At 64.1% G+C, this 56423-nt stretch carries 54 protein-coding genes and 1 pseudogene (2 of these 55 running past the window's edge); 28 read left to right on the forward strand and 27 right to left on the reverse strand.

Annotation, left to right across the window (positions count from 1 at the left end; genetic code table 11):
• The 4 genes from KXR72_RS12555 to KXR72_RS12570 form a co-directional block, all read right to left on the reverse strand.
• Positions 1-384 carry the 5' end (the start) of a uroporphyrinogen-III synthase gene (locus KXR72_RS12555; RefSeq protein WP_437421439.1) on the reverse strand. It extends 387 nt beyond the left edge of the window, so 384 of the gene's 771 nt are visible here — the first part of the coding sequence; it begins with the start codon at positions 382-384; the stop codon falls past the left edge of the window.
• Positions 381-1319, reverse strand: coding sequence for a hydroxymethylbilane synthase (gene hemC, locus KXR72_RS12560; protein ID WP_437421440.1), 939 nt, complete (start codon positions 1317-1319; stop codon positions 381-383). Before hemC ends, KXR72_RS12555 begins: the two co-directional genes overlap by 4 nt.
• 205 nt (positions 1320-1524) lie before the next feature.
• The gene (locus KXR72_RS12565; protein ID WP_437421441.1) at positions 1525-2271 is read right to left on the reverse strand and encodes a LytR/AlgR family response regulator transcription factor; all 747 of its coding nucleotides are present in this window, start codon (positions 2269-2271) and stop codon (positions 1525-1527) included.
• On the reverse strand, positions 2268-3350 hold the full coding sequence (locus tag KXR72_RS12570) for a sensor histidine kinase (protein ID WP_437421442.1): 1083 nt from the start codon (positions 3348-3350) through the stop codon (positions 2268-2270). Before KXR72_RS12570 ends, KXR72_RS12565 begins: the two co-directional genes overlap by 4 nt.
• A gap of 393 nt (positions 3351-3743) precedes the next feature.
• Between KXR72_RS12570 and KXR72_RS12575 the strand changes: the two genes are divergently transcribed.
• From KXR72_RS12575 to KXR72_RS12595, 5 genes are all read left to right on the forward strand, one after another.
• Entirely contained in the window at positions 3744-5675 is a 1932-nt protein-coding gene (locus KXR72_RS12575) for a methyl-accepting chemotaxis protein (protein ID WP_437421443.1), read from the forward strand.
• Between the two features lie 144 nt (positions 5676-5819).
• Positions 5820-7214 (forward strand): argininosuccinate lyase, encoded by a 1395-nt coding sequence (gene argH / locus KXR72_RS12580; protein WP_437421444.1) that lies wholly within the window; start codon positions 5820-5822, stop codon positions 7212-7214.
• Between the two features lie 24 nt (positions 7215-7238).
• On the forward strand, positions 7239-7481 hold the full coding sequence (locus tag KXR72_RS12585; RefSeq protein WP_437421445.1) for a hypothetical protein: 243 nt from the start codon (positions 7239-7241) through the stop codon (positions 7479-7481).
• Positions 7482-7501: 20 nt separating this feature from the next.
• A complete protein-coding gene (locus KXR72_RS12590) occupies positions 7502-7984 on the forward strand; it encodes an N-acetyltransferase family protein (protein ID WP_437421446.1) in 483 nt (160 codons plus the stop codon).
• Between the two features lie 70 nt (positions 7985-8054).
• Positions 8055-8588 carry a hypothetical protein gene (locus KXR72_RS12595; RefSeq protein WP_437421447.1) on the forward strand — a complete coding sequence of 178 codons (534 nt, stop codon included), beginning with the start codon at positions 8055-8057 and terminating at the stop codon, positions 8586-8588.
• Here the strand turns inward: KXR72_RS12595 and KXR72_RS12600 are convergent, their stop codons facing one another.
• Entirely contained in the window at positions 8589-9560 is a 972-nt protein-coding gene (locus tag KXR72_RS12600) for a magnesium transporter CorA family protein (RefSeq protein WP_437421448.1), read from the reverse strand.
• Between the two features lie 130 nt (positions 9561-9690).
• Here KXR72_RS12600 and KXR72_RS12605 point away from each other — a divergent pair.
• From KXR72_RS12605 to KXR72_RS12615, 3 genes and pseudogenes are all read left to right on the forward strand, one after another.
• Positions 9691-9957, forward strand: a pseudogene (locus KXR72_RS12605) (hypothetical protein); the annotation flags it as partial.
• Positions 9958-10033: 76 nt separating this feature from the next.
• The gene (locus tag KXR72_RS12610) at positions 10034-10279 is read left to right on the forward strand and encodes a TIGR02647 family protein (protein WP_437421449.1); all 246 of its coding nucleotides are present in this window, start codon (positions 10034-10036) and stop codon (positions 10277-10279) included.
• Between the two features lie 133 nt (positions 10280-10412).
• Positions 10413-13238, forward strand: a complete 2826-nt coding sequence (locus KXR72_RS12615; protein WP_437421450.1) for a class I adenylate cyclase — start codon at positions 10413-10415, stop codon at positions 13236-13238.
• Between the two features lie 15 nt (positions 13239-13253).
• On the opposite strand, the gene rnk is transcribed toward KXR72_RS12615, so the two are convergent.
• Both rnk and cyaY read right to left on the reverse strand, forming a co-directional pair.
• On the reverse strand, positions 13254-13664 hold the full coding sequence (rnk, locus tag KXR72_RS12620; RefSeq protein WP_437421451.1) for a nucleoside diphosphate kinase regulator: 411 nt from the start codon (positions 13662-13664) through the stop codon (positions 13254-13256).
• Between the two features lie 142 nt (positions 13665-13806).
• Positions 13807-14139: an iron donor protein CyaY gene (gene cyaY, locus KXR72_RS12625; protein WP_437421452.1), complete on the reverse strand. Its 333-nt coding sequence runs from the start codon at positions 14137-14139 to the stop codon at positions 13807-13809.
• Positions 14140-14340: 201 nt separating this feature from the next.
• Between cyaY and lptM the strand changes: the two genes are divergently transcribed.
• The 6 genes from lptM to KXR72_RS12655 are packed head-to-tail and all read left to right on the forward strand — an operon-like array spanning position 14341 to position 18931.
• Positions 14341-14481 carry an LPS translocon maturation chaperone LptM gene (gene lptM / locus KXR72_RS12630; RefSeq protein ID WP_437421453.1) on the forward strand — a complete coding sequence of 47 codons (141 nt, stop codon included), beginning with the start codon at positions 14341-14343 and terminating at the stop codon, positions 14479-14481.
• Positions 14482-14493: 12 nt separating this feature from the next.
• The gene (lysA, locus tag KXR72_RS12635; RefSeq protein WP_437421454.1) at positions 14494-15741 is read left to right on the forward strand and encodes a diaminopimelate decarboxylase; all 1248 of its coding nucleotides are present in this window, start codon (positions 14494-14496) and stop codon (positions 15739-15741) included.
• A 10-nt stretch (positions 15742-15751) separates the two neighbouring features.
• Positions 15752-16582 (forward strand): diaminopimelate epimerase, encoded by an 831-nt coding sequence (dapF, locus tag KXR72_RS12640; protein WP_437421455.1) that lies wholly within the window; start codon positions 15752-15754, stop codon positions 16580-16582.
• Positions 16579-17274, forward strand: coding sequence for a DUF484 family protein (locus KXR72_RS12645; RefSeq protein WP_437421456.1), 696 nt, complete (start codon positions 16579-16581; stop codon positions 17272-17274). The genes dapF and KXR72_RS12645 overlap by 4 nt, the downstream gene beginning before the upstream one ends.
• Positions 17275-17333: 59 nt before the next feature.
• Positions 17334-18239, forward strand: coding sequence for a tyrosine recombinase XerC (gene xerC / locus KXR72_RS12650; RefSeq protein WP_437421457.1), 906 nt, complete (start codon positions 17334-17336; stop codon positions 18237-18239).
• Positions 18236-18931, forward strand: a complete 696-nt coding sequence (locus KXR72_RS12655) for an HAD family hydrolase (protein WP_437421458.1) — start codon at positions 18236-18238, stop codon at positions 18929-18931. Before xerC ends, KXR72_RS12655 begins: the two co-directional genes overlap by 4 nt.
• 69 nt (positions 18932-19000) lie before the next feature.
• On the opposite strand, the gene sutA is transcribed toward KXR72_RS12655, so the two are convergent.
• From sutA to glnK, 5 genes are all read right to left on the reverse strand, one after another.
• A complete protein-coding gene (sutA, locus tag KXR72_RS12660; RefSeq protein ID WP_437421459.1) occupies positions 19001-19342 on the reverse strand; it encodes a transcriptional regulator SutA in 342 nt (113 codons plus the stop codon).
• A gap of 74 nt (positions 19343-19416) precedes the next feature.
• Positions 19417-19842, reverse strand: a complete 426-nt coding sequence (locus KXR72_RS12665) for a secondary thiamine-phosphate synthase enzyme YjbQ (protein WP_437421460.1) — start codon at positions 19840-19842, stop codon at positions 19417-19419.
• 98 nt (positions 19843-19940) lie between these two features.
• Complete coding sequence (locus KXR72_RS12670; RefSeq protein WP_437421461.1) at positions 19941-21194, reverse strand: ammonium transporter; 1254 nt, start codon at positions 21192-21194, stop codon at positions 19941-19943.
• A 78-nt stretch (positions 21195-21272) separates the two neighbouring features.
• On the reverse strand, positions 21273-22589 hold the full coding sequence (locus KXR72_RS12675; RefSeq protein WP_437421462.1) for an ammonium transporter: 1317 nt from the start codon (positions 22587-22589) through the stop codon (positions 21273-21275).
• Positions 22590-22712: 123 nt separating this feature from the next.
• A complete protein-coding gene (glnK, locus tag KXR72_RS12680; protein WP_003096476.1) occupies positions 22713-23051 on the reverse strand; it encodes a P-II family nitrogen regulator in 339 nt (112 codons plus the stop codon).
• Between the two features lie 385 nt (positions 23052-23436).
• Here glnK and KXR72_RS12685 point away from each other — a divergent pair, with 385 nt between their 5' ends.
• From KXR72_RS12685 to KXR72_RS12695, 3 genes are all read left to right on the forward strand, one after another.
• Positions 23437-23700, forward strand: a complete 264-nt coding sequence (locus tag KXR72_RS12685) for an accessory factor UbiK family protein (RefSeq protein ID WP_437421463.1) — start codon at positions 23437-23439, stop codon at positions 23698-23700.
• 29 nt (positions 23701-23729) lie between these two features.
• Positions 23730-25229 carry a YifB family Mg chelatase-like AAA ATPase gene (locus tag KXR72_RS12690; RefSeq protein ID WP_437421464.1) on the forward strand — a complete coding sequence of 500 codons (1500 nt, stop codon included), beginning with the start codon at positions 23730-23732 and terminating at the stop codon, positions 25227-25229.
• Between the two features lie 201 nt (positions 25230-25430).
• Positions 25431-27398 (forward strand): BCCT family transporter, encoded by a 1968-nt coding sequence (locus KXR72_RS12695; RefSeq protein ID WP_437421465.1) that lies wholly within the window; start codon positions 25431-25433, stop codon positions 27396-27398.
• A gap of 37 nt (positions 27399-27435) precedes the next feature.
• Here the strand turns inward: KXR72_RS12695 and KXR72_RS12700 are convergent, their stop codons facing one another.
• A complete protein-coding gene (locus KXR72_RS12700) occupies positions 27436-29073 on the reverse strand; it encodes a putative bifunctional diguanylate cyclase/phosphodiesterase (RefSeq protein ID WP_437421974.1) in 1638 nt (545 codons plus the stop codon).
• Positions 29074-29342: 269 nt separating this feature from the next.
• On the opposite strand from KXR72_RS12700, the gene rep reads away from it, so the two are divergent.
• Positions 29343-31352, forward strand: coding sequence for a DNA helicase Rep (rep, locus tag KXR72_RS12705; RefSeq protein WP_437421466.1), 2010 nt, complete (start codon positions 29343-29345; stop codon positions 31350-31352).
• Positions 31353-31792: 440 nt separating this feature from the next.
• Here rep and KXR72_RS12710 read toward each other — a convergent pair whose 3' ends face one another.
• The 5 genes from KXR72_RS12710 to gap all read right to left on the reverse strand — a co-directional run bounded on the left by KXR72_RS12710 (position 31793) and on the right by gap (position 37425).
• The gene (locus tag KXR72_RS12710) at positions 31793-32557 is read right to left on the reverse strand and encodes an IclR family transcriptional regulator (RefSeq protein ID WP_437421467.1); all 765 of its coding nucleotides are present in this window, start codon (positions 32555-32557) and stop codon (positions 31793-31795) included.
• A 188-nt stretch (positions 32558-32745) separates the two neighbouring features.
• Positions 32746-34248, reverse strand: coding sequence for a CoA-acylating methylmalonate-semialdehyde dehydrogenase (locus KXR72_RS12715; protein WP_437421468.1), 1503 nt, complete (start codon positions 34246-34248; stop codon positions 32746-32748).
• Positions 34249-34252: 4 nt separating this feature from the next.
• On the reverse strand, positions 34253-35419 hold the full coding sequence (locus KXR72_RS12720) for an iron-containing alcohol dehydrogenase (RefSeq protein WP_437421469.1): 1167 nt from the start codon (positions 35417-35419) through the stop codon (positions 34253-34255).
• Between the two features lie 399 nt (positions 35420-35818).
• On the reverse strand, positions 35819-36409 hold the full coding sequence (locus KXR72_RS12725; RefSeq protein WP_437421470.1) for a cyclodeaminase/cyclohydrolase family protein: 591 nt from the start codon (positions 36407-36409) through the stop codon (positions 35819-35821).
• On the reverse strand, positions 36406-37425 hold the full coding sequence (gene gap, locus KXR72_RS12730; RefSeq protein ID WP_437421471.1) for a type I glyceraldehyde-3-phosphate dehydrogenase: 1020 nt from the start codon (positions 37423-37425) through the stop codon (positions 36406-36408). The genes KXR72_RS12725 and gap overlap by 4 nt, the downstream gene beginning before the upstream one ends.
• Positions 37426-37595: 170 nt before the next feature.
• On the opposite strand from gap, the gene KXR72_RS12735 reads away from it, so the two are divergent.
• From KXR72_RS12735 to xpt, 4 genes are all read left to right on the forward strand, one after another.
• The gene (locus KXR72_RS12735; protein WP_437421472.1) at positions 37596-39131 is read left to right on the forward strand and encodes an alpha-amylase family glycosyl hydrolase; all 1536 of its coding nucleotides are present in this window, start codon (positions 37596-37598) and stop codon (positions 39129-39131) included.
• A gap of 2 nt (positions 39132-39133) precedes the next feature.
• Positions 39134-40753 (forward strand): alpha-amylase family protein, encoded by a 1620-nt coding sequence (locus KXR72_RS12740; protein ID WP_437421473.1) that lies wholly within the window; start codon positions 39134-39136, stop codon positions 40751-40753.
• A 5-nt stretch (positions 40754-40758) separates the two neighbouring features.
• Positions 40759-41349, forward strand: coding sequence for a 3-keto-disaccharide hydrolase (locus tag KXR72_RS12745; RefSeq protein WP_437421474.1), 591 nt, complete (start codon positions 40759-40761; stop codon positions 41347-41349).
• A gap of 190 nt (positions 41350-41539) precedes the next feature.
• Complete coding sequence (gene xpt / locus KXR72_RS12750; protein WP_437421475.1) at positions 41540-42112, forward strand: xanthine phosphoribosyltransferase; 573 nt, start codon at positions 41540-41542, stop codon at positions 42110-42112.
• Positions 42113-42127: 15 nt separating this feature from the next.
• Here the strand turns inward: xpt and KXR72_RS12755 are convergent, their stop codons facing one another.
• The 5 genes from KXR72_RS12755 to dadA all read right to left on the reverse strand — a co-directional run bounded on the left by KXR72_RS12755 (position 42128) and on the right by dadA (position 45633).
• Positions 42128-42646 carry a cupin domain-containing protein gene (locus KXR72_RS12755; protein ID WP_437421476.1) on the reverse strand — a complete coding sequence of 173 codons (519 nt, stop codon included), beginning with the start codon at positions 42644-42646 and terminating at the stop codon, positions 42128-42130.
• 138 nt (positions 42647-42784) lie between these two features.
• Positions 42785-43210 carry a c-type cytochrome gene (locus KXR72_RS12760; RefSeq protein ID WP_437421477.1) on the reverse strand — a complete coding sequence of 142 codons (426 nt, stop codon included), beginning with the start codon at positions 43208-43210 and terminating at the stop codon, positions 42785-42787.
• A 142-nt stretch (positions 43211-43352) separates the two neighbouring features.
• A complete protein-coding gene (locus tag KXR72_RS12765; protein ID WP_437421478.1) occupies positions 43353-43901 on the reverse strand; it encodes a cupin domain-containing protein in 549 nt (182 codons plus the stop codon).
• Positions 43902-44003: 102 nt separating this feature from the next.
• Positions 44004-44360 carry a RidA family protein gene (locus KXR72_RS12770; RefSeq protein WP_437421479.1) on the reverse strand — a complete coding sequence of 119 codons (357 nt, stop codon included), beginning with the start codon at positions 44358-44360 and terminating at the stop codon, positions 44004-44006.
• Positions 44335-45633 (reverse strand): D-amino acid dehydrogenase, encoded by a 1299-nt coding sequence (gene dadA / locus KXR72_RS12775; protein ID WP_437421480.1) that lies wholly within the window; start codon positions 45631-45633, stop codon positions 44335-44337. The genes KXR72_RS12770 and dadA overlap by 26 nt, the downstream gene beginning before the upstream one ends.
• 148 nt (positions 45634-45781) lie before the next feature.
• Between dadA and KXR72_RS12780 the strand changes: the two genes are divergently transcribed.
• The 4 genes from KXR72_RS12780 to KXR72_RS12795 all read left to right on the forward strand — a co-directional run bounded on the left by KXR72_RS12780 (position 45782) and on the right by KXR72_RS12795 (position 50181).
• Positions 45782-46270 carry an Lrp/AsnC ligand binding domain-containing protein gene (locus KXR72_RS12780; RefSeq protein ID WP_243606810.1) on the forward strand — a complete coding sequence of 163 codons (489 nt, stop codon included), beginning with the start codon at positions 45782-45784 and terminating at the stop codon, positions 46268-46270.
• A gap of 73 nt (positions 46271-46343) precedes the next feature.
• Positions 46344-47651, forward strand: a complete 1308-nt coding sequence (locus KXR72_RS12785; RefSeq protein WP_437421481.1) for an NAD(P)/FAD-dependent oxidoreductase — start codon at positions 46344-46346, stop codon at positions 47649-47651.
• Between the two features lie 63 nt (positions 47652-47714).
• On the forward strand, positions 47715-49259 hold the full coding sequence (locus tag KXR72_RS12790; RefSeq protein WP_437421482.1) for a phospholipase D family protein: 1545 nt from the start codon (positions 47715-47717) through the stop codon (positions 49257-49259).
• A 175-nt stretch (positions 49260-49434) separates the two neighbouring features.
• The gene (locus KXR72_RS12795) at positions 49435-50181 is read left to right on the forward strand and encodes a hypothetical protein (protein WP_437421483.1); all 747 of its coding nucleotides are present in this window, start codon (positions 49435-49437) and stop codon (positions 50179-50181) included.
• Here the strand turns inward: KXR72_RS12795 and KXR72_RS12800 are convergent, their stop codons facing one another.
• The 3 genes from KXR72_RS12800 to KXR72_RS12810 form a co-directional block, all read right to left on the reverse strand.
• Positions 50182-50718, reverse strand: a complete 537-nt coding sequence (locus KXR72_RS12800; RefSeq protein ID WP_437421484.1) for a DUF962 domain-containing protein — start codon at positions 50716-50718, stop codon at positions 50182-50184.
• A gap of 96 nt (positions 50719-50814) precedes the next feature.
• The gene (locus KXR72_RS12805; RefSeq protein WP_437421485.1) at positions 50815-52380 is read right to left on the reverse strand and encodes a methyl-accepting chemotaxis protein; all 1566 of its coding nucleotides are present in this window, start codon (positions 52378-52380) and stop codon (positions 50815-50817) included.
• 140 nt (positions 52381-52520) lie between these two features.
• Positions 52521-54038: a 3-hydroxyacyl-CoA dehydrogenase gene (locus tag KXR72_RS12810; protein ID WP_437421486.1), complete on the reverse strand. Its 1518-nt coding sequence runs from the start codon at positions 54036-54038 to the stop codon at positions 52521-52523.
• A gap of 209 nt (positions 54039-54247) precedes the next feature.
• On the opposite strand from KXR72_RS12810, the gene KXR72_RS12815 reads away from it, so the two are divergent.
• Positions 54248-55585: a hypothetical protein gene (locus tag KXR72_RS12815; protein WP_437421487.1), complete on the forward strand. Its 1338-nt coding sequence runs from the start codon at positions 54248-54250 to the stop codon at positions 55583-55585.
• A gap of 12 nt (positions 55586-55597) precedes the next feature.
• Here the strand turns inward: KXR72_RS12815 and radC are convergent, their stop codons facing one another.
• Complete coding sequence (gene radC / locus KXR72_RS12820; RefSeq protein WP_437421488.1) at positions 55598-56272, reverse strand: RadC family protein; 675 nt, start codon at positions 56270-56272, stop codon at positions 55598-55600.
• Positions 56273-56391: 119 nt separating this feature from the next.
• On the opposite strand from radC, the gene coaBC reads away from it, so the two are divergent.
• Positions 56392-56423: the 5' end (the start) of a bifunctional phosphopantothenoylcysteine decarboxylase/phosphopantothenate--cysteine ligase CoaBC gene (coaBC, locus tag KXR72_RS12825; protein ID WP_437421489.1), read on the forward strand. Its footprint extends 1177 nt past the window's final position; only the first 32 of its 1209 coding nucleotides appear in the window; the start codon lies at positions 56392-56394; the stop codon falls past the right edge of the window.

The raw sequence follows: 56423 nt of genomic DNA on the forward strand, positions 1-56423 counted from the left end.
CGCGAGCGCTTCGGCCAGGCGGGGAAGTGCCAGCAGTGCCTCGCTGTCATCGCCAACGGCCGGCCAGGAGACGTCCAGGCCATAGTCTTCGAGCAATCCCCCGGTCGCCGCGCCGACGCTGAACCATGCCTGACCGAACGGCTTGTGCGGCCAGTAACGATCCAGGCGCTCGAGCCCCAGGCGTGCTGCCGGTTTGCTGACCACGATGACCGCCTGGTAGCGGTCGAGCTCGAGCATCGTCGCGCGCTGTTCTGGTGTCTCCGGTAGCGGCTCGATAGCTAGCAGGGGGAGGCTGCTGGTGTGGATACCCACTTGCGCCAGCCGCGCCGCCAGCGCGGTGCACTCGTCGGCGGGACGGGTCAGCAGCAGCCGCCATCCCGTCACGCCTTGCCGGCCTCGCCGTAGATGTCCGCGAGGATCTTGCCGGCACCTTGGGCGAGCAGCGCTTCGGCGATTCGCACACCAAGTGCTTCAGCGTCGCCGATCGGTGCGCGGCCTTCCGCACGCAACAACTGCGAACCATCAGGCTGCCCGACCAGGCCACGCAACCATATCTGGTCGCTCTCGAGCATCGCGTAGCAGGCGATCGGCACTTGGCAACCACCGTTGAGGTGACGATTCAGGGCGCGCTCAGCGCTGACGCGCACGGCGGTGGCCGCATCGTTCATGCATTGCAGCAGATGATGCAACTCGACGTCGCCCGTACGGCACTCGATGCCCACGGCGCCCTGCCCGCCGGCAGGCAGGCTGTCTTCGACCGTGATTCGGGTGCGTATACGATCGCCGAACCCCAGACGGATGAGCCCGGCGGCGGCGAGGATGATAGCGTCGTACTCACCGGCGTCGAGTTTGGCCAACCGGGTATTCACGTTGCCGCGCAGGAATTGGATCTTGAGGTCAGGGCGGCGCGCCAATAGCTGGGCCTGGCGGCGCAGACTGGACGTGCCAACTACCGCCCCCTCAGGCAGCGCATCGAGGGTTTCGTAATGGTTGGAAACGAAGGCATCACGAGGGTCTTCGCGTTCGCAAATGCAATACAGGCCGAGGCCTTCTGGGAACTCCATGGGCACATCCTTCATGGAGTGCACCGCAATATCGGCCTCGTTTTCCAGCAAAGCGGTTTCCAGTTCCTTAACGAACAAGCCCTTGCCACCTATTTTCGCAAGGGGCGCATCGAGCAGCTTATCGCCACGGCTGACCATGGGCACCAGGCTTACGCGGACCTCAGGATGTGCCGCTTCGAGGCGAGCCTTGACGTATTCGGCCTGCCACAGGGCCAGGGCACTCTTGCGTGTGGCGATGCGAATTTCGCGAGACATGGGTGATTCCAAGCAGATGAACTGCCGGCGATGATAACAGGCAAGGCCGCCCGACTGGGTTGGCGGGGGTCAAGGAAAGCGGCTGGCTGGAGGCTGGAGAGACGGCCCCAAACCCTGGCACCCCTCACGCCAATTCGCTGCCATCTCAGCGACTCGCATCCCTATGACTCGTCCAGCAGTCCAGCGTCCAGCACCGTCGCCGGCGTTACAGGCCCTGCATCAGCTTGCGCACACCCGCGACATGCCGGCGGCTCACTGTCAGGGGCTCGCCTTCCAAACCTTTGAGGAAGAGCTGGAAATGCCCGAGCGGTGTGCGTTGCAGGCGCTCGATGCGGTCGCGATAGACCAACGCGTTGCGGTGGATGCGCACGAAGCGCTCTCCAAACTCGTCTTCCAGGGCCTTCAGCGGTTCGTCCAGCAGGACTTCGCCGCCCTCGTGGCGCAGGGTCACGTATTTGTGATCCGCGATGAAATAGATCACCTGTGGCAGCGGGATCAGTTCGATCCCCTTACGTGTGCGGGCGCTGATATGGCTGCGCGGCCCGACGCCCGATACCGCGGCGGGACGGGTCAGTGCCGCGAGCTGCACGCGGTTCGGCCGCTCGGCCTTCTTCAGCGCCTCGGCCAGGTGCTCAGGCCGCACCGGCTTGACCAGATAGCCCACGGCGCTGACCTGAAACGCTTCTAAAGCGAATTCATCGTGGGCGGTGCAAAAGATCACCGCGGGTGGGGCATCGCGCTCGCAGAGTTTGGCAGCGACCTGAAGGCCGTCGAGGCCCGGCATACGGATGTCCAGCAACACAACGTCAGGACGCAGCTCCTCGATGCGGGAGAGCGCCTCCTCACCGTTGGAGGCGGAAGGTTCCAGGACACGATAGCCGTCAAGGTCACCTACCAGTCGGCTGAGGCGCTCGCGGGCTAGAGGTTCGTCATCGACAATCAGCACATTCATATAGTTCTGGCTTCCTGCTGTTGTGTCGCACACGGATAGCGTAGACAGGTGTAGTGACGGGCATTACGCCGCTCCACGCTGAGACTCGCTGCAGGGCCGAAAAGTGCCGTCAATCGTGCGTCGATGTTGTGCAATGCCTGGCGAGTCCCCCGTGACGGCTGGGCTTGAGCGGCTTCGTCGAATGGGTTACTGACTTCCAGATTGAGCACGCCGTCGGTGTAATCGGCCTTCACGCAGACCAGCCCGCCTTCGATCCGCGGCTGGATGCCATGGATCAAGGCATTTTCCAGCAGCGGTTGCAAGGTTAGTTGCGGGATCGGCAGGTCGCCTGGGACCCCATCGATCTGCCAATCCATGCGCAGGCGGTCACCCAGGCGGTACTGTTCGATCGCCAGGTAACGCCTGGAAAGCTCGACTTCCTCAGCCCAGGGCACCAGCGTCCCGGGGCGTGCCAGGCTGGCTCGAAACAGATCGGAGAGGTCCAGTACCGCCTGCTCGGCCTTACCCGGGTCGGTCGCGACCAGGCTGGCGATGCTGTTCAGGCTGTTGAACAGAAAATGCGGCCGGATGCGCGCCTGCAATGACTCGATCCGCGCCTTGAGCTCGGCCTGTTCCTGCCGCCGCCACTGGCTCTGCAGGTAGAAATAGCGCAGCAACAGACCCGACATGATTAGGCTGATCAGCGCATGTCGCAGGTACAGGTTGACCTCACCGGCGCGGGTCAGAGGCCCGCCGAGCTGGTAGATATCAGCCACCGCGGTGCAGGCCAGCGTCAGGCCCACCACTATCGCGCTGCAGGCGAGCCCGGCAAGCCAGGCGGGTAAGCGTGCCAGCAGCGGCCGCAACTGACAGGTCAGCCCCGCGGAAAGCAGCATCACCCACTGCACGAACAGCGACGCCAGGGCCAAGCGCATCCAGTTAAAGCCCGGCTGCATCGGCTCGGCGAGGACCAGAACCAGCACAAGCAGCTCGGCCAGCAGGACAAGCCCCAGCAGGGCCTCTGGCTCGCACAGTTCAGGGACAAAGAATTCGTCAACGTGGCCAGCAGGCACATAACGGTCGGGCCTTCTTGACTTCATGGCGAGGCATCCGCGCGACAGGCGCGCAAAAGGGAGTTATCAGACAGAACAGCGTGCATCGAGACCTGCGCGATTTATACGGCAGCCGACCATCGAATAGCGGGACGCGAGCCGATTGTGCGCACCAGGCAGAAGAAAATCACCCGCCTCGTAGCCGCGCCGAGAACCGGTTCGTCAACAACCTCCTGCGTTGGCCATCTGCCCAGGACCGGATCACGGGCACCCTTGGCCCGGGGAAACACCAGCATGGCTGTATCGGCAATCGTGGCGGTACGTACCTAACCCACCGAAAAAACTTCAAGGCAAGCCGGGCGGTGCCGATATTGCTGAGTGGCCTGGAGATTGCGTAGCCCACTGACCTACATTGGCCGCCGTTGCGGCAGGAGATGAGCCGTGCTGCTGTTTTCCTCATTGCGTAGCCGTTTGCTGCGTCCGGTGTTTATCACCCTGTGCCTGGCGGTCGCCGTGCAGGTGGCGGTCGCCCTCGTGCTGACGCGCGGAACCATCGAATCGCTCAAACTGCAGATTCAGCAAAGCCTGAGCAGTGACGCCGAGCGCCTGCTGGGCGAGCTCAAGACGGCCGACGGCGAGGTCCGCAGCGGGCTGTCCGGCCTGTCGACGCGCATGCAGGCCGATCTGACCGAGGGCCTCAAACAACGGCTCACCGAAGAGCAGCATCAACTGCAGGAAGTCCTCGAACGGCACCTCAAGCAGTCGGGTGACGACTTGGCCGTTCTGCTGGCCGGCGTCGCGCCTGCGGCGATTTGGGACAAAGACATTCCGGCACTCACCGAATTCGTCAGGATGGCCCATCAGAATCCCGCCGTGGTGTTCGTTGTCTACTTCGACGCAGATGGCAATCAGCTCACCCGCCATCTCAACCGCAAGGACCCGCGCGTCAAGACACTGCTGGACAAGGGCGAGGGCCGGACCGCGTTCGACAAAGTCCTGTCGGCGGCAGAACAGGATCCCTCGCTGTATCTGGCCAAGACCCCAATCAACCCCAAGGGCGCCGAGATCGGCCAAGTCATTCTTGGCCTGTCCACCGCTGCCGTGGACACTGAACTCTCCGCGTTCAACAGTCGCTTTCAAACCCTGATCGCCGGCACTTCGGATCTGGTCGAAAGCGGCTTGGCAACAACCGCATCCGACAGCACCAAGGTGCTTGCCGCGCGACTGGCGGCCGCTGCGGACGTGGCGCAAAACATCGACGCCAACAGTCAGAAAGCCGTCCAGCATTCGGCAACGACGCTGCTGTGGCAGATCAGCATCGGGCTGGCTATAACCGGCGCGCTGCTGCTGGTCGCCTTGACGCTGGTGCTCGGCCGCCAGGTGCTTCGCCGCCTCGGGCTGCTGATCGATGCGCTGCGCGGCCTGTCGGCCGGCCATGGCGACCTCACCCAGCGGGTGAAGATTCAGAGCAAAGACGAAGTGGGCGACATGGCCGAAGCGGCCAACCGCTTCCTTGCCAAATTGCAGCCTATCGTTCAGGAAGCACGCGCCATTGCGGTGCAGACCGGCGCCGAGATCGATGCGCTGGGCAACCGCAGCAGCGCCGCCGCCTCGGCGGCCGAACGTCAGCGCGACGAAGTCGCCGGCAGCCTGCAGGCGCTGGCCGACATGACCCAGCGCGCCGAGCAGGAAAGCCGGGCGATGCAAGAAGCACTGAAGCAGGTCGCCTCGATTCGCAAGTCGGCACTGGACAACGAGGCGATATCCAGCCAGGTCGGCAAAACTATCGAGGCGCTCGGCGAGGGCGTACAGAGCAGCGCCGCGGTCATCGAACAACTGGCCAGTCAGAGTGAACAGATCGAAGTGGTGCTGACCGTCATCCAGGGCATCGCCGAACAGACCAACCTGCTGGCGCTGAACGCCGCCATCGAAGCGGCCCGAGCCGGCGAGAGCGGGCGCGGCTTCGCTGTCGTTGCCGACGAAGTGCGGGCGCTCGCCAGCAAGACTCAGCAATCGACCGGCGACATCCGCAGCCATATCGAAAGCCTGCAACGTGGCGCACGCGAAGCGGTCACCGCCATCGCCGCCACCGGCAAGCAGGCCGACAGCGGGCTGACTTCACTCGCGGCCAGCCGCTCGCTGCAGCAGGCCCTGCAACTGGCCGTGGCCGAGGTGCATGACGCCGTGCAAAAGGCCACCGAGGGCGCCGAACGCCAGGCCGGCAGCGCAACCGACGTGCGCGAACGCATGCAGGTGATCATGACCGAGGCCGAACGCTCGGCCGAAGCCGTTGCGGCGACTGCAACCAGCGGCCGCGAACTGGGCGGCCTGGCACTGCGCCTCGAAGCCAGCCTCGGACAATTCCAGGCCTGACCAACCTCCGATCCAGGAGCGCTGATACGGCAAGGACCAGCAGCCGGCCGACCACGCCGGCTCGTTTCGGTGGACGCTGAGCAGGGGCCGACCCTGTTATCATCCGGCCCTTCTTTTCGTTCACCGATTTCTGCGAGCGCATTCATGAGCACCGACAAGACCAACCAGTCCTGGGGCGGCCGTTTCAGCGAGCCCGTCGACGCCTTCGTCGCCCGATTCACCGCCTCCGTCGAGTTCGACAAGCGCCTCTACCGCCACGACATCATGGGCTCGATTGCCCACGCCACCATGCTGGAAAAGGCCGGCGTGCTGAGCGCCGATGAGCGCGACCAGATCATCGCCAACCTGAAGGACATCCAGAGCGAAATCGAGGCCGGCACCTTCGACTGGCGCATCGACCTGGAAGACGTGCACATGAACATCGAGGCGCGTCTGACCGACCGCATCGGCGTGACCGGCAAGAAGTTGCACACCGGCCGCTCGCGCAACGACCAGGTCGCCACCGACATCCGCCTGTGGCTGCGCGACGAAATCGACACCATCCTCGGCGAGATCACTCGCCTGCAGCAGGGCCTGCTGGGTCTCGCCGAGGCCGAAGCCGACACCATCATGCCCGGCTTCACCCACCTGCAAACGGCCCAGCCCGTGACCTTCGGTCATCACCTCCTGGCCTGGTTCGAGATGCTTTCGCGCGATTACGAGCGGCTGGTCGACTGCCGCAAGCGCACCAACCGCATGCCGCTCGGCTCGGCCGCGCTGGCCGGCACGACTTACCCGATTCAGCGGGAAATCACCTGCGAACTGTTGGGTTTCGAAGCGATCTCCGGCAACTCGCTGGACGGCGTTTCGGATCGCGATTTTGCTATCGAATTCTGCGCCGCCGCCTCGGTGGCGATGATGCACCTGTCGCGCTTCTCCGAAGAGCTGGTGCTCTGGACCAGCGCGCAGTTCCAGTTCATCGATCTGCCGGACCGCTTCTGCACCGGCTCCTCGATCATGCCGCAGAAGAAGAACCCGGACGTGCCGGAACTGGTGCGCGGCAAGACCGGCCGCGTGTTCGGCGCGCTGGCAGGCCTGCTGGTGCTGATGAAAGGCCAGCCGCTGGCCTACAACAAGGACAACCAGGAAGACAAGGAACCGCTGTTCGACGCCGCCGACACCCTGCGTGACTCGCTGCGCGCCTTCGCCGACATGGTCCCGGCGATCAAGCCCAAGCGCGAGATCATGCGCGAAGCGGCGCTGCGCGGCTTCTCCACGGCGACGGATCTGGCCGACTACCTGGTGCGCAAGGGGCTGCCGTTCCGCGACTGCCACGAGATCGTCGGCCACGCGGTGAAGTACGGCGTGCAGACCGGCAAGGACCTGGCCGAGATGAGCCTCGACGAACTGCGCCAGTTCAGCGACCAGATCAGCGATGACGTATTTGCGGTACTGACGCTGGAAGGCTCGGTGAACGCCCGAAACCACATTGGTGGCACCGCTCCTACGCAGGTACGTGCGGCCGTTCAGCGTGGCCGCGAACTGCTGGCTAATCGTTAAGCGCCCCGATAGAAAAGAGCCCCCATGCCTGAACTGCTGCTTCGCGGCCTGGGGTTTCTCGCCGGGACGATCGCCGAAGTCGTCCTGGCCTATCTCTTCTACGGCGGTGGCTGGCTGACCTTGCGCATACTGACGCTGGGCCGCTACCCGAAGCTGCCGCTGCGCGTAACTGACCCGATGAGCTCGCGCAGTTCCTGGGTCGCGGCATTTGGTTTCTTATGCCTGGTAGGTTTGCCGCTGTTATGGCTGACCGTCACCCATAGCTGACTACTGCACGAGACTATTCCATGCCCTTGAACATCCGCCCCGCCACCCGCGCCGACGCCGCGCTGATTCTGCGCTTTATCACTGAGCTGGCGATCTACGAGCGCGCCGAGCATGAAGTCAAAACCGACGCTGCCGGCATCGAGGCCAGCCTGTTCGCCGAGGATGCGACCGCCCGCGCGCTGATCTGCGAGCGGGACGGCATGCCGATTGGTTACGCAGTGTATTTTTTCAACTACTCGACCTGGCTCGGCCGCAACGGGCTTTACCTTGAGGACCTCTACGTGACGCCCGACGCGCGCGGAACCGGAGCGGGCAAGGCACTGCTCAAACACCTGGCGCGTGTCGCGGTCGATCGTGGCTGCGGTCGCTTCGAGTGGGCGGTATTGGACTGGAACGAGCCGGCCATTCAGTTCTACCGTTCGCTGGGGGCGCTGCCACAGGACGAGTGGACCACCTACCGCGTCACGGGCGCTGCCCTGCAAGCGTTGGCTGAGCAGCCCTGACCCGCAGCAGGGAACTCCTGGCCATTGGGCGATACCCAACACAGGTATTCGCCGAAAAGGCTACGCCCGGATGGCCGACCTCAAAACTCTGCTGCTCAACCAGGACACCCAAGGCGCGGAAGTCTTCGAGTCCGCCAAGGAGCGGCTGAACTTCTATCGCTCGGAAATCCATTTCGAATCGACGCTGCTGGCCAGCCGCACCAGCAGCTATCTGTCGTCGCAGTCCTTCTTGATGATTGCCTTCGCGTCATCCATGGCCAACACCAACCCGGAATGGGGCAGCCTGTTTCGCCTGGTCGTACCGAGCCTGCTCGCCGTGCTCGGGCTGGTCACCTCAATGCACGCCGTGCCCGGCATCCGAGCCAGTTATGACGTAATCGAACGCTGGCACCGCAAGCAGGCCGAACTGCTGCAGACCGAAGGCAGCGCCGGGCTGCTCGGCAACCGGCAATCCGCGCTGTTCGGTGAGGGCGACAATCCTGCAGGCGGTGAGCGGTATAAGCGCACGCTGCTCTTCTCGCTGCGCACGCCGGTCATCTTTGGTAGTGTCTGGGCGTTGCTCGGCGCGTTCTGCGTAGTGCTTTACGTGGTCGGCGTCGACTGATCAGAGCCAGTCGCGAAACTTGAACCAGGCGTAGGGGATGATCGCCGAGACGACCATCATGCACAGCGCCATCGGGTATCCGAGCAGCCAGCCCAGCTCAGGCATGTGCTCGAAGTTCATACCGTAGACGGTGCCGACCAGCGTCGGCGGCAAGAACAGCACCGCGGCGATGGAAAACACCTTGATGATCGCGTTCTGTTCGATGTTGATCAGCCCGAGCGTGGCGTCGAGTAGAAACGCAATGTCCCCGAGCAACCGCGCCTGGTGCTCGCCGAGCGACCGCACGTCGCGTTCGAGCGCCTTCAACGCCCCTTTTGTCACGCCCTGCTTCGAATCGTCCGCATGCAGACGGTAGAAAGCGATCAGCCGGCTCGAACTGAACAGACTCTCGCCGAGCTGGGAGAGCAGCGAGCGGTGCTGGCCAAGCTGCTGGATGACCTGCTGCAAGTCGGTGCGCTGCTCCTTGCGCTCGTCGAATACCCGCCGCGACAGCGCTTGCAACTGCACCTGGACGCTTTCCAGAACATCGGCGATGCGATCGACCACGGCGTCGGCCAGCCCGAGGAAAACGGCGTGGCTGGACGTTAGGGCTGATGGTTGCCGGGCAATTTTCGTCTCGAACTGGCGAAACGCGCTGAGTTCGGCATAGCGCACCGTGACCAGGCAGCGGCGCGTCAGCACGAAGGTAACCTGGGCGTTTTCCGGGCGGCGATCGGCAATCCCCATCACCACGGTGGTCGTCATGAAGATCGCCCCGTCTTCGTCGTAGAAGCGCGAGGAATCCTCGATTTCCGCCAACTCTTCTCTCGTGGGGATGTCCAGCCCCAGCGCGCGCTCGACGAAGCGCTCTTCCTGCTGGTCGGGCGATTGCAAATCAACCCACAGCACCTTATCGGGAAGCGCCTGTGCCTGTAGATCGTCGGCGACTCGCCTCACCAGGGCACCATTTGCAAGACTGTAGAGCGTGATCATTAGCGCGGCCGTACCTCAAGATGGTCCATGCCAGAATAGAAACCGGCTCAAGCGAAGCGTTCAAGCCATGCCTTGTACCGGCTTCGCCGGTCAGGTCCAATACCGCTCCCGCAAACGAGGACGCAGCATGACGCATACCGATTCGGATGATGACGAAACGTTCGCCGCACACACCCTGATCGAGGCCATCGAGAACCAGCTCGAGGCCGGCGAACCGGCTGTTACGCAAGCGACGCTGAACAAGCTGACCCTGGTGGGCTACGAGCGCGAGGAGTCGATCAAGCTGATGGCTCTGGTCCTGGCCGACGAAATCCGGCAAATGCTCGCCGACGACCGAGGCTTCGATGCCGAACGTTACGAGCGGCTGCTTCGCGACCTGCCAGAGCTGCCCGAATAGCCTTCGGGGCGGCAGCCTGCCGCCGAGCGGCTACACTTGGCGGACCGGGCCCAGGCCCAGCCAACGAGGAACGAACATGGCGTATACACCTGAAGTGGTAGCCGAGCTGGAAATCCTTCGACTGTTCAACCTCGACAACTCGCTCGAAGGCCTCAAGGTGCATCACGATGCGAGCCCTGAAGCCGTGGCCGCCACTCAGCGCCTGCATGCCAAAGGTCTGACGACCCAGCCCGACGGCGGCTACCTAACCGGCCTCGGCCGTGACGCGGCTGAGCATGCGCAGGTGCTCTTGACCATTCTGTCGGGCACCGCGACCGCCTGAACGCGCACAGCGGCGCTGTCGGCTCGCCAGCCCGCTGCAGCTTCGCTTTTCCGCCTGGCCGGGCGGCGTGTTATTTTCTGCGCACTTGCCCCATCACTCATCGGACAACCCGACCCGTGCCCCACGATTTCGCATGAGCCTGCAACCGGAAATTCGCCCCGTTCTCGAAGAGGGAATCGACCGCAAGGAACTCGCCGTGCTGCGGGCACGCTTCCTTGCGGTCAACGCGGGGCGCCTGGAGCGCGCGCGGCAGATCATGTCGCCACGCCAACAGGCCGTGGTGCGGCTGTTGCCGCTGCTGTTCCATGTCAACCACCCCATCCTGCCCGGGTACGTTTCGGCCACCACGCCGGCGGGCGTCTCCGGCTATGAGCCCGATAGCGATACGCTCGCCGAAGCCCAGCGCCTCAGCCGCTCGTTTGCCTACCGACCGGTACGCGGCAAGCCGGCGCAACCGATCCACGGGTTGTTTCTCATGGGCAGCCTGGGCACCGTCGCGCAGGACGAGCACAGCGACCTGGACGTCTGGGTCTGTCATGCGCCGGGGCTGCCAGAGCCGCAACTCGACGAACTGGCCCGAAAATGCGCGCTGCTGGAGGCTTGGGCGGCAACCCAGGGTTGCGAGGCGCACTTCTTTCTCGTCGAGCCAGAGCGTTTCACACAAGGCGCACGTGACGCCAAGCTGACCAGCGACGATTGCGGCACCACCCAGCACTACCTGCTGCTCGACGAGTTCTATCGGACCGCAATCTGGCTGGGCGGCCGCACCCCGCTGTGGTGGCTAGTGCCGGACTACGAGGAACATCGTTACGACGCCTACGCCAACACCTTGCTCAGCAAACGCTTCGTGCGCAGCGAGGAGGTGCTGGACCTCGGCAACCTCGGCAGCATTCCCACCGGCGAATACCTCGGGGCCGGTCTCTGGCAGCTCTACAAAGGTATCGAGGCGCCGTACAAGTCGCTGTTCAAACTGCTGCTGGTCGAGGCCTATGCCAGCGATTACCCGAACTCGCGCTGTCTGAGCCTGGATTTCAAGCGCGCCGTTTACGCCAACCACTTGGACCTCGACGAGCTGGACCCGTACATCGTCGCTTACCGGCGGATCGAGCAGTACTTGTTCAACCGCGCCGACCATGAACGGCTGGCCCTGCTGCGTCGCTGCCTCTACCTCAAGGTCAACAAACCGCTCAGCCGGCCGCCAACCGGCCGAAGCAAGAGCTGGAAGCGCCGCCTGCTGGAACGCCTGACCGCCGACTGGAAGTGGGACGAGCGGCAATTTGCCCAGCTCGACAGTCGCAGCCAGTGGAAGGTACGCCGCGTCATCGAGGAGCGTCGCGCCCTGGTCAACGAACTCACATTCGGCTACCGGTTCCTCAGCGAATTCGCTCGTCGGCAGCAGATCACCTGCAGTATCAATGGCCGTGACTTCGGTGTGCTCGGTCGGCGCCTCCATGCGGCGATCGAGCGCAAGGGCGGGAAGATCGAGGCGATCAACCTCGGCATCGCGCCGGATCTGGCCGAACACAGCCTGACCCTGGTGCAGGGCTACGACGCCGCTGACGACGTTTCCTGGGCGCTCTACGAGGGCAATCTCAACGCGCAACAGCTCAGCAACTTCTCCCCGCTCAAACGCTCGCGCGAGCTGATCCCGCTACTGGCCTGGTGTCACCGCAACGGCGTGATCGACGGCGCGACGCATGTCGCCCTGCACCCGGGCGACAGCGGCCTGACCGAAGGCGAGCTGTTCGCCCTCCTGACCGAACTGAGGCAGGCATTGCCGATGCCGCCACAGGCGGTCCCTGACGAAGCCCTGCTGAACCCTGCGGCACCGGTTCGGGCACTGCTATTGATCAACGTTGGCGTCGACCCGCTCAGCCCGGCGCAACCGTTTTCGTTCGATGAGCTATCCGACTCGTTGGGGCTCGGCACGGGGCGCGAGCATCTGATCCTGAGCATCGATCAATTGACGCTCAATAGCTGGGGCGAGCTGATCGCCACCCGTTACGAAAACCCTGCGCCGCTGGCCGAATGCCTGCGCGATTACTTGCAGGCGCTCCCCCCCCATGGCGAGCGTCCGAGCCTGCAGGTGCGCTGTTTCCGCAACGCTGGCGTGCAGCTGGCGCGACGGGTGGAAACGGTATTCCTTGATGCCCAGGCAGCGCTCGACGAGCCGGGTGAGAGCCGTTACCTGCTCCAGGTTCGCCAGCACTTCCATGTGCTAGATCTCGCCGCGGGGAACATCCGCCATACGGCCCTGCACGATATGCCCGCGCTGCTCGAACACCTCGGCGAAACCCATCACCAGCATCGACCGCTGCGCCTGGAACGGCACACCCTCGTTGGAACCGACTTGGCGCTGGTGCTGACCCAGGCACGCCCCGACTGCCTGCAGGTGTTCTACCGTGTGCAGAACGGGCTGGCCGAGGTTACGGTGCTCGACGAATTCAACTCACTCTGGCGTCAGCAGTACGGGTTTCGTGACGAGCAGAGTCTGTTGGCACCGCTGCTGCGCTTCCTGCAATCGGTGAGCTATCGGCGCACCACGCAGCTGCCGTTCGAAGAGAGCCGTTTGGCCGCGATGGACATTCTGATCTATCGCCTGCAGTCAGCGGCCCAGGACGGTGCGCCCGCACTGGAGCGCCGGCCCGCACCACGCGAGGCCAGCAACCCGTTCTACGACATTCAAGCGATCGTCGAACCCGGTGAGCGGGGCCGCTCGCAGGTCACGCTGTACTGCAATCATCGGGAATTCTCCAGCCTCGAATACGGGCCTGAGCTCTACGCCGCCGTGGCGCACTACATTCTGACCCAGCGCCGGGCCGGCGAGCGTTATCCCTGCTACCTCACGGATCTGGATCTCTCTGGGCTACATGGCGGCGCACGGGCGCAGACCGTCCAGTACCTGCGCTACAAAACGCATCTGGAGACGGCGATCAACCAGGCACTGCACGCAGACTGAACCGCTCGCCGCGCGCTACTTCCGGTGCGCCTCGCCCGCGGCTTCGGGCTGGTATTCGACGGCCAACAGGGTCAGTTTGAGCACCTTGCCGCCCGGCGTCGGCCAATCGATGTGCTGACCCACACTCAGCCCGAGCAACGCGCTGCCCACCGGCGCTAGAACCGACACGGTCCCGTCCTTGCCGGCCTCCTCGGGGTAGACGAGCGTCAGGTGGTAATCCTTGCCGCTTCCCTCTTCGCGGCAATGCACGCGCGAATTCATCGACACCACGCCGGCCGGCAACTCGGCGCGCTCGACGACCTGAGCACGGGACAGCTCCTCCTCGAGGGCCTCGGCGGCCGGGCCGTAATCCGGTAGGCCATCGAGCAGCCGCTCGATCCGCTGGAGGTCGGATTGGGTGATGATGATCGACGGTGCACTGGTCATGAGTACGGGCAAGCTCCTCGAAAATTGGAATGGCAGAAAAGCAAAACCCCACCATGCAAGGCGGGGTTCGTCCTGCGACCCTAACACAGGTCACCGAGGAAGCAAGCGCCGGGGGCGTGCCCGCCGGGCAGCCAGTAGCAGGTTAGAGGTCTTCGAATTCCAGCGCTTCGCCGCCCTGCTCCTGCGTGGCCCGGGTGAGCAACTCGCCGAGCCGTTCGTCGTTCGCATCGCATATCCACGCCGCGTTTTCTTCGTCGTAATCGAAGTGGAAGCCACCCGAGCGCGCCGCCAGCCAGAGCTGACGCAATGCCGGCTGACGGCTGAAGATTAGCTGGCTGCCGTTCTCGAAGCGAACCGTCAGCACGCCGCCGGAGTTTTCCAGATCGACGTCCAGGCCGCTGTCGTCGAAAACGTCCTCGACGGCTTCCTGCACGGCGTCGACCAGATCGTGAAAGCGCGCTTCGCTAAGACTCATCAGTGGAATTCCTTCTTGTCGATAGAGCGGCAGGCAACCGGGCCGGCCGATAATGGCGGCGAGCTTAGCAGCCCGGCGCAACCTCTAGCGAGTCGCCAGACCGGCGCCGCCCGAACGCCGGCCGAAGCACGAGGCCACATAGGCAATCCGACGGGTGCTGGGTATACTCCGGCCCATCGATTTTTCTAGGATTGCCCCCCAATGAAGCGTCTGCTGCTTCCACTTGTCGCGCTCGCGATACTTGCCTCCGCCCTGAGCGGTTGCGGCCAGAAAGGCCCGCTCTACCTACCGGATGACGAGGCAACGTCCAAAGAACGTTCCAAAGACCGATTCGAACTGTAAAGGAGGCATTCCATGGAGGCCTTCTCGTACCGCGACGGTCAACTCTTCGCGGAGGGCGTGGCGCTGCCCGCTCTCGCGCAACGCTTCGGCACCCCCACCTACGTGTACTCGCGCGCCCACATCGAGGCCCAGTACCGCGCCTATGCCGATGCCCTGCAAGGCATGCCGCACCTGGTCTGCTTCGCCGTGAAGGCGAACTCGAACCTAGGCGTTCTGAACGTGCTCGCGCGGCTCGGTGCAGGCTTCGACATCGTCTCGATCGGCGAACTGGAGCGGGTCCTCGCGGCCGGCGGTCAACCCGAGCACATCGTCTTCTCCGGCGTCGGCAAGAGCCGTGACGACATGCGCCGCGCACTCCAGGTCGGTGTGCACTGCTTCAACGTCGAGTCCACCGACGAACTGGAACGCCTGCAGCAGGTGGCCGCCGAGCTGGGCGTCATGGCACCGGTATCGCTGCGCGTGAACCCGGATGTCGATGCCGGCACCCACCCGTACATTTCCACCGGGCTCAAGGAAAACAAGTTCGGCATCGCCATTGCCGACGCTGAGGATGTCTATGCCCGTGCACACGAGCTAGACAACCTCGAAGTCATCGGCGTGGACTGCCACATCGGCTCGCAGCTCACCAGCCTGCCGCCGTTTCTCGACGCGCTCGATCGCCTGCTGGGCTTGATCGACCGACTCGCGGTGCGCGGTATCCGTATCCGCCACCTCGATCTGGGCGGTGGTTTAGGCGTGCGCTATCGCGAAGAGCAGCCGCCGCTCGCTGGGGACTACATCCAGGCGGTGCGCAAGCGCATCGACGGCCGCGACCTCGCGCTCGTTTTCGAACCAGGCCGATCGATCGTCGCCAACGCCGGCGTGCTGCTGACTCGTGTCGAATACCTCAAGCACACCGAGCACAAGGACTTCGCCATCGTCGATGCGGCGATGAACGACCTGATTCGCCCGGCGCTCTACCAAGCGTGGATGGACGTGGTACCGGTGCAGCCACGCGACAGCGAACCGCGCCACTACGACATTGTCGGGCCGATCTGCGAAACCGGGGACTTCCTCGCCAAGGAGCGCCCGCTCGCCCTGGCCGAGGGTGACCTGCTGGCGGTGCGCTCGGCGGGCGCCTATGGTTTCGTGATGAGTTCTAACTACAACACGCGCGGCCGTGCAGCCGAAGTGCTGGTGGACGGGGACAACGCCTACGAAGTGCGCCGCCGCGAAAGCGTGCAGGAGCTATACGCTGGCGAAAGCCTGCTGCCAGCCTGAGGCCACGACGATGCTTTTGCGTTTTACCAAGATGCATGGCCTGGGCAATGATTTCATGGTCATCGACCTGATCAGCCAGCATGCGCACATCCAGCCCAAGCACGCCCGGCAATGGGGCGATCGCCACACCGGCGTGGGCTTCGACCAGCTCCTGCTGGTCGAGCCACCGCACAATCCCGACGTGGACTTTCGCTACCGCATTTTCAACTCCGACGGGTCGGAAGTGGAGCAATGCGGTAACGGCGCCCGCTGCTTCGCGCGTTTCGTGCTGGACAAGCGGCTGACCATGAAGCGGCAGATCCGGGTAGAAACCAAGGGCGGCATCATCGAGCTGATCGTGCGCCCCGATGGGCAGATCACCGTCGACATGGGGCCGCCGCGTCTGATCCCGGATCAGATACCGTTCCAGGCCGACGAAGAAGCCCTGAGCTACCCGCTGGACGTTAACGGCCAACAGCTGCGGATCGCCGCAGTGTCCATGGGCAATCCGCATTCGGTCCTACGGGTGGAGGATGTCGACACCGCCCCGGTTCACCAGCTCGGGCCTCAGATCGAGCATCACCCGCGGTTTCCGCAACGGGTCAACGCGGGTTTCCTCCAGGTTGTCGATCGCCAGCATGCGAAGCTGCGCGTCTGGGAGCGCGGTGCGGGCGAAACGCAGGCCTGCGGGACCGGTGCTTGCGCTGCGGCGGTTGCCGCGATTCGCCATGGCTGGATGGATTCGCCGGTGCAGATCGACCTGCCCGGCGGCCGTCTGTCCATTGAATGGGCAGGCACTGGACAGCCCGTTATGATGACCGGCCCCGCCGTTCGCGTATTCGAAGGACAGGTTCGCCTATGACCGAGCAAAACCAGGAAAAGCCGCAGCTGCCGGACGCCGAAGCCGTCGCGGCCTACCTGCGTGCGCATCCGGAATTCTTTGTCGACCACGATGAACTCATTCCCGAGCTGCGCATCCCCCATCAGCCCGGTACGGCCGTATCGCTGGTCGAGCGGCAGGTCAAGCTGCTGCGCGAGCGCAACATCGAGATGCGCCATCGCCTGTCGCAACTGATGGACGTCGCGCGCGACAACGACAGGCTGTTCGACAAGACGCGCCGGCTGGTGCTCGACCTGCTCGATGCCAACAGCCTCGAGGAAGTGATCGGCGCGATGGACGAAAGCCTGCGCCACGAATTCCAAGTGCCCTATGTCAGCCTGATCCTGTTCAGCGAGACGCCCTTGCCGGTCGGCCGCAGCGTTACCGCGAACGAAGCGCAGCAGGCCATTGGCGGATTGCTGGGCAGCGGCAAGACGGTCTGCGGCGTGTTGCGTCCGCACGAGCTGGCCTTTCTGTTCGGCGAGCAGGAAAGCCGCAGCATCGGCTCGGCCGCCGTGGTCGCGTTGAACCAGCAGCAGGGCATCCTCGCCATCGGCAGCGAGGACCCACAACACTACAAAAGCTCGCTGGGCACGCTCTTCCTGGGCTACATCGCCGAGGTGCTGACGCGGGTTCTGCCGAGCTACTCCACCCCGTTGCGCTCGGTACGCTGATTGCCGGAAACAGCATCCGGGGCTGTCCAAAGGCGCGTACCGGCTAGAAGAGCGTTGTGATGCAGACCGATCTGGATGCCTATTTCCAATACCTGCGCAGCGAACGGCAGATGTCGCCGCACACGCTGGATGGCTACCAGCGCGATCTGCTCAAGGCCGTCGCCTTTGCCGATAAGCAGCAGTTGCGCGACTGGGCCGAATTCAAGCCTGCCCATGTTCGTCAATTGATTGCCGATCAGCATCGGCGCGGGCAGTCCAGCCGCAGCCTGGCGCGCCTGCTGTCGTCGCTGCGTGGGCTCTATCGCTACCTGGCCAAGGAAGGACGCTGCGCCCACGATCCGGCAGCAGGTATCTCCGCACCGAAGGGCGAGAAACGCCTGCCCCGCCTGCTCGACACCGACCGCGCCATGCAATTGCTCGACGGCGGCGTCGAGGACGATTTCATCGGCCACCGCGACCAGGCGATGCTCGAGCTCTTCTATTCATCCGGCCTGCGCCTGGCCGAGCTGGTGAGCCTGAATCTCGAACAGCTCGACCTCGGATCCGGGCTGGTGCATGTCCACGGCAAGGGCAACAAGCAGCGCATCCTCCCGGTTGGGCGCAAGGCACTCGAAGCACTGCAGGCCTGGCTGCCGCTGCGGGCGCTGAGCAATCCGCCCGATTCGGCGGTGTTCGTCAGCCAGAAAGGCCGCCGGCTCGGCGCGCGCGCCGTGCAGGTCAGGGTCCGCGAGGCGGGCGTTCGGGAGCTCGGCCAGCACCTTCATCCGCACATGCTGCGGCACAGCTTCGCCAGCCATATGCTCGAATCGTCACAGGACTTGCGTGCAGTGCAAGAGCTACTCGGGCATGCCGACATCGGCACCACGCAAATCTATACGCACCTGGACTTCCAGCACTTGGCCAAGGTCTACGACCAGGCGCATCCGCGAGCCAAGCGCAAACAGAACAGCGAGCAGGAACCATGACCATTCGGCTGATCACCTTCGACCTGGACGATACCCTGTGGGACGTGGCCCCCGTCATCCAGAGCGCGGAAATCCAACTGCGCGACTGGCTGGGCGAACATGCGCCGCGCCTGGGCGACGTTCCGGTCGAGGCCCTGGCCGCGATTCGCAGCCGCCTGGTCGAGGCCGACCCCAGCCTCAAGCACCGCATCAGTGAACTGCGCCGCCGCGTCCTGTTCCATGCCTTGAATGACGCCGGTTATACCGAGGCCGAGGCCCGCGAGATGGCCCACAGGGCCTTCGAAATCTTTCTCGAGGCGCGCCACGCGATCGAACTCTTTCCCGACGTGCACCCAACGCTGGAACGGCTCGCCAATCACTATGCCCTCGGCGTGCTGACCAACGGCAACGCCGACGTCAGCCGGCTCGGGCTGGCGGATTACTTCCGTTTCAGCCTGTGCGCGGAGGAGCTCGGTATAGGCAAGCCGGACCCCCACCCCTTCCGCGAAGCGCTCAAGCGCGGCGGCGTCGAAGCCGCGCACGCCGTGCATGTCGGCGACCACCCAAGCGACGACATCGGCGGGGCGCAGCGGGCCGGGCTGCGGGCGATCTGGTTCAACCCGGGCGGCAAGGCCTGGGCACATGAGGGCCGGCCTGATGCCGAGATCGGCAGCTTGGCCGAATTGCCGGCGTTGCTACACGGCTGGCGCTGACGGCGAACGTCGCAGAAACGAAAAAACCCGCCAATAGGCGGGTTTTTCTCGAGGCAGAGCGACGCCGGATCAGATGGGCCGGCTGCCATACTTGCTGTCGGGTTTTTTAGGCGGATCGGCTACCACGTTGGGTTCGACCTCCTGCACCTGGCCTCCACGCGCCAGGAACTCTTCCATCGCGCGAGCCAACTCTTCGCGCTCGCGCTGCTTGGCTTCCAGGCTGGGCAGTTCATCGACCACGACCGCCTTGGCCTTGGCTTTCTTGTTGGTCGGCGTGGCGCGCTCGCTGTCGGTGCCTTCATCATCCGACATGTCATCGCTGTCGTCGGAATCGGCCGCAGCCAGCTCCTCGCCTTCATCCTCGTCGTCGTTAACGTCCAGATCGTCTTGTTCTAGTTCTTCGTCACTCATGTTCAACCTCGTCCCCTGCCAAAGCGGAAGTTATAGCCCAGCGATGAACTTTGTTCGCCATCGCCAAAAAAAATTCAACTTGCCATCCCATGCAACGTCGCGAGCACCTGCCTGGCCCCGCCCTTATCGCGGTGTTCCCCGAGATAGACGCCTTGCCAAGTCCCCAACGCCAATCGGCCATCCTGTACCGGCAGGCTGACCTCACAGCCCAGCAGGCTGGATTTGAAATGCGCCGGCAGGTCGTCCGGCCCCTCGTAATCATGTTCGTAGCCGGGCTGGCCCTGCGGCACCAGGCGATTGAAGAACCGCTCGAAATCGCGCCGTACCGCACCATCGGCATTCTCGTTGATGGTCAGCGAGGCCGAGGTATGGCGCAGCCACAGGTGTAACAGACCAGCCGTGCATTCGCGCAGTTCCGGCAGATGCTCGAGCAACTCATCGGTGATCAGGTGGAAGCCGCGCGGTCTCGGCCGCAGCGTGATGATCGTCTGTCGCCACATCGTCGAGAGCCCCTCGTCAGCCGCACGGAGCGCATTCTAGCGCGGCTCCAGAAAAAACAAAGGGCGCCCGAGGGCGCCCTTCTTGGAGCAGGGGATGATCAACGCTTGTTGGTGAACTCCGGATAGGCTTCAAGGCCGCACTCCACGACGTCGACGCCTTCGTACTCTTCCTCTTCGCTAACGCGCAGGCCGATGACCGCCTTGAGGATCGCCCAAACCACCAGGCTGGCAATGAATACCCAGGCGAAGATCGAGACCAGGCCCAGCAGCTGCGCACCGAAGGAGGCGTCTGCATTGGTCAGAGGAACGGCCAGCAGACCCCATGCACCGACTACACCGTGCACGGAAATCGCACCCACCGGGTCATCGAGCTTGAGCTTGTCCAGGCCAAGGATGCTGAACACCACCAGCACGCCACCCACTCCACCAATCAGCACCGCCTGCAGCGCACTTGGGGTCAGCGGTTCGGCCGTGATGGCCACCAAGCCCGCCAGTGCCCCGTTGAGGATCATGGTCAGGTCGGACTTGCCGAACAGCAGGCGTGCGGTGATCAACGCCGCGACCAGCCCGCCTGCAGCCGCCATGTTGGTATTGGTGAATACCTGGGCGACAGCGTTGGCATCTTCGATGGTGCTCATCTTCAGCTGCGAGCCGCCGTTGAAGCCGAACCAGCCCATCCACAGAATGAAGGTGCCGAGGGTCGCCAGCGGCAGGTTGGCACCCGGGATCGCGTTGATCTGGCCGTTAGGGCCGTACTTGCCCTTGCGCGGGCCCAGCAGCAGAACGCCAGCCAGTGCAGCCGAGGCACCGGCCATGTGCACCAGACCCGAGCCTGCGTAGTCGAGGAAGCCAGCCGCGTCGAGGAAACCGCCGCCCCACTTCCAGAAACCCTGAACCGGGTAGATGAAGCCGGTCATCACCACCGCGAAGGCAATGAAGGCCCAGAGCTTCATGCGCTCGGCGACCGCACCGGAGACCACCGACATGCAGGTCGCGGCAAACACGATTTGGAAGAAGAAATCGGCACGCGCGGAATAATACGGCGCGTCCTCGCCACCGGCGGCGACGACGTCGACCGCGTTCTCATCGCCGATCAGGAATCCCAGGCTCGGCAGGATGCCGCCTTCGGGGCTCGAGTACATGATGTAGTAGCCGATCAGCAGATACATGATCGAGGCCAGTGCATAGAGGACGATGTTCTTGGTCAGGATCTCGGCGGTGTTCTTGGCACGGACCAGGCCGGCCTCAAGCATCGAGAATCCCGCCGCCATCCACATGACTAGCGCGCCGCAGATGAGGAAGTAGAAGGTATCGAGTCCGTACTGGACGGGTATCAGTGCTGTGCTATCCATTTTTGTTCACCTTTTGCCGAGCGCCAGGGCGCTATTCGGGTAAGGCGCCCGGGTTGGCTCCGGGCGCACTCCGTGTGCTTACAGGTTGTAGCCGCGTTCGTTGTGCAGGCTGAGGTCGAGGCCGATCGTTTCTTCTTCTTCGCTGACCCGCAGTCCCATCACCACGTCGATCACTTTCAGGATTACGAAGGTGACGATGGCGGTGTAGACGACGGTGAAGAGCACGCCCTTGAACTGGATCCACAGCTGCAGTGCGATGTTTTCCACCTCACCGAAACCGCCCAGCGCAGGGGCTGCGAAGACACCGGTCAGAAGCGCGCCGACGATGCCGCCAACGCCATGTACGCCGAAGGCGTCCAGCGAGTCGTCGTAACCGAGCTTGCGCTTGAGACTGGTGGCACAGAAGAAACAGATGACGCCCGATGCCAAGCCGATGACCAGCGCACCCATCGGACCGACCGTGCCGGCTGCCGGGGTGATCGCTACCAGGCCGGCAACAACGCCGGAGGCGATACCCAGCGCGCTGGGTTTGCCGTGCGTCATCCACTCGGCAAACATCCAGCTCAGCGCTGCGGCAGCAGTCGCGATCTGGGTGACCAGCATGGCCATGCCAGCAGTGCCGTTGGCGGCCAGCGAGGAACCGGCGTTGAACCCGAACCAGCCGATCCACAGCATCGCCGCGCCGACCAGCGTCAGGCCGAGGTTGTGCGGGGCCATGGGGGTGGTCGGGAAGCCCTTGCGCTTGCCAAGCACGATGCACGCGACCAGGCCGGCAATACCGGCGTTGATGTGCACCACGGTGCCACCGGCGAAGTCGAGCACGCCCCAGTCCCACATCAGGCCGCCGTCGCCGCCCCAGACCATGTGGGCAATCGGTGCGTACACCAGGGTGAACCAGACGCCCATGAACACCAGCATCGCGGAGAACTTCATGCGCTCGGCGAAGGCACCGACGATCAGCGCCGGCGTGATGATGGCGAAGGTCATCTGGAAGGTAATGAAGACGCTTTCCGGCACGGTGCCGGTAAGGCTGTCGGGTGTCAGGCCGGCGAGGAATGCACGCCCGAGGCCGCCGACGAAGGAATTGAGATTGGTGACGCCTGCTTCCATGCCAGTCGTGTCGAACGCCAGGCTGTAGCCGTAGACCATCCAGAGGATGCTCATCAGGCCGGTAATGGCAAAGCACTGCATCATGACCGAGAGGATGTTCTTGGAGCGGACCATGCCGCCGTAGAACAGGGCCAGGCCTGGAATGGTCATGAACAGCACCAATGCGGTGGCTGTCAGCATCCATGCCGTATCGCCGGAATCGAGCGTTGCCTCCTGTGCCATGGCGATGCCGGGGCTTATCAGAGACAAAAGGGCTCCTAGCCCTGCGAATTTTCGCAGAGTCATGGTTTTACTCCTGGGGCGTGGGGGTTCGTAGGCCTGCGCTGGCAGGCAATCGCAAGTACGGCTGCGGCGTGGCGGATGTGTCGGGCGTTGCCGCCCGCTCATGCATGCGCTACGCGCGGCTCGTCAGATTGCGTCGGTGTCGGTTTCGCCGGTGCGGATGCGGATGGCCTGCTCCAGGTTCACCACGAAAATCTTGCCGTCGCCGATCTTTCCGGTATTGGCCGCCTTGGTGATGGCCTCGATCACGCGATCGAGCTGGTCGTCAGCAATGGCCACGTCGATTTTCACCTTCGGCAGGAAATCGACCACGTATTCGGCGCCGCGGTAGAGCTCGGTATGGCCTTTCTGCCGGCCAAAGCCCTTGACCTCGGTGACTGTGATGCCTTGGACGCCAATTTCGGACAGTGACTCGCGCACGTCGTCCAGCTTGAACGGCTTGATGATGGCAGTGACTAGTTTCATGAAAACTTCTCCCGTTTAGGTGGACTTGCCCCAGAAGTACGAACCCGGCTCAAGTCTAAGCTCAGTGTCTGGCTCTTGTAACGCGCCGGCATCGCCGCGCGACCCTCCGACACCATCAACCAATCCGACGAAACGTCCCGAATCGCCTGTGCACCGTTACCTGTCGGTGCATGCGTCACGCTGAACAAAGCAGAAACAGTGCCAACCAATCGAAACTCGCGCTCTGCTGCGGTCCGCGCGGCCAGCACGGGCCTAAACGAGCGAAGCGGCGAACCAAAATGGTGCGGCGTACCAAGGCACAGTGCACAGAAATGGGCACAGGGGCTGCCCGGGGCGGCTTGGACGAGCGTGCTACACTGCACGCCGCTCAAAAACAGGTGATGCTATGTTCCCGCCCAAAGCTTTCCTCGACGCCATCGGCTCCCAGGCCTCGCGCTTGTTCAACGGCGAAACGCCCCTCTCGCGCAGCGAAATCGAAGCCCAGTTCAAGGGCATCGTGCAGGGCGCGTTGAGCAAGCTGGATGTGGTCAGCCGCGACGAGTTTGACAGCCAGATGGTCGTCCTGGCCCGCACACGTGCCCGCCTCGAGGCGCTGGAGGCCAAGGTCATTGAACTGGAAGAGAAGCTGAAGCCCGCCGCCGGAGAGTGATCCAGCGGCACCGATCAAAGGAGTGATCGATGTCTCTCGCAATCGTCCACAGCCGGGCCCAGCTCGGCGTGGAAGCGCCGGCCGTCACGGTCGAGGCGCACCTGGCCAACGGCCTGCCTTCACTGGCCCTTGTCGGCCTGCCCGAAACTGCGGTCAAGGAAAGCAAGGATCGCGTGCGCAGCGCCATCCTCACGTCCGGCTTCGATTTCCCGGCCCGCCGCATCACCCTCAACCTCGCCCCCGCAGATTTGCCTAAGGATGGAGGGCGCTTCGACCTGGCGATCGCCCTCGGCATTCTTGCCGCCAGCGCTCAGGTGCCGAGCGAGCGCCTCGACAGCCTCGAATGTCTCGGTGAACTGGCGCTTTCCGGCGCGTTGCGGCCGGTTCAGGGCGTATTGCCCGCCGCGCTGGCGGCACGCAAGGCTGGCCGCGCCCTGCTGGTGCCCCGCGCAAACGCAGAAGAAGCCAGCCTAGCCTCGGGATTGGTGGTTTACGCCGCAGACCATCTGCTGGAAGTCGCCGCGCATTTCAACGGCGTGACACCACTGCAACCTTTCCAGGCACAAGGGCTTCTGCGCCAGGTCCTGCCGTACCCGGATCTGGCCGACGTGCAAGGTCAGCAAGCAGCCAAGCGCGGCTTGCTGGTCGCCGCGGCCGGCGCGCACAACCTGCTGTTTTCCGGCCCACCCGGCACCGGCAAGACACTGCTAGCCAGCCGCCTGCCAGGGCTGCTGCCACCGCTGGAGGAACAGGAAGCACTCGAAGTCGCCGCCATTCACTCTGTGGCCAGCCAGTCGCCCCTCGAACATTGGCCGCAGCGCCCTTTTCGACAGCCCCATCACAGTGCATCCGGGCCGGCGTTGGTCGGTGGCGGCAGCCGGCCGCGACCCGGCGAAATCACACTGGCGCACCAAGGCGTGCTCTTTCTCGATGAACTGCCGGAATTCGATCGCAAGGTGTTAGAGGTACTACGGGAGCCACTGGAATCGGGGTGTATCGTCATCGCACGGGCACGTGACAAGGTGCGATTTCCTGCTCGTTTCCAATTGGTGGCCGCGATGAACCCTTGCCCCTGTGGCTATCTGGGCGACCCCAGCGGCCGCTGCCGTTGCTCGCCCGATCAGGTCCAGCGCTACCGCGGCAAGCTCTCCGGCCCGCTGCTTGACCGCATCGACCTGCACCTGACCGTGGCGCGGGAGGCGACTGCACTCAATGCGCCAATGGCGAGCACCGAAACGACCGCCGAGATGGCTGCCCTCGTAGCCGAGGCGCGGCGCCGACAACTCGCTCGCCAGGGGTGCGCCAACGCATTTCTCGATCTATCCGGCCTGCGCCAGCACTGCCATCTGCAACCGGAGGACCAGCAGTGGTTGGAGCGCGCCTGTGAGCGACTCGGGCTATCGCTGCGCGCGGCACACCGCATTCTCAAAGTCGCTCGTACGCTGGCGGATCTCGAGCGCGCCGAGTCGATCGGTCGCGCCCACCTCGCCGAGGCGCTGCAATACCGGCCCGCCAGCCAGGCCAGCTGATAACGCGCCGGCTGAAGTCCTGCAACGCGTGGCGCGGCGGCAAGCGCAACGGCGTAATTCCTGCTCGTCCGAGGTCCGATCCATTGTTACCGACGCAATGGCGATGGCCTCGAAGCCGGTCAGAAGCTGACCAATATGTTAGATTGCGCCCTCTTCGCCACAGGCGGCCACTCCCCAAATCGAAAAATCAAGGAGCGCAGCATGGAGGCCAACAAGTCTTCTTCCACCCTCAACCCACCCGTTTTCATCGGCTCTGCCGTCCTTATCATCGCGCTGGTTATCTACAGCGTCGCCTTCTCGGAAAACGCGCAGGCTGTATTCGGTGACGTCCAGGCCTGGATCATCGCCAATGTCAGCTGGCTCTACATCATCGCTGTCGCCATCATCCTGTTGATGGTCGTGCTGCTCGCCCTGAGCCGCTACGGCGACATCAAGCTCGGCCCTGATCACAGCGAGCCGGACTACAGCAACCTGACCTGGTTCTCCATGCTGTTCTCCGCCGGCATGGGCATCGGCCTGATGTTTTTCGGCGTAGCCGAACCGGTGATGCACTTCCTCTCGCCCCCGGTCGGTGAAGGAGGGACCAGTGAGGCCGCGTACGAGGCCATGAAGATCACCTTCTTCCACTGGGGTCTGCATGCCTGGGCGATCTACGCGATCGTCGCGATGATCCTGGCTTACTTCAGCTACCGCCACGGCTTGCCGCTCACACTGCGCTCGGCGCTCTATCCACTCATCGGCGAGCGAATCTATGGCCCGATCGGCCACGCCGTGGACATCTTCGCGATCATCGGCACCGTGCTGGGCGTCGCCACCTCGCTGGGGCTGGGCGTCACCCAGATCAATTCCGGCCTTAATCATCTATACGGGGTGCCGATCTCGGTGCCTGTTCAGATCATCCTGATCGCAGTCACCACGCTGCTGGCGACGGTCTCAGTGGTCACGGGTCTGGACAAGGGCGTCCGGCGCCTGTCGGAGCTCAACCTGACGCTTGCCGTGCTGCTTGTAGTCGTTGTGCTGATTGCAGGCCCGACCGTATTTATCCTGCAGACTTTCGTGCAGAACACCGGCAGCTATCTGTCCGACATCGTCAACAAGACCTTCAACCTCTACGCCTACGAGCCGAACGACTGGATCGGCGGATGGACGCTGTTCTACTGGGGCTGGTGGCTGGCCTGGTCGCCCTTCGTCGGCCTGTTCATCGCGCGCATCTCGCGCGGCCGCACCATCCGTGACTTCGTCACCGGCGTGCTGCTGGTACCGACCGGCTTCACCCTGTTGTGGATGACCGTGTTCGGTGACACCGCGATCCACATGATTCTCTGGGACCACGTCACGAGCCTGGGCGAAGCGATCGAGCGTGACAGCTCGCTTGCCCTGTTTGCCTTCCTCGAAAACTTCCCCTTCGCGGCGGTGCTCTCGACCATCGCGATGCTGATGGTGGTGGTGTTCTTCGTGACATCGGCAGACTCCGGCGCGCTGGTCGTAGACATGCTCGCCTCGGGTGGTGAAGGCCAGACGCCGGTATGGCAACGTATTTTCTGGACAGCCTCCATGGGCATCGTGGCGATCGCACTGCTGCTTGCCGATGGCTTGACCGCACTGCAGACGGCAACCATCGCCAGCGCCCTGCCCTTCACCCTCGCGCTGCTCTGCTCGATGTGGGGCCTGCTCAAGGCGCTTCGTGTCGATGCGACAAAACAGGGGCTGCGCTACCAGGCGATCAACACGACCCCGACCGCGCCCGTGTCCGAAGGCGGCTGGCGTCGCCGTGTGCAGAACCTGACTCGGTATCCCCGCCGTCGTGACGTGGAGCGATTCATCAGCGAGACCGCTGCGCCCGCGTGCGCCGCTGTAGCCGAGGAGCTGCGCAAGCAGGGCTACCACGTCGAACTGACCAGCGGGGACGACAAACGGACCGGCCTGGAAATCACCTACGAAGGTGCGCCGGACTTCATCTACCTGATTCGCCCACGTGGCTACCCGATGCCGAGCTTCGTTGCCACCGAGGAAGGTGACGACGACGAGCGCAACTACTTCCGTGCCGAAGTGCACCTCAAGGAAGGCGGGCAGAACTACGATGTGATGGGCTGGAGCCGGGAAGGCGTGATTGGCGACATTCTCGACCAGTACGAGAAACACATGCACTTCCTGCACATGGTTCGCTGATCCACACCGCGCCGGGCTCCAAGCCCGGCGCTTTGTTTCAACTCTGCATTTCGACCGCGCGGCCCCGGTTGAGAAAGGGCCTTAGCTCGGCCAGGGGCAGCGGCTTGCTGATCAGGTAGCCCTGCACCTGGTCTGCACCGAAGCGGCGCAGTTGTCCTAACTGCGCTGCGCCTTCGACCCCCTCGGCCACGACCTCCAGACCCAGCTCGTGGGCCAGACCGATCATCGCCCGGACCAGTCGGCCGTTCTGCGGGCGCGAAGCCATCTGTTCGACGAAGCTCTTGTCGATCTTCAGCAAGCTGATCGGCAGCCGGCTCAGGTGCACGAAGGAGGAAAAGCCCGTGCCGAAATCGTCCAGCGAGAAGCGCACCCCCAGCTCAGCCAGCGCGTTCATGGTGCCGCGCACCTGATCGCTGCGGCGCATCACAGCCGTCTCGGTGAGCTCGAACTCCAGCCAGTGCGGATCGACGCCGCGCTCGGCGATCAGCCGCTCGAGGGTGGCCAGCAACTGGCTATCCTGAAACTGCCGGAACGACAGATTGACCGCCATGTGCAACTCGCCCGCACCGCTGTCACGCAGGCTTTGCATGTCGCGCAAGGCCCGGGCGATGACCCAGTAGCCCAGCGGCACGATCAGCCCGCTCTCCTCGGCCATGGGTATGAACTCGTCTGGAGCCAGCAGGCCACGCTCGGCGTGCGGCCAACGCACCAGGGCTTCCATACCGACGATGCGGCCGGTCTCGATGCACAGCCTCGGCTGATAATGCAGCTCCAGGTCGTCGCGGCGCAGGGCACGCCGCAGCTCACCTTCAAGGCCGGCCAGGCTGCTGGCACTGCGGTTGACCCGTTCGTTATAGCGATGCCAGGTGCAGCCCTGGCTGGCCTTGGCCTGGCGCATGGCGATCTGCGCCAGCCAGAACAGCTGATCGGCGTCCGCGCCCGGGGTCGCACGGGCCAGGCCCAGGCTGCACCCGAGCATCAGGCTTTCGCCATCGAGCCAGTAGGGCTCTGCCAGCGCGCCCATCAAGCGGTCGGCCAGTTTCTCCACTGGCTCCATGCGGTCGGCCTCGAGCAACAGGCCGAACTCGTCGCCACCCAGCCGAGCCAGGCGATCACCCACCTCGAGTTCGGCCTTTAAGCGCGCCACCACTTGCACGATCAAACGGTCGCCCGCCTGGTGGCCGAGCGCGTCGTTGACCCGGCGAAAGTTGTCCAAATCGAGCACGCCCAATACCAGACCCTCACCTCGACCCTCAACCAGCCGGGCGGCGAGCAGCGCCTGAAAACCCTGGCGATTGATGATGCCGGTCAGCGGGTCCTGCCTGGCCAGACGCTGAACAACGCCTTGCAGATTGCAGCGCTCACGGGCATAGCGCAGGCAGCGGCGCAACAGCTCCGGGTCCAGCCGCGGCCCGGTCAGCCAGTCGATGACGCCTTCGGGCGCTTCAACCGGTTCTGTTTCGAGCAACAGGACCGTCGGCCATGGAAAACGACCCGATGCAGGGCGGTGCGCCGCGGTGGTGAGCAGTAGGCTGGGGCCAGCTTCGGCCAGGCAGGCGGTGGCGGTCGCCCAGTCAGGCGCCTCGACGAGCTGGTGCGGGCTGGGCAGCACACCCAGGGCCGCCACCAAGCACTCGTGCCACGCAGGGTCATCGGCGAGCAGGACCAGACGCAAAGGTTGAGCGGACGATGTCACGATTCTTCCCCGGTTCGTACGGAGCAGTCAGGCGTGCAAGCGCCTGGAATTACACCCTCCCTGTGTGAAGCGGGGCGCAGGCCGTGCAGCCTGTTGCGGGCGCCGCGGCGCATAGACTAGAGCATTGCGACCCGGAACCCAGCCCCGTGGGCGACGACCGGTCATCACCCCCGCCAGCAGCCGGCAAATCGTGCCGCCGGCCCTGCTAAACTCTCGCCCCCGCCTTAACACGACCAGACCAATCGAGAATGTCCCGACTCAACCCTCGGCAGCAGGAAGCCGTGAACTACGTCGGCGGCCCACTGCTGGTGCTCGCCGGCGCCGGCTCCGGCAAGACCAGCGTGATCACCCGCAAGATCGCCTTCCTGGTGCAGCAGTGCGGTATCCAGGCCCGCCACATCGTCGCCATGACCTTCACCAACAAGGCCGCGCGCGAAATGAAGGAGCGCGTCGGTACCCTGCTCAAGGGCGCCGAGGCGCGCGGTCTGACCGTGTCCACCTTCCATAACCTGGGCATGAACATCATCCGCAAGGAATATGCGCGTCTGGGCTACAAGCCCGGCTTCTCGATCTTCGATGACGGCGACATCAAGGCGCTGCTCACCGACATCATGCAGAAGGAATATGCCGGCGACGACGGCGCCGATGAGATCAAAAGCTACATCGACAGCTGGAAGAACGACCTGATCCTGCCCGACGAGGCCCTGGCCAACGCGCGCAACCCCAAGGAGCAGACCGCTGCCATCGTCTACCTGCACTACCAGCGCACGCTCAAGGCGTACAACGCGGTGGACTTCAACGACCTGATCCTGCTGCCGGTCAAGCTCTTCCAGGAGCACGCCGACATCCTGGAAAAGTGGCAGAACCGCATTCGCTACCTGCTGGTGGACGAGTATCAGGACACCAACGCCAGTCAGTACCTGTTGGTCAAATTGCTGGTGGGCATGCGCAATCAGTTCACCGTGGTTGGCGACGATGACCAGTCGATCTACGCCTGGCGTGGCGCGCGTCCAGAAAACCTGATGCTGCTGAAAGAGGACTACCCGTCCCTGAAGGTGGTGATGCTGGAGCAGAATTACCGCTCCACCAGCCGCATCCTGAAATGCGCCAACATCCTCATCGCCAACAACCCGCATGTGTTCGAGAAGCAGCTGTGGTCGGAGATGGGTCATGGCGACGAGATCCGCGTGATCCGAACGCGCAACGAAGACGCCGAGTGCGAGCGCGTGGCACTGGAGATCCTCACCGAGCACCTGCGCACCCAGCGCCCCTACAGCGATTTCGCCATCCTCTACCGCGGCAACTACCAGGCCAAGCTGATGGAGCTGAAGCTGCAGCACCACCAGATTCCCTATCGCCTGTCCGGCGGCACCAGCTTCTTCGCCCGCCAGGAGGTGAAGGACCTGATGAGCTACTTCCGCCTCTTGGTCAACCCGGACGACGACAACGCCTTTCTGCGGGTAATCAACGTGCCACGCCGCGAGATTGGCTCCACCACCCTGGAAAAGCTCGGCAACTACGCCAGCGAGCGCGGCATTTCGATGTATGCCGCCGCCGACGAGATCGGCCTTGGCGCTCATCTGGACAGCCGCTACAGCGAGCGCCTGGCCCGCTTCAAGCGCTGGATGGACAACGTCCGCGAGCAGTGCGTGGTCAATGAGCCCATCACGGCCATCCGCAGCATGGTGATGGATATCGACTACGAGAACTGGCTCAGGCAAAACGCCTCCAGCGACAAAGTGGCCGACGCACGTATGGGCAACGTCTGGTTCCTCGTCGATGCGTTGAAAAATACGCTGGAGAAAGACGAAGACGGCGACATGACCATCGAAGACGCCATCGGCAAGCTGGTGCTGCGCGACATGCTCGAGCGCCAGCAGGAAGAGGAAGAAGGCGCCGACGGCGTGCAGATGATGACCATGCACGCCTCCAAGGGCCTGGAATTCCCCTCGGTGTACATCATCGGCTTCGAGGAGGAGATCCTGCCGCACCGTTCCAGCATCGAGGCCGACACCATCGAGGAAGAGCGGCGCCTGGCCTACGTCGGCATCACCCGCGCCAAACGCAACCTGGCGCTGACCTTCGCCGCCAAGCGCAAGCAGTACGGCGAGGTGATCGACTGCACGCCGAGCCGTTTCCTCGACGAGCTGCCGCCCGAGGATCTGGTCTGGGAAGGCCAGGAAGATGCACCGGTCGAAGTAAAAGCCGCGCGCGGCAATGATGCGCTGGCAGCGATGCGGGCGATGTTGAAGAAGTAGCGCCGCCCTCGCGGCCGTAGGGTGGATCGCGCTTTACCAATCCACCGGGTGACGATCACCGGGTCGCGCGATCCACCAGGCGGACGATCTACCGGGCGGGCAGCCAACCAACATGGGATACGGTGGATGAGAAGAGCGTCATCCACCCTACGTGCTTGCGGAGTTTCACGCGGTTCAGTAGACACATCGCCGGATACAACGCGCGCCTGTCGGAGTGAGCTCGCTCGCGATCTAGGCGACTTCCGAGCTGCCCGACATCAGGGTCGCGAGCAAGCTGGCTCCTACGATTGGCATGGCCCATGCCGACCGGGCGCTAAAACCGCACCGCTTAAGTAGGAGCGAGCTTGCTCGCGATCATGGCGTGCAGGGACCGCTGATCGCCAGTAAGCTGGCTCCTACAGGCCGGGGCGGTCTAGTAGTCCGGCGTGCCTCGTTGGCTATCAACCGGCGACAATCGCCTCCAGCTCCTTTGCTGCCGTGCGCAGGCGTGGCACGAACGCCAATAGCGACTCCATCGAGCAACGAATCACCGGCGCATGGGTAAACAGGCAGGCGCTCAGCTCGCCGCGGCCATCGCGCACCGGCACGGCGCAGGCGACCATGCCGTCGATGAATTCCTCCGAATCGGTCGCCAGATCCTCCTCACGAACCCGCACCAAGTCGTCGCGCAAGGCGCTGAGGTCGGTGAGGGTGTTGCGCGCCAGCTGGCGAATCGGCAGGCGCGGTAGGATGCGTTCGAGCTGGTCGTCCGGCAACGACGCGAGGTAGAGCTTGCCGCTGGCGGTGCACCAGAGCGGCGTATGGCTGCCGATGGGCAGGTTGATCTGCAGCGGCCAATTGGTCTGCACCCGATCGAAATAGAGCATATCCAGGCCATCGGGCACGGACAGCCCACAGGTTTCGCCAATCTCGTCTGACAGCTGCCGCAGGATCGCCTGACGCAAGGCCTTGTGCCGACCGCTGCCGAGGATGTTCACCGCCGTGGTATGCAGCCGATCACCCGGCAACAGGCCGCCGCGCAGGCCGAACTGCAGGAAGCCTTCCTTTTCCAGCGTCTGCACCAGGCGGTGGGCGCTGGCCTTCGGAATATCCAGTTTTTCCGCCAACGCGCTGGGCGTCAGCGGCTCCGCGGCGCCGGCCACGGCTTCGATGATTTCCAGCACACGGGTGATGGAGGAGCCTTTTTCACGAGGGGGACTGCGCATCACCTGCCCTGTCGTTTTGATGAAAGAAGTGTCTAGCCGTGATCGGCGCCGGCACCGCACCTCATGCATGCCAGCGCCGATTTGATAGACACGCAATCTGCTCTTGTAGGAGCCAGCTTGCTGGCGATCGACGCAACCCCGATCGCCAGCAAGCTGGCTCCTACGAAAAGCCCGTGAATACTGCTTTTTTACTTCATCGTCGGCATCGAGAAGTCCGCGCCGGCACGGATACCGGTCGGCCAGCGACGGGTCACGGTCTTCATGCGGGTGAAGAAGCGTACGCCGTCCGGACCGTGCATGTTCAGCGGGCCGAAGATCGAGCGCTTCCATCCGCCAAAGCAGTAGAAAGCCATCGGCACCGGAATCGGCACGTTGACCCCGACCATACCGACCTTGACCTCTTCCTCGTATTGCCGCGCAGTGTCACCGTCACGGGTGAATATCGAGGTGCCGTTACCGAACTCGTGGTCGTTGACCAGCTTCAGCGCTTCGTCGAAGGTTTGCACCCGCATGACCGCCAGTACCGGCCCAAAAATTTCCTCCTTGTAAATGCGCATCTGCGGGGTGACTCGGTCAAACAGGGTCGGGCCTACGTAGAAGCCGTTCTCATAACCCTCAACTTTCAACCCACGCCCATCGCACACCAGGGTCGCGCCCTCCTCCACACCGAGATCGATGTAGCCGGACACCTTCTGCTGGTGCTCGCGGGTGACCAGCGGCCCCATGTGCGGCTCAGGCTCGATGCCGGTACCCGGGCCGGTGCGCATCTGCGCGATCTCGCCCTTGAGCATCTCGACCAGATTGTCGGCTACCTCGTCACCGACACAGACCGCCACCGAGATGGCCATGCAACGCTCACCGGCCGAACCGTAGGCGGCGCCCATCAGCGAGCTGACCACCTGCTGCGGATCGGCGTCGGGCATGATCACCATGTGGTTCTTCGCGCCGCCCAAGGCCTGGCAGCGCTTACCGTGCGCCGATGCGGTGCTGTAGATGTACTCGGCAATCGGCGTCGAGCCGACGAAACTCACCGACTGCACACGCTCGTCGGTCAACAGTACGTCCACCGCTTCCTTGTCGCCGTTGACGATGTTCAGCACGCCGGCCGGCAGCCCGGCTTCGGCCAGCAACTCGCCGAGCAGCATGGTGGCGCTCGGGTCCTTTTCCGAAGGCTTGAGGACAAAAGTATTACCGCAGGCGATGGCCACCGGCAGCATCCACAGCGGCACCATGGCCGGGAAGTTGAACGGCGTGATGCCGACGCAAACACCCAGTGGCTGCATCAGCGAGTTGGAATCGATGTCGCGCCCGACGTTGGGCGAGAACTCGCCCTTGAGCAGATGCGGAATGCCGCAGGCGAACTCCACCACCTCGAGGCCGCGGGTGACTTCACCCTGGGCGTCGGAAAACACCTTGCCGTGCTCCAGCGAGATCAGCCGCGCGACATCGTCACGGCGCGCTTCCAGCAACGCCTTGAAGCGGAACATGACGCGGGCACGCACCAGCGGCGGCGTCTTCGACCAGCCGTCGAAAGCGGCCTGGGCGGCGGCAATGGCCTCTCGGGTTTCATCCGCCGAGGACAGCGACACGTAGAGACGCGGCTCGCCGGTGGCCGGGTTGTAAACAGTCGCGTGGCGTTCGGAGCGGCCGGCGACGGCCTCGTTGTTGATCAGGTTGCCGAGGGTCTGCATGGGCTCACTCCTGGTTCCAGACGGTTTCGTAAAGGTCGATGATTTCCGCTTCGGTAGGCACGCGCGGGTTGTTGCCGGGCGAACCCGAAGCCAGCGCCTGCTTGGCCATGGTTTCGCGCAGTTCGAAGAAGCGCTCGCGGGCAATGCCGAACTGCTCGGGACTGGGCACCTGCAATTCCTTGTTGATCATACGCAGCTCGTTTAGCAGCTTTTCATTCGCGGCCTCGACGCTGTCGGTCTGCGCGGCCACGCCCATGGCTCGCGCGCAGTCGGCATAACGCTCCGGCGCGGCCGGAATCGAGAACGCGGTGATTGCCGGCAGCAGCATGGCGTTGGACAGCCCGTGGGGCACGTGGAAGAACGCCCCGATAGGCCGGCTCATGCCGTGCACGAGCGCCACCGAGGCGTTGGAGAAGGCAATGCCGGCCAGGGTCGCGCCGAGCATCATCGCCTCGCGGGCCTGACGATTAGCCGGCTCGTGGTAGGCCGCGCGCAGGTTCGGCGCCAGCAAACGCATGGCCTGCAGCGCCTGCGCATCGCTGTAGAGACTGGCCTTGCGGCTGACATAGGCCTCGATGGCGTGGGTCAGCGCATCGATGCCGGTGTCGGCGGTCACACGCGGCGGCAGTGACAGGGTCAGCTCATAGTCGATCAGCGCGGCGACCGGCATGAAGCCAAGCCCGGCGCAGAGCATTTTCTCGTCGCTGGTTTCGTCGGTGATGATGGTGAAACGCGTGGCTTCCGAGCCGGTCCCGGCCGTGGTCGGGATGGCGATCAGCGGCAGGCCGGCTTCGCTGACATCGCGCGGGAAGCGGTAGTCGCGCATCTCGCCACCAAACTTGCCGAGGATGCCGATGGCCTTGGCCGAATCGATCGGGCTGCCGCCGCCGAGGGCGATGATCGAGTCGTAGCTGCCCGCGCGCACCATCTCGACGCCTGCCCGGATCGAGGCGGCGGTCGGCTCCGGCAGCGTGTCAGCGAAGCAGTCGCTGGAGATATCGGCCTTGCGCAGCGTCTCGCTGATCCGCGCGACATAGCCCAGCTCGACCATCATCCGGTCGGTGACGATCAGCGGCCGTTTGCAGCCGAGATTCTGAAGGACGGAGACGATCTGCTGGCTGGCGCCGGCGCCGACTTCCATCAGGCGCGGCAGGACGATGCGATGGCTCATGATGTTCTCCGGTGGGCAGCGTGCGCGTACAACGCCGGCGAGTGCCGGACGAAGCACGAGAAAACCTCAGGTCTCGATTGTTATGGTGAGACAGCGTGTCTCACTTGGGCTTGAGACTAGAAAACAATCCGCGCAGCCGTCAACCAATAACGAGACGTTTTTTCTCGTTATTGGTTGACTCGTTGATCCGGCAGCGGACATGGTTGGGACCGTGAGCGCTTCGCTAGCAAGCGGCCCCTCGCGAATCGATCCGGCCATGGTCACCCGCATAGTCGCTCGATAGCCAAGTCGCCCAACGGTTTCGCGGGAGCGAGCTTGCTCGTGAATAGCAGGACGGACGCCAATAGCTGGCGTGACGAATGGGTACAACCCAACAGAGCGTGAGCGCTTGCCGAACCGCTATCGGCCGGGATCGACCAGGCGCCGCAGCAACGCGTCGCCGTCGCCTTGCAGGCGCTGGCGAGTCTGCCCGGCCTGTTCGCGGGCCTCTGCGCTGTCGAGGCTCGGCATATCGGCGTCGACGTTGATCAGCGCCGCGCTGAGCCCTGCATGGATGAGGACGGCACCGGCCTGGACGTCGCTCTGCACGGTCGCGGCAGTACGTGGCCAGGCGTCGACGGCGATGTCGAGCGCCTCCAGGCAGCAATGCGCCAACGCCAACGGGACGGCACAGGCCTGTCGCGCTGCCGCCCGCTTATCTGCAGTCTCGCCATCGCGCGCCGCGCTCAGGTAATCGCTGAACGCCTGCATATCGTCATCGGCGAAGGTCCCCGGCCGGCCCAGCAGCGCTTCGGCTTGTTGCATAAGCTGCCGGCGCGCCGCATCGGAGCCATGGGCCTCGCTGATGCGCAGCCCCTTCACCACCAGCGCCAGGCCGATGTCGGCCGTGACCGCAGCCGCCGCACCGCAACCGGGCGTCGGTTTGTCGGCCGCCGCCGCTGTGCGGAAATCGGCCAGCGGTTGGGCCCAGACGCTGTGGCCTTCGCTCATTGGCCGTCGCGTGCCGCGCGGTTGCCCCAGGCCAGCAAGACATCGAGCATGCGGTTGGAAAAGGCCCATTCGTTGTCATACCAGGCCAGCACCTTGACCAGATCACCCTGGACGCGGGTATGGCTGAGGTCCGCCACGCACGAGGTTGAATGGCCGAAGAAGTCGCGGGACACCAGCGGCAGGTCGTTGCACTCCATCACCCCGAGCGGCATCTTCTGCGCGCCGTCACGCAGGATCTGGTTGATCGCTTCAACGCTGCCCGGTGCACGCTCGGCAGTGAAGGTCAGGTCCACCAGCGACACATTGGGCGTCGGCACCCGCACCGCCAAACCGTCCAGGCGGCCAGCCAGCTCCGGCAGCACCAGACCGATGGCCTTCGCCGCGCCGGTGGTCGAGGGAATCATCGATTCCGCGGCGGCGCGGGCGCGGTAGAGATCCTTGTGCGCCTTGTCCAGCAAGCTCTGGTCATTGGTGTAGGAATGCACCGTGTTGAGCAGGCCCTGACGAATCCCTACCGCCTCGTGCAACACCTTGGCCAGGGGCGCCAGGCAGTTGGTGGTGCAGGATGCGTTGGAGATCACCCGCTGGCTGCCGAGCAGCTCATGGTTGACGCCATAGACCACCGTCAGGTCCGCACCATCGAGCGGATGCGAGGCGAACACCCGACCGGCTCCGGCCTGCAGGTGTTGCTCGATCATGTCGCGCTTCTTGAATTTGCCGGTGCACTCCAGCACCACGTCCACGCCCAGCGCTTTCCAGGGGAGCTGAGTGGCGTCGCGCTCGGCAAGCAGGCGAATCGACTGCTCACGGATGCGCATCGTCTCGCCGTCCAATTCGACCTGTTCGCCGAAGCGGCCAAAGGTTGTGTCGAAGCGCGTCAGGTGAACCATCGCCGACCGCTCGCTGAGGTCGTTGATGGCGACGATCTGGATCTGGCTTTCGAGGTTCCGTTCGAACAGTGCACGCAGTACGGCGCGGCCGATACGGCCATAACCATTGATGGCAATACGCAACATGGCGGTCTCCTGGTGACGTTGTGGGCTGTTGCAAGGTTAGGCGGAGTATCCGGGGTCGCGTTCAGTACCGCCCGACGGAGATCAACGGATCGGCGAAACCCGCGCACCGCTCGTCAGTCGTAACCTCACGGGCCGTCTAACGCGGCCCCTCGAACCGAAAGGGGAGGCGCATGAGCGATTCGAACCGGCAACCCTGGTGGAAAGGCGCCACCATCTATCAGATCTACCCGCGTTCCTTCGCCGACAGCAACGGCGACGGCATCGGCGACCTCAACGGCGTGCTGCGCCATCTCGATTACCTGCAACAGCTGGGCGTCGATGCCCTGTGGTTATCGCCGATCTTCCGCTCGCCGATGGCCGATGCCGGCTACGACATCAGCGACTACTGCGACATCGACCCGTTGTTCGGCTCGCTGGCCGACATCGATCGGCTGATCGCCGAAGCCCATGCCCGCAACATTCGCGTGCTGCTGGACTTCGTGCCCAATCACACCTCAGACGAGCACCCCTGGTTCGTCGAGTCGCGCAGTTCGCGGGACAACCCCAAGCGCGACTGGTATATCTGGCGCGATCAGCCGAACAACTGGCGTGCCGCGCTGGGTGCCGGCAGCGCCTGGACCTGGGACGAGCACACCCAGCAGTACTACCTGCACCTCTTCCTCCCCAAGCAGCCGGACCTCAACTGGCGCAACCCCGAAGTGATCGAGGCGATGCACAACGTACTGCGCTTCTGGCTCGACCGCGGCGTCGACGGCTTTCGTATCGACGTCATCCACTGCACCGGTAAGGATCCGAGCTTCGCCGATGACCCGCGCTGCCAGGCCGGTCAACCGCTCTCGGATTTCAACGATCAACCCTACAGTCATGAAGTGCTCCGCGGTCTGCGCCGCCTGGTAGACAGCTATCCCGGCGACCGCATGCTGGTCGGCGAGGTGAACATCCGTTCCACCGAGCGCGTGCTGCAGTACTACGGCGCCGGCGACGAGCTGCATCTGGCCTTCAACTTCAACCCGCTCGACGCGCCCTGGGACCCGGTGCTGTTTCGCACCTGCATCCGCGAGGTCGAGCACTGGCTGCAACCGGCCGGAGCCTGGCCGACCTGGGTGCTGTCCAACCACGACAACGTGCGCCAGCGCAGTCGGTACAAGGGTTCCGAACAGGCTGCCCGCGCCGCGGCGGTGCTGCTGCTGACGCTGCGCGGCACACCGTTCATCTATCAGGGTGAAGAGTTGGGGCTGGAGGATGCGCTGATCACTGCCGAAACCCGTGTCGATCCGGGTGGCCGCGACGGTTGTCGCGCCCCTATCCCGTGGCAAGCCGAGCCCCCTCACGGATGGACTGGCGCGGAGCCCTGGCTACCTTTCCCACCCGAAGCCGACGAACTGGCGGCGGAGCGACAGACCGGTGCAGCGAACTCCATGTTTGCGCTTTACCAACGGCTGCTGGCAGCACGTAAAGCCAGCCCGGCGCTCCATCACGGTGACTTCGAAGAGCTGCCTTCACATCCCGAAGTGCTGGTTTATCGCCGACGGCTTGGCGACGACTGCCGCCTGGTCTGCATCAACTTCGCCGAACAACCCCACGCCTACCCACACACCGGCAACTGGCGCGTGGAAGTCGCCAGCGACGGGGTCGGCGAAGGCGCGCCCTATGGCGGAACCCTGAACCCGGGGCAAGCCGTCGTCCTGCGTCCAACGGAGAACTGAGCATGCGCCCACTCTGGTACCGCAACGCGGTGATCTATCAGGTCGATCCCGCCCTGTTCCGCGACAGCAATGGCGACGGCTGCGGCGATCTACGCGGCATTGCCGAACGCCTGGACTACATCCGTGGCCTGGGCGCGACGGCGGTGTGGATCATGCCCTGCTACGACTCGCCGTTTCTCGATGCGGGCTACGACGTCACCGATCACCTGCAGATCGCGCCGCGCTTCGGCGATCTCGCCGACATGGTCGCGCTGCTGGAGAAGGCCGAGGAGCTGGGTCTTCACGTCATCGTCGAGCTCTTGGTGCAGCACACATCCATTGAACACAAGTGGTTTCAGGAAGCGCGCCGCGACCGCAACTCGCCCTACCGCGACTATTACATCTGGGCCGACGAGCCAGATGACGCCATGAAGCCGATCTTCCCGACGGTCGAGGACAGCGTCTGGACCTGGGACGAAGAAGCCGGGCAGTACTACCGCCACCTGTTCTACAAGCACGAGCCCGACCTGAACCTGACCAACCCACGCGTGATTCACGAGATCGAACGGATCATGTCGTTCTGGCTGCGCCTGGGCGTCTCGGGATTCCGCATCGACGCGGCCGTGCATATGGTTCGCCAGGCCGGGGGCGGCGACCTGAAGAAAGGCTACTGGCTGCTTGAGCACATGCGCGACTTCGTTACCATGCGCCGGCCGGAAACGGTCCTGCTTGGCGAGATCGACACCGATCCGGAGAAGTACGTCGAATACTTCGGCGACGAGGCCGACCGCGTCACCCTGCTGCTGGACTTCTGGACCAACAACCACCTGTTCCTGGCACTGGCACGGCAACAGGCCGAACCCCTGACTCGCGCGCTCAACGCTCAGCCGCTGCCGCCCAGCCATTCGCAATATGCGTTATGGATTCGCAACCATGACGAACTGAGCCTCGACCGGCTGGACGAGAGCGAGCGCAATGAAGTGATGGATACCTTCGCACCCGACCCGAAGATGCGCGCTTACAACCGCGGCATCCGCCGAAGGCTCGCGCCCATGCTCGACGGTGATGAGCGCCGGATCGCCGCCACCCACGCCCTGCTCTTCTCGTTACCTGGCACGCCGATCATCCGTTACGGCGAAGAGATCGGCATGGGCGACGACATGGAGCGCCCCGAGCGCCAGGCCGTGCGTACGCCGATGCAATGGTCAAACGAGCCCAACGCTGGATTCTCCTGCACCACCGGCGAGCTCGCCGCCCCCTTGATCGATGAAGGCCCTTTCGCCTTCGACAAGATCAATGTGTTCGCCCAAACCCTGCGCAGCGACTCGCTGATGGCGCGCACCGGCAACATGATTCGCACACGGATCGGGCTGCGCGAGATCGGCATTGGAAAGCGTTCTACCGTCGAGGTCGACGACCCAGCCGTCTTTGCCATTCGCCACGACAACGGTTCGACGGTGCTTATGCTGGTCAACCTGGCGGACAAAGAAACCACGGTTGAAATCACAGCGGACGACCTGCAGGACATGGTCGATGTGCTCGCCGACTGCGATTACGACCAACCTGAAGGCGCGCCGCTGAAGATCCGACTAGGGCCGTACGGCTACCGCTGGCTGCGGCGTAAACAGCAACTGTTTGGATGAATGGGATGATTACGCAACTCGATGCGTCTCAGTGGCGCGGCTGGCACGGCGACGATTTTCCCCATGACTGCTGGCGCGTGGCAGGTGACGAACTCCATGCCATCGCCGGCACGCGGCGGATCGATCTGATATCCCGCGAGCGTTACCGCGACTTCGTGCTGCGCCTGGAATTCGCCTTGCCAGTCGCGGGCAATTCCGGGTTGTTCTGTCGCGTCGAAGAAGACGCCAAGCTGAGCTGGCACAGCGGGCCGGAGATGCAACTGCTCGATGACGAAGGCCATCCCGACGGCCGCGAGCCGACGACGCGCAACGGTGCGCTGTACGGGCTGCTACGGCCTGAGCTGGAGACGCCGATCACCGCAGGGCAGTTCATCGAAGCCGCATTGAGCGTGCGTGACGGCGAAGTCGAGCACTGGCTCGGCGGACGCTGCGTGTTGCGCTATCGCCTCGATGACCCTGCATTGCGCGAGCGCATCGCCAACAGCAAATTCAGCGGCTATCCACGCTTTGCCCAGGCTGAGGAAGGGCACGTAGTGATCCAACACCACGGCGAAGCGGCGAGCTTTCGCCGCCTGTCGATAGAAACACCGGACTGAACGGTCCACTTGGACCCGCGCATGGAATTGAGCGAGAATGCGCGGCTTTCCAGGCTGCGGTAAGCAGTGACGAGCGGAAGCAGAATAGAAACGAGCTGGGCGCTCGCCGTATTGGCGCAGCGCCCAACTGGTTTTCAGCACCCCGATTCGTCAGGCAATCCGGGCCACCCACGCTTGAGGAAGCGCGTTTGTGGAACAGCTGAAACAGAAGATTCGCAATGAAGGCATCGTACTGTCCGACCGCGTGCTCAAGGTCGACGCCTTTCTGAACCACCAGATCGATCCCGTGCTGATGCAGCAGATCGGCCAGGAGTTCGCCCGCCGGTTCCGTGATGAGGGCATCACCAAGATCGTCACCATCGAAGCCTCGGGCATCGCTCCGGCAATCATGGCCGGGCTAGAGCTGGGCGTGCCGGTGATTTTCGCCCGCAAGCACCAGTCGCTCACCCTCACCGACCACTTGCTGACCGCCTCGGTTTATTCCTTTACCAAGCAGGTCGAGAGCACCATCGCCATCTCCACTCACCACCTGTCGCCCAGCGACCGGGTGCTGGTCATCGACGATTTTCTCGCCAATGGCAAGGCAGCCAAGGGGCTGATCTCGATCATCGAGCAGGCGGGCGCGAGCATCGCCGGGCTCGGCATCGTCATCGAGAAATCCTTTCAGGCCGGGCGCCGTGAGCTTGAAGAAGCCGGCTTTCGCGTTGAGTCGCTGGCCCGCGTCGCCGCGCTCAGCGATGGCAAGGTCGTTTTCGTCGAATAACCTGGCGACGCCGGGTCACTCCCGGCGCCACAGGCTTACCAGCGCGCCTTGGGTACCGGCGACCGGGTCACTCACTGGCACGCCAACCCGCTCGACCCTTGCACGCGCTTCGGCATGGCTGCCTTCATCGGGCCGCAGCAAGTCGTACTGCTGATCCACCGGATAGCCGCCGACCACCTCGAAGTCCTCGCTGGCGCTCAGCTGGCAATGTCCCGTCCCGGCAGGCAGAACCAGCGCATCACCCGCCTTCACTTCTACCTCCTGACCTTGCTCACCGCCAAGCATCAGGCGCGCCGAGCCGCGGGACACGCCGAGCACTTCATGCGCAGTCGAGTGGTAATGGTGGTAGTCATAGACACCCGCTCGCCACTGGGCTGGCCACAGGTGACTGTTGAACAGGTTTTCGAGCGCGCTGGCGTAATCGGCGTCGGCCAGCGGTAACTGGCGATAGACGAGCACGGGATGTGGACTATTGGGCGTGCGGCCGTCACTGGAAAAGTGCAGCTGCTCGGGCTGTGGAGCGGAACTGGGCATGAGCACCTCGTAGCTGTGCCGTAGGCCAACCGGGTCGGGCCTCGGCAATGATCATGCACCTTCGACCGGGATTCGGCGGGCTTTGCTCCCCCAGAAACGACAAAGCCGCCCGAAGGCGGCTCTGTCAACCCAGCCAGATTACAGGCCAGACATGTGCTTGATGGCGCCAAGCAGCTCGTCATCGGTGCAGTCACCGCAAGTGCCTTTCGGCGGCATGGCGTTGATACCGGAGATGGCTTTGGCTAGCAGGCCGTCGAGGCCGCCTTCCTTGTCGGCGCGAGCCTGCCAAGCGGCAGTGTCACCGACTTTCGGCGAGTCCAGCAGGCCAGTGCCGTGGCAGGCGTTGCAGAACTTGCCGACCACTTCTTCACCGCTGCGGGCACCGCCGCCAGCGGAAGCGGTCGCGGCGCCTGCGGCTGCACACTCTTCACCTTGGATACAGACTTCACCGACCGGCTTGAGTCGCTCGGCGATGGCGTCTTCGTTGGTCGCAGCCTGAGCGCTCATTGCCCACAGGGCCACTACGGCAGTCTGTGCTACCAGGATCTTCTTAATCAGGTTCACCTTACACCCTCATGTGGCTAGACACGCCCGCGGCCACGGTATCGCGAGCGGCGGTCAGTATAGCGGCAGCCGCCCCCGCCGAAAACAACCCATGCCCTGGCGTCCGCCAAGGCGACGCTTTGTCGCAGCGCCGTGCCCTGGCTTAGAAATTGGCAGGGGTGGTCGCGCTGATCAGCCGCGCAGGCGCGTCGAACGGATTGCGAAAACGATGCGGCTTGCTGCTCTCGAAGTAATAGCTGTCGCCGCTTTCGAGCACGTAGGTCTGGCCGCTAACGGTCAGTTCCAGGCGCCCTTCGACGAGCATGCCGGCCTCCTCGCCCTGGTGCGAGAGCATGTCGGTGCCCGTGTCGGCGCCCGGCGGATAGGTCTCGGCGAGAAACGCAATGGCCCGCCCCGGATGGGCTTTGCCGACCAGCTTCATGCTGACCGCCCCGTCGGAAATATCGATCAGTTCGCCGGCCTTGTAGACGACCTGGGTATCGCTGTCCTGATCGAAGTCGGGCGAAAAGAACTCCACGAGGGACATGGGGATACCGCTCAGCACCTTTTTCAGCGAACTGATGGAGGGGCTGACGCTGTTCTTTTCAATCATGGAAATCGTGCTGTTGGTAACGCCTGCACGTTTGGCGAGTTCACGCTGGGACAGGCCCTTGAGCTTGCGGATGGTTTGCAGTCGAACGYCGACGTCCAATACGGGAGCCCCCGATGAAGAGCGGATGATGGAGGCCGCTATGATGGCGAGGGCGTTCAGTATTTTCAACACGCCGGAACGAAATGCCCCGGCGTGCGTGGATTACGTGGGCAGTGCGGCGACGACTGAAAGCTCGACGAGGATTTCCGGCTCGCATAGCTTGGCTTCGACGGTCGCCCGCGCCGGCGCGACGCCCTCCGGCAACCAGCTGTCCCAAACGGCGTTCATGCCGGCGAAGTCGGCGTCGATGTCCTTCAGATAGATAGTCACAGAAAGAATGTGCTGCTTGTCGGTGCCAGCCTCGCCCAGCAGCCGCTCGATGTTCACCAGCGTCTCGCGGGTCTGCTGTTCGATTCCGGCACTCATGTCCTCGCCTACCTGGCCAGCCAGGTACACGGTGTCGCCGTGAATGACGATCTGACTCATCCGTTCGTTAGTGTGCAGGCGCTGTATGGGCATGCTTATGGGGCTCCTTGGTTTTGCCGTAGCGGGAAATATCCAGGCCGTCGGTGCTGATCTGGGTGCGCTTTTTCGCCAGCAGGTCGGCGAGCAGGCGGCCCGAACCGCAGGCCATGGTCCAGCCAAGCGTACCGTGTCCGGTGTTCAAGAACAGGTTTCGGTAGGCAGTGGCGCCGACGATCGGCGTGCCGTCCGGCGTGGCAGGACGCAGGCCCGTCCAGAATTCCGCCTGGCGAGGATCACCGCCCCGAGGAAAGAGATCGCCAACGACCATCTCAAGGGTTTCCCGGCGGCGCGGGTTAAGCGACAGGTCATGCCCGGCGATCTCAGCCATACCGCCGACACGGATGCGCTCGTCGAAGCGAGTAATCGCGACCTTGTAGGTTTCGTCGAGCACGGTGGACACCGGAGCCAGCGCCGAATCAGTGATCGGCACGGTGAGCGAGTAGCCTTTCAGCGGGTACACCGGGACGCGGATGCCGAGCGGCTTGAGCATGGACGAGCTGTAGCTGCCCAGCGCCAGCACGTAGCGGTCGGCCTGCTCCAGCTTGCCATCGATCCACACGCCATCGAGCCGGTCACCGCTGAATTCGAGGTGCTGGATGTTCTGGTTGAAGCGGAACTCCACACCCAGCTCACGCGCCATATCCGCCAGCCGAGTGGTGAACATCTGACAATCGCCGGTCTGGTCGTTGGGCAGACGCAAGGCACCGCTGAGCTTGTCGGCGACCTGCGCCAATGCCGGCTCGGCCCGAGCGACGCCGGCACGGTCGAGCAATTCATAAGGTACGCCGGAGGCTTCCAGCACGGCGATGTCCTTGGCGGCGCTGTCCAGTTGCGCCTGGGTGCGGAACAGCTGTGTGGTGCCGCGCTGCCGGCCTTCGTAGTGGATGCCCGTTTCGGCACGCAGCTCATCAAGGCAATCGCGGCTGTATTCGGACAGGCGCACCATTCGCTCCTTATTCACGGCATAACGCGCCGCCGTGCAATTGCGCAGCATCTGCGCCATCCACAGATACTGTTGCGCGTCACCGGTCAGCTTGATGGCCAGCGGCGCGTGGCGCTGCATCAACCACTTCATGGCTTTGAGCGGCACGCCCGGTGCGGCCCAGGGCGAGGCGTAGCCCGGCGAGACCTGCCCGGCGTTGGCGAAGCTGGTCTCCATCGCTACGGCTGGCTGACGGTCCACCACCACAACGTCAAAACCAGCCCGAGCCAGGTAGTAGGCACTCGTCGTGCCGATCACACCGCTTCCCATCACCAGAACACGCATCGCCGCCTCCCACCCGTTCGCTGCCGGGCTTCTTGAAGTCACTGTTGAGCGGAGTATAGAAAGAGGCCAGCAGTGGATTTCGCTATATAGCGCGCTATATTTGCGAATTATTCACGCTGGAAACGGCTTTCGTGGAGTCGATACGCCTATGAGAACCAAGCATCAGAGCCGACGCGAACTGGACAAGATAGACCGGCAGATCCTTCGCCTACTGCAAGCCGAGGGACGCATGCCTTTCACCGAACTCGGCGAACGCATTGGCCTGTCGACCACGCCGTGCACCGAGCGCGTCCGGCGGCTGGAGCGCGAGGGCATCATCATGGGCTATACCGCGCGGCTCAATCCGCAGCATTTGAAAGGAGGCCTATTGGTTTTCGTGGAGATCAGCCTCGCCTACAAATCCGGCGACATCTTCGAAGAATTCCGCCGCGCCGTGCTCAAGCTGCCGCATGTGCTGGAGTGCCACCTGGTTTCCGGAGACTTCGACTACCTGATCAAGGCGCGCATTTCCGAGATGGCCTCGTACCGAAAACTGCTTGGCGACATCCTGCTCAAGCTGCCGCACGTGCGCGAATCGAAGAGCTACATCGTCATGGAAGAAGTGAAGGAATCACTCGAGCTTCCCGTGCCCGACTGAGCGGGATCCGTTTTGCGTCGCCCGGCCTGCTCGCACTACTCTTGCGGGATCGACTGCATCCGAAGGCCCGCTCATGACCCGGCAATCCGCCACCGCTCGCGACGCCCACGCGCCCTCTTATTACGCCGCCACGCCGAATCGTTCGCTGGACCTGCCGCGCCTTGAAGGCGAGTTGCAGGTCGATGTCTGCATCGTCGGAGGCGGCTTTACGGGCTTGAATACGGCGATCGAACTGGCCGAACGCGGATTAACCGTGGCGCTGCTCGAAGCCCGGCGAATCGGCTGGGGCGCCAGCGGGCGCAATGGCGGGCAATTGATCCGTGGCGTTGGCCATGATGTCGAACAGTTCGCCCCGGTGATCGGCGAGGCTGGGGTCGACGAACTCAAGCGCATGGGCTTCGAGGCGGTAGAGATCGTCCGCGAGCGGATCGAGCGCTACGGCATCGACTGCGACCTGACCTGGGGCTACTGCGACCTCGCAACCAAGCCCCGCCATCTTGTCGCGTTCGACGAAGATCATGCCGATCTGCAGCGTCTGGGCTACCGTCACCCGCTGCGCCGCATCGACCGCGCTGGCCTACACGAGATCATCCGCTCCGACCGTTACCTCGGCGGCCTGCTGGACATGGGGTCCGGCCATCTGCATCCGCTCAACCTCGCTCTCGGCGAGGCGGCAGCCGCTCGATCCCTTGGCGTGCAAGTGTTCGAGCAGTCACCGGCAATGCGCATCGAGTACGGAGATGAGGTCCGGGTGCACTCAAGCCACGGGGCCGTGCGCGCACGGCATCTGGTGCTGGCATGCAACGCCTATCTGGGCGACCTCAACCCATCGCTGGCGGGCAAGGTGCTGCCGGCCGGTAGCTACATCATCGCCACCGAGCCGCTGTCCGAGTCGCTGCAACGCGACTTGCTGCCCGCCAACGCCGCGGTCTGCGACCAGCGCGTGGCGTTGGACTACTTCCGCCTGTCCGCCGATGGCCGGCTCCTGTTCGGCGGCGCCTGCCATTATTCAGGGCGAGACCCAAAGGACATCGGCGCCTACATGCAGCCGAAGATGCTCAGTGTTTTCCCGCAACTGCAGGGCACCCGCATCGAGTACCAATGGGGCGGAATGATCGGCATCGGCGCCAACCGTCTGCCACAGATCGGGCGCCTCGCCGATCAACCGAACGTTTACTACGGCCAGGCGTATTCGGGCCACGGACTGAACGCCACGCACCTGGCCGGGCGGCTCCTGGCCGAAGCCATCAGCGGCCAGGCGCAGGGCCGTTTCGACCTCTTCGCCAAGGTGCCACACCCCACGTTCCCCGGTGGCCAACGGCTGCGCTCACCGCTGCTGGCGCTGGGCATGCTCTGGTATCGGCTCAAGGACCTGTTCTGAATTCCGCCGCTGCGTTGACGTCCAATTGCCAGGAACCTGGGCAGAAACGGAGTCAACGTGCACATGCGCCTGCTGCTGATCGCAGTACTGTTGCTGTCGGGCTGCGCCGGGCAGCTCCCACCGGCACCGCTGTCCTACGCGCTGCCGGCGACTGCTTCCACTCTCGCTGACCACCTCGATGACCTCGCCGCGCAGCAGCCCAAGGGCCAGTCGGGCTTTCGGCTGCTGCCCTCGAGCGCCGATGCCTTCGCTGCGCGAATAAAGATGATCCGCCGCGCCCAGACGAGCTTGGATGTGCAGTACTACATCGTCCATGACGGGCTAAGCACCCGGGCGCTGGTGGACGAGATGATCCGCGCCGCGGACCGTGGCGTCAGGGTCAGGCTGCTGCTCGATGACACCACCAGCGACGGTAACGACTACCAGATCGCCACACTCGCCGCGCACCCGAACATCCACGTCCGGGTGTTCAATCCATTGCGCGTCGGGCGCAGCAACATCGTCACCCGTTCGCTCGGTCGCCTGCTGCATCTTTCGCTGCAGCATCGGCGCATGCACAACAAGCTGATGCTTGCCGACACAAGCCTGGCGATCGTCGGCGGGCGCAATCTTGGCGACGAATACTTCGATGCCAAGCCAGGGCTCAACTTCACCGATATCGACCTGATGGCCGCCGGCCCGGTCGCCCGGCAACTGGGCACCAGCTTCGACGAGTACTGGAACCACAGGCTCAGCGTGCCGATTCAGCACTTCCTCAGCCGGCCGCCCACAGCGCAAGACCTGGACGAAGTGCGCCGAGGGCTAACCGCCTATCTCGACGACCAGCGCCAACGCGACACGGCGCGTTACCGCCAATTGATGGCTGAACCGCAGCACCTGAATCTGGACGACTGGTTCGACGATCTGACCTGGGCGCCTGCCGAGGCCCTCTGGGATCACCCCGACAAGGTCATCTCCCCGGGTGTGCCGGATGAAAAGCTCCTACTGACCACCCGCCTGCAGCCGCACATGGATGCGGTCGAGCACGAGATGACACTGATCTCGGCCTATTTCGTTCCAACTGAAACGGGCGTTGCCTATCTCGCTGGGCACGCGGAAAAGGGTGTCGCCGTCCGCGTGCTGACCAACTCACTGGAGGCCACCGACGTGCCCGTCGTGCATGGCGGGTACGCGCCCTACCGCAAACCGTTGCTCGAGGCCGGGGTCCGGCTGTTCGAACTGCGCCGACAGCCGGACCAGGAAACCTCCTACAACCTGAGCGGTAGTTCCGAATCGAGCCTGCACAGCAAGGCCGCTGTGTTCGATCAGCAGCAGGTCTTTCTCGGCTCGCTGAACTTCGATCCACGCTCGATTCTCTGGAACACCGAGGTGGGCATCCTCGTCGACAGCCCGGAATTGGCCCGCGAGGTCCAGCGGCTCACCTTCGAAGGCACCTCGCCGGCCGTCAGCTACGAGGTACGCCTGGCCGGCGACGAGGGTAACCGACAGCTGATCTGGATCGCCGAGGATGAAGGCCGGCAGCACGTGCTGACCCGTGAGCCGGGTGGCGCCTGGCGCCGGTTCAATGCGTGGATCAGCCGGGTAATCGGCCTTGAGCGAATGCTCTGAGCGACCGCCAACGCCAGCCTTGGTTTCGTGACGCTTTGGCCAAGATAGGCCGGTGAACCGCCGTTTCGCCTGATTTCATTCTTTGGTGTGATAGCTCGCCCACCGCGACTGACTAGGCTGGAGCGGTGATGCCGGCCACCGGCACCGGCTCTATAAGAATAAAAAGGAGCACGACATGCATCATCGCAAATGGATATGGATGGTGACGCTGCTGATTGGCTGCATTCCCGCGCTGATCAACCCGGCACAGGCCCAATCGTTCACCGCACTCGAAAGCATGCAGATTCACGCCAATCGCGCTACCAGCAGCTTGTTGCTATACCGCGGTGAAGGTTTCCAGAAGGCGCACCTGGCGCGCATGGAGCAGGACCTGCAAGCCTTGTCCGCCGCTATCGTGGCCTTCCCTGGCGCCAATGGCGAACTCGTCGAACGTCACCAGGCGCTACAGGCCATCCTGCGCGAAGGCGCCGGCTTCGGCCGCGAAGAAGATGACGTGCCCTGGGGCTGGACGCTGCAGATGAGCAAGGCGCTGCGCGACTTCCTGACAGCCGTGCGCAGCCAACAAGGTGCCGATGCACATGCTGAGCTGCCGGCCAAGGTCGAGTACCTGACTGTGCAATACCTCAGCCGAGCCTATGTCGGCTCGTTCGAAACCGCGCGGGAGCAGCCCGAAACCTATCTGGGCCAGGACGAGCGGCGCCTGGTGCCGGCCATCGATGCGCAATTGGCCGAGCTCGACGGAAAAGCCGATCCTGCGGTCGCCAAACTCAAGGCCCGCTGGGGCTTTCTCAAGGTCGCCCTGGAAGACATGAACAGCGGCAACAACAGCTTCAACACCGCATCCGGCCGCCCTTTCGCCCCGATCATGGTCGACCGCCACGCGCGGGGCCTCAGTGAACAGTGGATGGCGCTGGCTCGTTGATCATCGCTGAGGGTCGGGTCCAAGCGGGCGCTGGCGCATCCGCGCCGGCCCGACCCGTGCTTCGATGGCGTGGCGCAACGGCTCCCTCAGGCCCAGCATGAATCCTAATTCGGCAGCGACGAACAGCGGTCCGATGATCAGCCCGGTCAGGTCGTCTACGAATGCCGGCTTGCGGCCCTCGTAGTAATGCCCGACGAACTGGATCGCCCAGCCGACCAGGAACAGTCCCAGTCCCGCCCCGAACCAGACAGCTGTCGGCTTCTGCGCCAACCCGGCACCCACCCAGACAAACAGCGCCAGCACGAGCGCCATGAGCACGGCATAGCGCAGATCCAGCCGCAGATAGAAGAGAACCGCCAGCCCCGACACCATTACTGCCGGGCTGAACCAGAAGCCGAGCAGATCGGCGCCAGGTCTGGACAGCAAAATCGCCACCGCGAGCACGATCATCGGAATGCCGATGAAATGGCTGAATAGATTGCGCGGATCCCGATGGTAGGCGGCGTACTGCGCAAGGTGGTCGGTAAGAGTCTTCATGGGGGCGCACTCCGGTTGGCCTGCCATCGAGTGTAGCCAGCCGCACCCAGCTGGCCATCGCCGCGCCCGGCCAAATGACAGGGCGCTTGCGCCATGTCAGGGCTCGGGGCGGTAGCCCAGGCGCAACCCGCCCCAATGCCGCCCGCGCACAATGATGGGCACAGAGATGTCGTGCATCAGCTCGCCGGTGTCGCGGCTGTAGGTCTGCAGCAGCACCTTGCGCTCATGGCTGCCGCAGCGCCGGCCGGTGCGGTCGTTGAATAGGCGTTTGCTGCGGCTGCGGACCCGATCGACCGCCGGATCGCCCGTTGGGGGCTGACTGAAGGCGCGGTTGTGCGTCGGCACATAGCCGTCCGGGGTGGTGGCGATGGCATAGACCAGCGCCTCGTTTCGCCCGAGCAGCGGTTCCTGAATGTCCGGCAGCACCTGATCGGCATAACGGTCGAAGCGGGTGTGGTAGCGCACCGGGTCGGTGCCAGGCTGAGCCTGGTAGTTGCGGTCGAACAGGTCCTCGACGGTCAGCCGGCCGGCGTCCAGGTCCGCCTCGAAGCGCGCCGCGATGGCTGCCGCGCCGTCACGCGCCAGGTCGAAGACACGCTGGTGATAATCGTCGAGCTGCACCTCTGCGAGCTGCTCGCTGACGGCCTCGGCCTGGCCGACAAGGGTTTCCGCCGCCTGCTCGAGTTGGCGAGTCTGCGCCTCGCTGTCCAATGCGTCGCTGCGCAGTTGCTCGATCGCCACGAACTGCTGCGCCAGCCGTTCGTGGTTGCTGGCGGTCCCGGCGGTGATATCGGCGACCTGCGACTCGACGTCACCAGCGAGTTCGGCGATGCCGGTCAGCTGGCTGCCGGTGGCTGCAATCTGTTGCGCCGCCTCGTCGAGCGCCTCTGCCTGGCGATGGATGTAGCTGACCACCGCCTGGCTCTGCTCGCGAATGTCGCTGACCATCCGCCCTACTTCTTCCGTCGCGCTGCTCGTGCGCCCGGCGAGGTTGCGGACCTCATCGGCCACAACGGCAAAGCCGCGCCCCGCCTCGCCCGCCCGCGCCGCCTCGATGGCGGCGTTGAGGGCGAGCAGGTTGGTCTGGCTGGCGATGGACTGGATCACATCGGTGATCTGGCGGATCTCTTCGGTGCGGGCCGACAGCCCATCCAGCAACGCCCGGCTGGACTGCGTCTGCGCACTCAGCTGCTGCATCCGCTCGATGGCGCGCAGCAGCTCGGCGCGGCCGGTGTCGCTGCTGGCACGCACGGCCTGGGCGGCGTCGAGGGCATGCCGCGCACGGTCTGCGCTGTGCTGTTCCGTCTCGGTCATGGCTTGCGCGCCACCGGCAATCTCACTGATCGCCGTCAACTGTGACTTCAACCGTGCCGCCAGTTGCTCGGCACTAAAGGAGACCTGCGCAGCAGACAGGGCGTTGTGACAGGTGTGGCGCGACAGGCTACGGCTCAGGTCGGCGAAACTCTCCGGCGCGCCAGCCTCGGCCGACGCCTGCGGCAACGCCCGCCAGGGCCCAAGCCACGGCACGAGCGCTGCCAGCAGAAGCAGGCACGCGGTCAAGTAGAGGGGCATCTCCAGCCAGGCATGGGCCAGCATGAGCATGAACAGGGCGCTTGCATGCAACAGGCAAGCGCCTGGATGACGGCGAAAGGAAGGGCGCATGGATGGCCTCTTGTTGTCGTCGGTGAAGGTCGTCTTGTAGCACCACTTCCCGACGGCAGCAGCCGTCCATTGGTCGCAGGGCAGCCAGACAGGTTCACCAGCTTAGCGGCTGCGGGAAGCGGACCTTTAGCCGTGCGCGACTATCCGGGCCGGTCCGGCATATCCAACGGCAGCCCGAGCTGTACGCGGCGGCGCAGCCAGGGGCTAGGACGGTAGCGCGGTTCGTACCCGTAGCAGCGCTGCATGCCTTCGAGAACGGCCAGTATGCGCGCCGGCTCGAAGCGTTCGGCGAACCCGAGCGGCCCCAGCGGATAACCCAAAGCGATCTGCACGGCGCGATCAAGCGTCTGCATGTCGGCGATGCCCTTTTGGGCAATCTCGCAACCCAAGTTGACGATGCTGGCGATGATCCGCTGGCTGACGAAGCCGGGCGAATCGTTGATCACCTCCACCGGCACACCGTCGACGCCCAGCGCCTGGCGCGCCTGCGCTTCGAACCGCGGCTCGAGTGCTGGTTGGCGCATCAGGACACGGCGCTTGTCCAGGTCACTGAAACTGTCCAGCGCCAAGGTTCGCTCGCCCGGCAGACCGAGCCGGGCCACGCACTGGCTCGCGTCTTCACCGAGCGGAGTGATCAAGCAAATCGCATCGCTGGACGGGTCGCGGCCGTTTTCCAGCGCGACCCCAGCCTGCCGCAGCAGGTCGCCGATTCGACCGCGTAGTACCGGGTCGGAGCTGTCGAGCCAAAAAGGGCGATCAAGCACGACCGGTTCATGCTGAGGCTCAGGGCTGCGGATCTGCTGGCCGTTCTCGTAGCGATAGAAGCCTTGCCCCGTCTTTCGCCCGAGCAGCCCGGCGGCGACGCGCTGTGCCGCGAGATACGAGGGCGTATAGCGCGGGTCCTGGTAGAACTGGTCGTGCACCGACTCCATCACCGCGTGCGAAATGTCCAGTCCGGTCAGGTCGAATAGCTCGAAAGGCCCCATGCGAAAGCCCGGCCCGTCGCGCAGGATACGGTCGGTCTGCTCGGGCGTTGCGATGCCCTCGGCGAGGATACGCTGGGCCTCGGTCCCATAAGCGCGCCCTGCGTGGTTGACGAGAAAGCCGGGGGTGTCTGGCGTCACGGCGGGAAAGTGGCCGGCTTGCTCGGCCAATCGCGCCAGGCGATCGATCACGGCGGCGTCGGTACGCTCGCCGCGGACGACCTCGACCAGCTTCATCAGGGGTACCGGATTGAAGAAATGATACCCGGCGACGCGCCCCGGGTGCTGACAGGCACTGGCGATCCGGGTCACCGAGAGCGACGAGGTATTGGTCGCGAGAATTGCATCCTGTGCCACCAAGCCTTCCAGCTCGGCGAACAACTGCTGCTTGACCTCGAGCCTCTCGACGATCGCCTCGATCAACACGTCGCAGCCGGAGAGGTCGGCCAGGCGATACGCCGGCTGCATGCGCTCCATCGCGGCATTCAACGCATCGACGGTCAGCCGGCCTTTCGCCACGCTACGTTCGAGAAGCTCGCGATTGAATTGCAGCGCCTGATCGATCGCCTCGGCGCGGCTGTCGTGAAGCAACACCCGATGGCCGGCGCTCGCGAACAGCTGCGCGATGCCCCGCCCCATCGCGCCGGCACCGATGATGCCTATGCAATGATCCATGTCCACCTCCGGCCGCCTTGTGTTTCGCTTAGCGAAACAACGTTCCACTTGATTTGACCGAGAGACTAAAGACTGCCAGTCTAATCCGCAACCCATCCGCGACGTCCCTCGATGCCCGCACCGATCGACCTTCCCGCCTCGCTGCAAGCTGCCCAGTTGCTGCGCTTGCCCATCTGTCAGTCCACCATGCTCGGACCTGAACTTCCGACATGACCGGACTGCTGCCCTTGGCCCTCGTGCTGGAATTGCTGGGTCTGCTAACCCGCTGGCAACCGCTGAGCGTGGCCAGCGGTGTGTTGCTGGCCGTTTTTTTCCTCTGGCATTGGCGCTCATTGATGCCGTATCCACGTCGGCTTGGTCTGGTCACGCTGGCGTTGCTGGGCTACTGGCTCGCCAGTGGGGCCGCGAATCTTGAGCAGGCGGCGCGGATGCTGGCATCCGCGGCCTATTACGCGGCGTTCATCGGCGCACTTGGCTTGATGCACTGCCTTGTCAGGCGCCTGCATCAGCTCGGGGCGCTGCACCGGCTCTTGCTGTCCGGGCCGCGAGCCTGGCTATACCCGTCATACCTTGCCAGCACCTTCGCGATCAGCTCGATCCTGAGCTTCGGCATGCTCAATCTCGTCTGCGGTTCGCTGGATTCACACCTCAGGCAGGGGGGCTACACCGAGGCGCAACGTCGTGAAGGTCAGCGCGGGGTGATGGTGGCGGCGCTACGGGGTTTCGCCCTGGTCCCGCTGCTGGCGCCGACCAGTGTCGCAGTCGCCATTCTCACCCGTGAATTGCCCGGCCTGAGCTGGAGCATGTTGCTGCCGTTCGGCCTGCTCGGCGGCTTGTGCCTATTGCTGGTCGGCTGGCCTGCAGAGAATCGCCGCTTGCGCCAGATCGCCGAGCAGACGGCGGTTGCGCCTGCAGGCCAGCTGGCGCCGGCAAGGTTCAGCGGGCTGATCATAGGCAGCCTGGCTGGCATCCTGGCGATCGCGGCGCTGGCCGCCACGACCTGGTTGTCAGCGACCCAGGCAGCGATGCTGCTGGTGCCCCTGGCAGTCGTGGTGATCCTGCTCTGGCAAGGCACGGCAGCACGCCCGGTGGCACTCGAAATCCGGGACACGCTGCTCGGCATGCGCAACGAGACCTTCATCTTCGCCAGTTCGGCCCTGCTTGCCGGGCTGGTGGCCGCCGTGTTGCCAGTGCATCACCTGGCCGATCACATCGGGTCAGCACCCTTGGCCCTGTTCGGGCTCGGCGCACTCGGTGCGATCGGGGTCATGGTGCTGGCTCTAGTCGGCGTCGCCCCGATCATTTCCCTCAACCTGTGCGCGGCGCTCTTGGCCCAGCTCGCGAGCCAAGGCATCGCAATCATTCAGCCTGCCGTCGCGCTGCTGTTTGGCTTCTCACTGGCGATGCTGCTGTCGCCCTATGGGCCGTCGGCGCTTCTGCTGGCGCGCCATGCGCAGTTGTCACCATGGCGCATCGCATTTGGCTGGAACGGCCGTTTCGTCCTGGCCGTGCTGACGCCGCTGCTGCTCATCCCGCTGCTGGCTTGAGCATTGGCAGGGCTACATCCAGCCGTGCTCGGCCATCGACAGCGGCTCGCCGTCTCCCACGATGAAATGATCCAACACACGTACATCGACCAGCGCCAGCGCATCGGTCAGCCGCCGAGTCAGATGGCGATCGGCCTGACTCGGCTCGGCGACACCCGAAGGGTGGTTATGCGTCAGGATGACCGCCGCCGCGTTCTGCGCCAGCGCTCGTTTCACCACCTGCCGCGGATAGACACTGGCGCCATCGATGGTGCCGTGAAAGAGCACTTCGAATGCCAACACCCGGTGCTTGGAATCGAGAAAGAGACAGGCAAAGAGCTCATGCGGCTCGTGGCGAAGGCGGGCTTTGAGGTAATCCCGCACGGCCTGCGGGCTTTCCAGTGCGGAATCGCGGCGGATGCGCTCGGCCAGGTGCCGACGGCCCATCTCCAGCACGGCCTGCAGCTGGGCAAACTTGGCTGGCCCCAACCCTAGGTGCTGGCTGAACGCGGCGAGGTCGCTTTCCAACAACGCACGCAGGCTGCCGAACTCGGCAAGCAGGTGCCGGGCGAGGTCTACCGCGCTCTTGCCGGACACGCCAGTCCGTAGAAATATCGCCAACAGTTCGGCGTCGGATAACACCGCCGCCCCCTGTTCAAGCAGCTTTTCCCGCGGGCGTTCCGCCGCAGGCCAGTCCCTTATGCTCATGTCGTCTCCCTGTCGAGCCTGCCCCTCGTCCTGTGGGGGCGCTGTGCTATCTTAGCGGCCTTTTATCGACGGCAACCGGCGCTCGCCGGAACCAGTTCTCACCGTAAAAAGGCAGGCCTATGCAGCGGCTTTATCGGAAACGCATCGTGCT

Origin of the sequence: Stutzerimonas chloritidismutans (assembly GCF_051486945.1) — a bacterium.
GTDB lineage: Bacteria > Pseudomonadota > Gammaproteobacteria > Pseudomonadales > Pseudomonadaceae > Stutzerimonas > Stutzerimonas chloritidismutans_B.

Excerpts from the sequence above, each read along its gene's own strand:
- hemC (WP_437421440.1), bottom strand. The coding sequence starts at position 1,319 with ATGTCTCGCGAAATTCGCATCGCCACACGCAAGAGTGCCCTGGCCCTG.
- KXR72_RS12565 (WP_437421441.1), bottom strand. The coding sequence starts at position 2,271 with ATGAATGTGCTGATTGTCGATGACGAACCTCTAGCCCGCGAGCGCCTC.
- KXR72_RS12570 (WP_437421442.1), bottom strand. The coding sequence starts at position 3,350 with ATGAAGTCAAGAAGGCCCGACCGTTATGTGCCTGCTGGCCACGTTGAC.
- argH (WP_437421444.1), top strand. The coding sequence starts at position 5,820 with ATGAGCACCGACAAGACCAACCAGTCCTGGGGCGGCCGTTTCAGCGAG.
- KXR72_RS12585 (WP_437421445.1), top strand. The coding sequence starts at position 7,239 with ATGCCTGAACTGCTGCTTCGCGGCCTGGGGTTTCTCGCCGGGACGATC.
- KXR72_RS12590 (WP_437421446.1), top strand. The coding sequence starts at position 7,502 with ATGCCCTTGAACATCCGCCCCGCCACCCGCGCCGACGCCGCGCTGATT.
- KXR72_RS12595 (WP_437421447.1), top strand. The coding sequence starts at position 8,055 with ATGGCCGACCTCAAAACTCTGCTGCTCAACCAGGACACCCAAGGCGCG.
- KXR72_RS12600 (WP_437421448.1), bottom strand. The coding sequence starts at position 9,560 with ATGATCACGCTCTACAGTCTTGCAAATGGTGCCCTGGTGAGGCGAGTC.
- KXR72_RS12610 (WP_437421449.1), top strand. The coding sequence starts at position 10,034 with ATGGCGTATACACCTGAAGTGGTAGCCGAGCTGGAAATCCTTCGACTG.
- KXR72_RS12615 (WP_437421450.1), top strand. The coding sequence starts at position 10,413 with ATGAGCCTGCAACCGGAAATTCGCCCCGTTCTCGAAGAGGGAATCGAC.
- rnk (WP_437421451.1), bottom strand. The coding sequence starts at position 13,664 with ATGACCAGTGCACCGTCGATCATCATCACCCAATCCGACCTCCAGCGG.
- cyaY (WP_437421452.1), bottom strand. The coding sequence starts at position 14,139 with ATGAGTCTTAGCGAAGCGCGCTTTCACGATCTGGTCGACGCCGTGCAG.
- lptM (WP_437421453.1), top strand. The coding sequence starts at position 14,341 with ATGAAGCGTCTGCTGCTTCCACTTGTCGCGCTCGCGATACTTGCCTCC.
- lysA (WP_437421454.1), top strand. The coding sequence starts at position 14,494 with ATGGAGGCCTTCTCGTACCGCGACGGTCAACTCTTCGCGGAGGGCGTG.
- dapF (WP_437421455.1), top strand. The coding sequence starts at position 15,752 with ATGCTTTTGCGTTTTACCAAGATGCATGGCCTGGGCAATGATTTCATG.
- KXR72_RS12645 (WP_437421456.1), top strand. The coding sequence starts at position 16,579 with ATGACCGAGCAAAACCAGGAAAAGCCGCAGCTGCCGGACGCCGAAGCC.
- xerC (WP_437421457.1), top strand. The coding sequence starts at position 17,334 with ATGCAGACCGATCTGGATGCCTATTTCCAATACCTGCGCAGCGAACGG.
- KXR72_RS12655 (WP_437421458.1), top strand. The coding sequence starts at position 18,236 with ATGACCATTCGGCTGATCACCTTCGACCTGGACGATACCCTGTGGGAC.
- sutA (WP_437421459.1), bottom strand. The coding sequence starts at position 19,342 with ATGAGTGACGAAGAACTAGAACAAGACGATCTGGACGTTAACGACGAC.
- KXR72_RS12665 (WP_437421460.1), bottom strand. The coding sequence starts at position 19,842 with ATGTGGCGACAGACGATCATCACGCTGCGGCCGAGACCGCGCGGCTTC.
- KXR72_RS12670 (WP_437421461.1), bottom strand. The coding sequence starts at position 21,194 with ATGGATAGCACAGCACTGATACCCGTCCAGTACGGACTCGATACCTTC.
- KXR72_RS12675 (WP_437421462.1), bottom strand. The coding sequence starts at position 22,589 with ATGACTCTGCGAAAATTCGCAGGGCTAGGAGCCCTTTTGTCTCTGATA.
- glnK (WP_003096476.1), bottom strand. The coding sequence starts at position 23,051 with ATGAAACTAGTCACTGCCATCATCAAGCCGTTCAAGCTGGACGACGTG.
- KXR72_RS12685 (WP_437421463.1), top strand. The coding sequence starts at position 23,437 with ATGTTCCCGCCCAAAGCTTTCCTCGACGCCATCGGCTCCCAGGCCTCG.
- KXR72_RS12690 (WP_437421464.1), top strand. The coding sequence starts at position 23,730 with ATGTCTCTCGCAATCGTCCACAGCCGGGCCCAGCTCGGCGTGGAAGCG.
- KXR72_RS12695 (WP_437421465.1), top strand. The coding sequence starts at position 25,431 with ATGGAGGCCAACAAGTCTTCTTCCACCCTCAACCCACCCGTTTTCATC.
- rep (WP_437421466.1), top strand. The coding sequence starts at position 29,343 with ATGTCCCGACTCAACCCTCGGCAGCAGGAAGCCGTGAACTACGTCGGC.
- KXR72_RS12710 (WP_437421467.1), bottom strand. The coding sequence starts at position 32,557 with ATGCGCAGTCCCCCTCGTGAAAAAGGCTCCTCCATCACCCGTGTGCTG.
- KXR72_RS12715 (WP_437421468.1), bottom strand. The coding sequence starts at position 34,248 with ATGCAGACCCTCGGCAACCTGATCAACAACGAGGCCGTCGCCGGCCGC.
- KXR72_RS12720 (WP_437421469.1), bottom strand. The coding sequence starts at position 35,419 with ATGAGCCATCGCATCGTCCTGCCGCGCCTGATGGAAGTCGGCGCCGGC.
- KXR72_RS12725 (WP_437421470.1), bottom strand. The coding sequence starts at position 36,409 with ATGAGCGAAGGCCACAGCGTCTGGGCCCAACCGCTGGCCGATTTCCGC.
- gap (WP_437421471.1), bottom strand. The coding sequence starts at position 37,425 with ATGTTGCGTATTGCCATCAATGGTTATGGCCGTATCGGCCGCGCCGTA.
- KXR72_RS12735 (WP_437421472.1), top strand. The coding sequence starts at position 37,596 with ATGAGCGATTCGAACCGGCAACCCTGGTGGAAAGGCGCCACCATCTAT.
- KXR72_RS12740 (WP_437421473.1), top strand. The coding sequence starts at position 39,134 with ATGCGCCCACTCTGGTACCGCAACGCGGTGATCTATCAGGTCGATCCC.
- KXR72_RS12745 (WP_437421474.1), top strand. The coding sequence starts at position 40,759 with ATGATTACGCAACTCGATGCGTCTCAGTGGCGCGGCTGGCACGGCGAC.
- KXR72_RS12755 (WP_437421476.1), bottom strand. The coding sequence starts at position 42,646 with ATGCCCAGTTCCGCTCCACAGCCCGAGCAGCTGCACTTTTCCAGTGAC.
- KXR72_RS12770 (WP_437421479.1), bottom strand. The coding sequence starts at position 44,360 with ATGCCCATACAGCGCCTGCACACTAACGAACGGATGAGTCAGATCGTC.
- dadA (WP_437421480.1), bottom strand. The coding sequence starts at position 45,633 with ATGCGTGTTCTGGTGATGGGAAGCGGTGTGATCGGCACGACGAGTGCC.
- KXR72_RS12780 (WP_243606810.1), top strand. The coding sequence starts at position 45,782 with ATGAGAACCAAGCATCAGAGCCGACGCGAACTGGACAAGATAGACCGG.
- KXR72_RS12785 (WP_437421481.1), top strand. The coding sequence starts at position 46,344 with ATGACCCGGCAATCCGCCACCGCTCGCGACGCCCACGCGCCCTCTTAT.
- KXR72_RS12790 (WP_437421482.1), top strand. The coding sequence starts at position 47,715 with ATGCGCCTGCTGCTGATCGCAGTACTGTTGCTGTCGGGCTGCGCCGGG.
- KXR72_RS12795 (WP_437421483.1), top strand. The coding sequence starts at position 49,435 with ATGCATCATCGCAAATGGATATGGATGGTGACGCTGCTGATTGGCTGC.
- KXR72_RS12800 (WP_437421484.1), bottom strand. The coding sequence starts at position 50,718 with ATGAAGACTCTTACCGACCACCTTGCGCAGTACGCCGCCTACCATCGG.
- KXR72_RS12805 (WP_437421485.1), bottom strand. The coding sequence starts at position 52,380 with ATGCGCCCTTCCTTTCGCCGTCATCCAGGCGCTTGCCTGTTGCATGCA.
- KXR72_RS12810 (WP_437421486.1), bottom strand. The coding sequence starts at position 54,038 with ATGGATCATTGCATAGGCATCATCGGTGCCGGCGCGATGGGGCGGGGC.
- KXR72_RS12815 (WP_437421487.1), top strand. The coding sequence starts at position 54,248 with ATGACCGGACTGCTGCCCTTGGCCCTCGTGCTGGAATTGCTGGGTCTG.
- radC (WP_437421488.1), bottom strand. The coding sequence starts at position 56,272 with ATGAGCATAAGGGACTGGCCTGCGGCGGAACGCCCGCGGGAAAAGCTG.